This window comes from Brevibacillus fortis (assembly GCF_046196545.1).
GTDB lineage: Bacteria > Bacillota > Bacilli > Brevibacillales > Brevibacillaceae > Brevibacillus > Brevibacillus fortis_A.
In genome coordinates this window covers 207,501-262,661 of sequence record NZ_CP176370.1, presented here as the reverse complement: position 1 = coordinate 262,661, position 55,161 = coordinate 207,501, and the positions used below count along the sequence as shown (strand labels likewise).

At 47.7% G+C, this 55,161-nt stretch carries 69 protein-coding genes, 1 rRNA gene and 2 other annotated features (2 of these 72 running past the window's edge); of the genes, 2 read left to right on the top strand and 68 right to left on the bottom strand.

Features of this window, described 5'->3' with window-relative positions:
• The 32 genes from ACKKE8_RS01555 to rpsJ all read right to left on the bottom strand — a co-directional run.
• A protein-coding gene (locus tag ACKKE8_RS01555; RefSeq protein WP_409176631.1) for an energy-coupling factor transporter ATPase crosses the window boundary here: on the bottom strand, window positions 1-410 show its start. It extends 463 nt beyond the left edge of the window; only the first 410 of its 873 coding nucleotides appear in the window; the start codon lies at window positions 408-410; its stop codon lies beyond the left edge, outside the window.
• Window positions 386-1,237 (bottom strand): energy-coupling factor transporter ATPase, encoded by an 852-nt coding sequence (locus ACKKE8_RS01550; protein WP_409176630.1) that lies wholly within the window; start codon window positions 1,235-1,237, stop codon window positions 386-388. The genes ACKKE8_RS01555 and ACKKE8_RS01550 overlap by 25 nt, the downstream gene beginning before the upstream one ends.
• Before the next feature lie 168 nt (window positions 1,238-1,405).
• A complete protein-coding gene (rplQ, locus tag ACKKE8_RS01545) occupies window positions 1,406-1,765 on the bottom strand; it encodes a 50S ribosomal protein L17 (protein ID WP_409176629.1) in 360 nt (119 codons plus the stop codon).
• A gap of 56 nt (window positions 1,766-1,821) precedes the next feature.
• Window positions 1,822-2,766, bottom strand: a complete 945-nt coding sequence (locus ACKKE8_RS01540; RefSeq protein WP_017247057.1) for a DNA-directed RNA polymerase subunit alpha — start codon at window positions 2,764-2,766, stop codon at window positions 1,822-1,824.
• A 156-nt stretch (window positions 2,767-2,922) separates the two neighbouring features.
• Window positions 2,923-3,324 (bottom strand): 30S ribosomal protein S11, encoded by a 402-nt coding sequence (gene rpsK / locus ACKKE8_RS01535; protein WP_390306328.1) that lies wholly within the window; start codon window positions 3,322-3,324, stop codon window positions 2,923-2,925.
• 16 nt (window positions 3,325-3,340) lie between these two features.
• Complete coding sequence (rpsM, locus tag ACKKE8_RS01530; protein ID WP_017247056.1) at window positions 3,341-3,709, bottom strand: 30S ribosomal protein S13; 369 nt, start codon at window positions 3,707-3,709, stop codon at window positions 3,341-3,343.
• A gap of 21 nt (window positions 3,710-3,730) precedes the next feature.
• Window positions 3,731-3,844 carry a 50S ribosomal protein L36 gene (gene rpmJ / locus ACKKE8_RS01525; protein ID WP_003333770.1) on the bottom strand — a complete coding sequence of 38 codons (114 nt, stop codon included), beginning with the start codon at window positions 3,842-3,844 and terminating at the stop codon, window positions 3,731-3,733.
• Between the two features lie 34 nt (window positions 3,845-3,878).
• Entirely contained in the window at window positions 3,879-4,097 is a 219-nt protein-coding gene (gene infA / locus ACKKE8_RS01520; protein ID WP_003333772.1) for a translation initiation factor IF-1, read from the bottom strand.
• A 118-nt stretch (window positions 4,098-4,215) separates the two neighbouring features.
• A complete protein-coding gene (gene map, locus ACKKE8_RS01515; RefSeq protein ID WP_409176628.1) occupies window positions 4,216-4,962 on the bottom strand; it encodes a type I methionyl aminopeptidase in 747 nt (248 codons plus the stop codon).
• A 6-nt stretch (window positions 4,963-4,968) separates the two neighbouring features.
• Window positions 4,969-5,613 carry an adenylate kinase gene (locus ACKKE8_RS01510; RefSeq protein ID WP_409176627.1) on the bottom strand — a complete coding sequence of 215 codons (645 nt, stop codon included), beginning with the start codon at window positions 5,611-5,613 and terminating at the stop codon, window positions 4,969-4,971.
• Between the two features lie 59 nt (window positions 5,614-5,672).
• Window positions 5,673-6,968 (bottom strand): preprotein translocase subunit SecY, encoded by a 1,296-nt coding sequence (secY, locus tag ACKKE8_RS01505; protein WP_106841280.1) that lies wholly within the window; start codon window positions 6,966-6,968, stop codon window positions 5,673-5,675.
• The gene (gene rplO / locus ACKKE8_RS01500; protein WP_055746223.1) at window positions 6,968-7,408 is read right to left on the bottom strand and encodes a 50S ribosomal protein L15; all 441 of its coding nucleotides are present in this window, start codon (window positions 7,406-7,408) and stop codon (window positions 6,968-6,970) included. The genes secY and rplO overlap by 1 nt, the downstream gene beginning before the upstream one ends.
• Before the next feature lie 33 nt (window positions 7,409-7,441).
• Complete coding sequence (gene rpmD, locus ACKKE8_RS01495) at window positions 7,442-7,627, bottom strand: 50S ribosomal protein L30 (protein WP_007716270.1); 186 nt, start codon at window positions 7,625-7,627, stop codon at window positions 7,442-7,444.
• A gap of 16 nt (window positions 7,628-7,643) precedes the next feature.
• The gene (gene rpsE, locus ACKKE8_RS01490; protein WP_064202922.1) at window positions 7,644-8,141 is read right to left on the bottom strand and encodes a 30S ribosomal protein S5; all 498 of its coding nucleotides are present in this window, start codon (window positions 8,139-8,141) and stop codon (window positions 7,644-7,646) included.
• An 18-nt stretch (window positions 8,142-8,159) separates the two neighbouring features.
• Window positions 8,160-8,522 (bottom strand): 50S ribosomal protein L18, encoded by a 363-nt coding sequence (rplR, locus tag ACKKE8_RS01485; RefSeq protein ID WP_017247053.1) that lies wholly within the window; start codon window positions 8,520-8,522, stop codon window positions 8,160-8,162.
• A 32-nt stretch (window positions 8,523-8,554) separates the two neighbouring features.
• The gene (rplF, locus tag ACKKE8_RS01480; protein ID WP_088910289.1) at window positions 8,555-9,091 is read right to left on the bottom strand and encodes a 50S ribosomal protein L6; all 537 of its coding nucleotides are present in this window, start codon (window positions 9,089-9,091) and stop codon (window positions 8,555-8,557) included.
• Between the two features lie 35 nt (window positions 9,092-9,126).
• Entirely contained in the window at window positions 9,127-9,525 is a 399-nt protein-coding gene (rpsH, locus tag ACKKE8_RS01475; RefSeq protein WP_007716262.1) for a 30S ribosomal protein S8, read from the bottom strand.
• Window positions 9,526-9,552: 27 nt separating this feature from the next.
• Window positions 9,553-9,738 (bottom strand): type Z 30S ribosomal protein S14, encoded by a 186-nt coding sequence (locus ACKKE8_RS01470; protein ID WP_005828830.1) that lies wholly within the window; start codon window positions 9,736-9,738, stop codon window positions 9,553-9,555.
• Between the two features lie 24 nt (window positions 9,739-9,762).
• A complete protein-coding gene (gene rplE, locus ACKKE8_RS01465) occupies window positions 9,763-10,305 on the bottom strand; it encodes a 50S ribosomal protein L5 (protein ID WP_007716254.1) in 543 nt (180 codons plus the stop codon).
• Window positions 10,306-10,331: 26 nt separating this feature from the next.
• Complete coding sequence (rplX, locus tag ACKKE8_RS01460; protein WP_017247051.1) at window positions 10,332-10,646, bottom strand: 50S ribosomal protein L24; 315 nt, start codon at window positions 10,644-10,646, stop codon at window positions 10,332-10,334.
• A gap of 49 nt (window positions 10,647-10,695) precedes the next feature.
• Window positions 10,696-11,064, bottom strand: a complete 369-nt coding sequence (rplN, locus tag ACKKE8_RS01455) for a 50S ribosomal protein L14 (RefSeq protein WP_017247050.1) — start codon at window positions 11,062-11,064, stop codon at window positions 10,696-10,698.
• 42 nt (window positions 11,065-11,106) lie between these two features.
• A complete protein-coding gene (rpsQ, locus tag ACKKE8_RS01450) occupies window positions 11,107-11,373 on the bottom strand; it encodes a 30S ribosomal protein S17 (protein WP_007716251.1) in 267 nt (88 codons plus the stop codon).
• A 22-nt stretch (window positions 11,374-11,395) separates the two neighbouring features.
• Complete coding sequence (rpmC, locus tag ACKKE8_RS01445; protein ID WP_007716250.1) at window positions 11,396-11,593, bottom strand: 50S ribosomal protein L29; 198 nt, start codon at window positions 11,591-11,593, stop codon at window positions 11,396-11,398.
• Window positions 11,583-12,017, bottom strand: a complete 435-nt coding sequence (gene rplP, locus ACKKE8_RS01440; RefSeq protein ID WP_007716249.1) for a 50S ribosomal protein L16 — start codon at window positions 12,015-12,017, stop codon at window positions 11,583-11,585. The genes rpmC and rplP overlap by 11 nt, the downstream gene beginning before the upstream one ends.
• A gap of 2 nt (window positions 12,018-12,019) precedes the next feature.
• Entirely contained in the window at window positions 12,020-12,682 is a 663-nt protein-coding gene (gene rpsC, locus ACKKE8_RS01435; protein ID WP_007716248.1) for a 30S ribosomal protein S3, read from the bottom strand.
• 13 nt (window positions 12,683-12,695) lie between these two features.
• Window positions 12,696-13,028, bottom strand: coding sequence for a 50S ribosomal protein L22 (gene rplV, locus ACKKE8_RS01430; RefSeq protein WP_017247049.1), 333 nt, complete (start codon window positions 13,026-13,028; stop codon window positions 12,696-12,698).
• Between the two features lie 29 nt (window positions 13,029-13,057).
• A complete protein-coding gene (rpsS, locus tag ACKKE8_RS01425; RefSeq protein ID WP_007716246.1) occupies window positions 13,058-13,339 on the bottom strand; it encodes a 30S ribosomal protein S19 in 282 nt (93 codons plus the stop codon).
• Between the two features lie 49 nt (window positions 13,340-13,388).
• Window positions 13,389-14,219: a 50S ribosomal protein L2 gene (rplB, locus tag ACKKE8_RS01420; protein WP_007716245.1), complete on the bottom strand. Its 831-nt coding sequence runs from the start codon at window positions 14,217-14,219 to the stop codon at window positions 13,389-13,391.
• Window positions 14,220-14,251: 32 nt separating this feature from the next.
• Entirely contained in the window at window positions 14,252-14,542 is a 291-nt protein-coding gene (gene rplW, locus ACKKE8_RS01415) for a 50S ribosomal protein L23 (RefSeq protein ID WP_007716243.1), read from the bottom strand.
• Entirely contained in the window at window positions 14,542-15,165 is a 624-nt protein-coding gene (rplD, locus tag ACKKE8_RS01410) for a 50S ribosomal protein L4 (RefSeq protein WP_007716242.1), read from the bottom strand. Before rplD ends, rplW begins: the two co-directional genes overlap by 1 nt.
• Window positions 15,166-15,185: 20 nt before the next feature.
• Window positions 15,186-15,815 (bottom strand): 50S ribosomal protein L3, encoded by a 630-nt coding sequence (rplC, locus tag ACKKE8_RS01405; protein ID WP_144618200.1) that lies wholly within the window; start codon window positions 15,813-15,815, stop codon window positions 15,186-15,188.
• Between the two features lie 147 nt (window positions 15,816-15,962).
• Window positions 15,963-16,271 carry a 30S ribosomal protein S10 gene (rpsJ, locus tag ACKKE8_RS01400; protein WP_007716236.1) on the bottom strand — a complete coding sequence of 103 codons (309 nt, stop codon included), beginning with the start codon at window positions 16,269-16,271 and terminating at the stop codon, window positions 15,963-15,965.
• 356 nt (window positions 16,272-16,627) lie between these two features.
• Between rpsJ and ACKKE8_RS01395 the strand changes: the two genes are divergently transcribed.
• The gene (locus tag ACKKE8_RS01395; RefSeq protein WP_409176626.1) at window positions 16,628-17,014 is read left to right on the top strand and encodes a globin; all 387 of its coding nucleotides are present in this window, start codon (window positions 16,628-16,630) and stop codon (window positions 17,012-17,014) included.
• A gap of 25 nt (window positions 17,015-17,039) precedes the next feature.
• On the opposite strand, the gene ACKKE8_RS01390 is transcribed toward ACKKE8_RS01395, so the two are convergent.
• From ACKKE8_RS01390 to ACKKE8_RS01265, 26 genes are all read right to left on the bottom strand, one after another.
• Window positions 17,040-17,975 carry a DMT family transporter gene (locus tag ACKKE8_RS01390; RefSeq protein WP_409176625.1) on the bottom strand — a complete coding sequence of 312 codons (936 nt, stop codon included), beginning with the start codon at window positions 17,973-17,975 and terminating at the stop codon, window positions 17,040-17,042.
• 153 nt (window positions 17,976-18,128) lie between these two features.
• Window positions 18,129-19,319: an elongation factor Tu gene (gene tuf / locus ACKKE8_RS01385; protein WP_012683980.1), complete on the bottom strand. Its 1,191-nt coding sequence runs from the start codon at window positions 19,317-19,319 to the stop codon at window positions 18,129-18,131.
• Window positions 19,320-19,439: 120 nt separating this feature from the next.
• Window positions 19,440-21,518, bottom strand: coding sequence for an elongation factor G (gene fusA, locus ACKKE8_RS01380; protein WP_409176624.1), 2,079 nt, complete (start codon window positions 21,516-21,518; stop codon window positions 19,440-19,442).
• A gap of 69 nt (window positions 21,519-21,587) precedes the next feature.
• Window positions 21,588-22,058, bottom strand: coding sequence for a 30S ribosomal protein S7 (gene rpsG / locus ACKKE8_RS01375; RefSeq protein ID WP_007716226.1), 471 nt, complete (start codon window positions 22,056-22,058; stop codon window positions 21,588-21,590).
• A 57-nt stretch (window positions 22,059-22,115) separates the two neighbouring features.
• Window positions 22,116-22,550 (bottom strand): 30S ribosomal protein S12, encoded by a 435-nt coding sequence (gene rpsL / locus ACKKE8_RS01370; protein WP_012683978.1) that lies wholly within the window; start codon window positions 22,548-22,550, stop codon window positions 22,116-22,118.
• A gap of 122 nt (window positions 22,551-22,672) precedes the next feature.
• Window positions 22,673-22,927, bottom strand: coding sequence for a 50S ribosomal protein L7ae-like protein (locus ACKKE8_RS01365; protein WP_007716222.1), 255 nt, complete (start codon window positions 22,925-22,927; stop codon window positions 22,673-22,675).
• Window positions 22,928-23,065: 138 nt separating this feature from the next.
• Complete coding sequence (gene rpoC / locus ACKKE8_RS01360; RefSeq protein ID WP_409176623.1) at window positions 23,066-26,692, bottom strand: DNA-directed RNA polymerase subunit beta'; 3,627 nt, start codon at window positions 26,690-26,692, stop codon at window positions 23,066-23,068.
• 29 nt (window positions 26,693-26,721) lie between these two features.
• Window positions 26,722-30,261, bottom strand: coding sequence for a DNA-directed RNA polymerase subunit beta (gene rpoB / locus ACKKE8_RS01355; RefSeq protein WP_409176622.1), 3,540 nt, complete (start codon window positions 30,259-30,261; stop codon window positions 26,722-26,724).
• Window positions 30,262-30,570: 309 nt separating this feature from the next.
• Window positions 30,571-31,167, bottom strand: coding sequence for a class I SAM-dependent methyltransferase (locus ACKKE8_RS01350; RefSeq protein WP_409176621.1), 597 nt, complete (start codon window positions 31,165-31,167; stop codon window positions 30,571-30,573).
• A 100-nt stretch (window positions 31,168-31,267) separates the two neighbouring features.
• Window positions 31,268-31,630, bottom strand: a complete 363-nt coding sequence (gene rplL / locus ACKKE8_RS01345) for a 50S ribosomal protein L7/L12 (protein WP_106841291.1) — start codon at window positions 31,628-31,630, stop codon at window positions 31,268-31,270.
• Between the two features lie 55 nt (window positions 31,631-31,685).
• The gene (rplJ, locus tag ACKKE8_RS01340; RefSeq protein WP_106841292.1) at window positions 31,686-32,201 is read right to left on the bottom strand and encodes a 50S ribosomal protein L10; all 516 of its coding nucleotides are present in this window, start codon (window positions 32,199-32,201) and stop codon (window positions 31,686-31,688) included.
• Window positions 32,202-32,226: 25 nt separating this feature from the next.
• Window positions 32,227-32,389, bottom strand: a sequence feature (ribosomal protein L10 leader region).
• 42 nt (window positions 32,390-32,431) lie between these two features.
• Window positions 32,432-33,115 (bottom strand): 50S ribosomal protein L1, encoded by a 684-nt coding sequence (gene rplA, locus ACKKE8_RS01335; protein ID WP_017247037.1) that lies wholly within the window; start codon window positions 33,113-33,115, stop codon window positions 32,432-32,434.
• 89 nt (window positions 33,116-33,204) lie between these two features.
• Window positions 33,205-33,630 carry a 50S ribosomal protein L11 gene (gene rplK, locus ACKKE8_RS01330; protein ID WP_005828886.1) on the bottom strand — a complete coding sequence of 142 codons (426 nt, stop codon included), beginning with the start codon at window positions 33,628-33,630 and terminating at the stop codon, window positions 33,205-33,207.
• Window positions 33,631-33,817: 187 nt separating this feature from the next.
• Window positions 33,818-34,354: a transcription termination/antitermination protein NusG gene (gene nusG / locus ACKKE8_RS01325; protein ID WP_017247036.1), complete on the bottom strand. Its 537-nt coding sequence runs from the start codon at window positions 34,352-34,354 to the stop codon at window positions 33,818-33,820.
• Window positions 34,355-34,399: 45 nt separating this feature from the next.
• The gene (gene secE / locus ACKKE8_RS01320; protein ID WP_012683970.1) at window positions 34,400-34,648 is read right to left on the bottom strand and encodes a preprotein translocase subunit SecE; all 249 of its coding nucleotides are present in this window, start codon (window positions 34,646-34,648) and stop codon (window positions 34,400-34,402) included.
• Window positions 34,648-34,797, bottom strand: coding sequence for a 50S ribosomal protein L33 (rpmG, locus tag ACKKE8_RS01315; protein WP_003392018.1), 150 nt, complete (start codon window positions 34,795-34,797; stop codon window positions 34,648-34,650). Before rpmG ends, secE begins: the two co-directional genes overlap by 1 nt.
• A gap of 237 nt (window positions 34,798-35,034) precedes the next feature.
• The gene (gene sigH, locus ACKKE8_RS01310; protein WP_005828894.1) at window positions 35,035-35,685 is read right to left on the bottom strand and encodes an RNA polymerase sporulation sigma factor SigH; all 651 of its coding nucleotides are present in this window, start codon (window positions 35,683-35,685) and stop codon (window positions 35,035-35,037) included.
• A gap of 83 nt (window positions 35,686-35,768) precedes the next feature.
• Complete coding sequence (locus ACKKE8_RS01305; RefSeq protein ID WP_409176620.1) at window positions 35,769-36,293, bottom strand: NYN domain-containing protein; 525 nt, start codon at window positions 36,291-36,293, stop codon at window positions 35,769-35,771.
• Between the two features lies 1 nt (window position 36,294).
• Window positions 36,295-37,050 (bottom strand): 23S rRNA (guanosine(2251)-2'-O)-methyltransferase RlmB, encoded by a 756-nt coding sequence (gene rlmB / locus ACKKE8_RS01300; protein ID WP_012683967.1) that lies wholly within the window; start codon window positions 37,048-37,050, stop codon window positions 36,295-36,297.
• 1 nt (window position 37,051) lies between these two features.
• The gene (locus ACKKE8_RS01295) at window positions 37,052-37,456 is read right to left on the bottom strand and encodes a Mini-ribonuclease 3 (protein WP_007716204.1); all 405 of its coding nucleotides are present in this window, start codon (window positions 37,454-37,456) and stop codon (window positions 37,052-37,054) included.
• A gap of 17 nt (window positions 37,457-37,473) precedes the next feature.
• Window positions 37,474-38,880, bottom strand: a complete 1,407-nt coding sequence (cysS, locus tag ACKKE8_RS01290; RefSeq protein ID WP_409176619.1) for a cysteine--tRNA ligase — start codon at window positions 38,878-38,880, stop codon at window positions 37,474-37,476.
• Window positions 38,861-39,526, bottom strand: coding sequence for a serine O-acetyltransferase (gene cysE / locus ACKKE8_RS01285; RefSeq protein WP_409176618.1), 666 nt, complete (start codon window positions 39,524-39,526; stop codon window positions 38,861-38,863). The genes cysS and cysE overlap by 20 nt, the downstream gene beginning before the upstream one ends.
• Before the next feature lie 271 nt (window positions 39,527-39,797).
• Window positions 39,798-40,060 (bottom strand) — a binding site (T-box leader).
• Between the two features lie 27 nt (window positions 40,061-40,087).
• A complete protein-coding gene (gene gltX / locus ACKKE8_RS01280) occupies window positions 40,088-41,554 on the bottom strand; it encodes a glutamate--tRNA ligase (RefSeq protein ID WP_409176617.1) in 1,467 nt (488 codons plus the stop codon).
• An 87-nt stretch (window positions 41,555-41,641) separates the two neighbouring features.
• Window positions 41,642-42,115 carry a 2-C-methyl-D-erythritol 2,4-cyclodiphosphate synthase gene (gene ispF, locus ACKKE8_RS01275; RefSeq protein WP_409176616.1) on the bottom strand — a complete coding sequence of 158 codons (474 nt, stop codon included), beginning with the start codon at window positions 42,113-42,115 and terminating at the stop codon, window positions 41,642-41,644.
• Between the two features lie 3 nt (window positions 42,116-42,118).
• Window positions 42,119-42,805, bottom strand: coding sequence for a 2-C-methyl-D-erythritol 4-phosphate cytidylyltransferase (ispD, locus tag ACKKE8_RS01270; protein ID WP_409176615.1), 687 nt, complete (start codon window positions 42,803-42,805; stop codon window positions 42,119-42,121).
• A 27-nt stretch (window positions 42,806-42,832) separates the two neighbouring features.
• Window positions 42,833-43,921 (bottom strand): PIN/TRAM domain-containing protein, encoded by a 1,089-nt coding sequence (locus ACKKE8_RS01265; RefSeq protein ID WP_409176614.1) that lies wholly within the window; start codon window positions 43,919-43,921, stop codon window positions 42,833-42,835.
• Between the two features lie 286 nt (window positions 43,922-44,207).
• Here ACKKE8_RS01265 and ACKKE8_RS01260 point away from each other — a divergent pair, with 286 nt between their 5' ends.
• Window positions 44,208-44,603, top strand: a complete 396-nt coding sequence (locus tag ACKKE8_RS01260) for a hypothetical protein (protein WP_007716195.1) — start codon at window positions 44,208-44,210, stop codon at window positions 44,601-44,603.
• A 95-nt stretch (window positions 44,604-44,698) separates the two neighbouring features.
• Here the strand turns inward: ACKKE8_RS01260 and pssA are convergent, their stop codons facing one another.
• From pssA to ACKKE8_RS01210, 10 genes are all read right to left on the bottom strand, one after another.
• Window positions 44,699-45,427 carry a CDP-diacylglycerol--serine O-phosphatidyltransferase gene (pssA, locus tag ACKKE8_RS01255; RefSeq protein ID WP_017247027.1) on the bottom strand — a complete coding sequence of 243 codons (729 nt, stop codon included), beginning with the start codon at window positions 45,425-45,427 and terminating at the stop codon, window positions 44,699-44,701.
• A 114-nt stretch (window positions 45,428-45,541) separates the two neighbouring features.
• Entirely contained in the window at window positions 45,542-46,618 is a 1,077-nt protein-coding gene (gene disA / locus ACKKE8_RS01250) for a DNA integrity scanning diadenylate cyclase DisA (RefSeq protein WP_409176613.1), read from the bottom strand.
• A gap of 8 nt (window positions 46,619-46,626) precedes the next feature.
• On the bottom strand, window positions 46,627-47,994 hold the full coding sequence (gene radA, locus ACKKE8_RS01245) for a DNA repair protein RadA (RefSeq protein WP_409176612.1): 1,368 nt from the start codon (window positions 47,992-47,994) through the stop codon (window positions 46,627-46,629).
• A gap of 106 nt (window positions 47,995-48,100) precedes the next feature.
• The gene (locus tag ACKKE8_RS01240) at window positions 48,101-50,551 is read right to left on the bottom strand and encodes an ATP-dependent Clp protease ATP-binding subunit (RefSeq protein WP_409176611.1); all 2,451 of its coding nucleotides are present in this window, start codon (window positions 50,549-50,551) and stop codon (window positions 48,101-48,103) included.
• Between the two features lie 66 nt (window positions 50,552-50,617).
• On the bottom strand, window positions 50,618-51,691 hold the full coding sequence (locus tag ACKKE8_RS01235) for a protein arginine kinase (RefSeq protein WP_409176610.1): 1,074 nt from the start codon (window positions 51,689-51,691) through the stop codon (window positions 50,618-50,620).
• A 19-nt stretch (window positions 51,692-51,710) separates the two neighbouring features.
• The gene (locus ACKKE8_RS01230; RefSeq protein ID WP_409176609.1) at window positions 51,711-52,229 is read right to left on the bottom strand and encodes a UvrB/UvrC motif-containing protein; all 519 of its coding nucleotides are present in this window, start codon (window positions 52,227-52,229) and stop codon (window positions 51,711-51,713) included.
• A 16-nt stretch (window positions 52,230-52,245) separates the two neighbouring features.
• On the bottom strand, window positions 52,246-52,710 hold the full coding sequence (locus tag ACKKE8_RS01225; protein WP_106841306.1) for a CtsR family transcriptional regulator: 465 nt from the start codon (window positions 52,708-52,710) through the stop codon (window positions 52,246-52,248).
• A 188-nt stretch (window positions 52,711-52,898) separates the two neighbouring features.
• The gene (locus ACKKE8_RS01220) at window positions 52,899-53,585 is read right to left on the bottom strand and encodes an HAD hydrolase-like protein (protein WP_409176608.1); all 687 of its coding nucleotides are present in this window, start codon (window positions 53,583-53,585) and stop codon (window positions 52,899-52,901) included.
• A 34-nt stretch (window positions 53,586-53,619) separates the two neighbouring features.
• Window positions 53,620-54,735, bottom strand: coding sequence for an MGDG synthase family glycosyltransferase (locus ACKKE8_RS01215; RefSeq protein WP_409176607.1), 1,116 nt, complete (start codon window positions 54,733-54,735; stop codon window positions 53,620-53,622).
• Window positions 54,736-54,973: 238 nt separating this feature from the next.
• Window positions 54,974-55,161 (bottom strand): 23S ribosomal RNA (locus ACKKE8_RS01210); it runs 2,741 nt beyond the window's last position.

The following is a 55,161-nucleotide window of genomic DNA, read 5'->3' as shown; positions in this document are numbered from 1 at the left end:
ATCGTGGCATAATCCAAGCCGACAATTTCAAGGGACTCCTTCACGCGTGCTTCCACCATTTCTGTTGGCAAGTCAAAATTGAGCGGTCCAAAAGCAACATCCTTCGCAACCGTTTCTTCAAACAACTGATGTTCAGGATATTGAAAGACGAGCCCAATATCGCGCCTTTGAGCATGGGGTAACCGCCGCTTTGGAGTAATGACCGCATCACCCAGGATAATCTGCCCTGTACTAGGCATCAGCAACCCGTTCAAGTGCTGAATCAGCGTTGACTTACCCGAGCCTGTGTGGCCAATAATTCCGACAAACGAACCGGATGGAATCGTCAGCGAAATATTGTGTAAGGCAACTCGTTCGAACGGTGTTCCCTTTGCGTAGATATGGCTTACTTGGTCAAAAGTAATTTGCATACGTGCTCCACCAGCTCCTCTTGATGCAGGACAAACGGTAAATCAATCCCTTTGGAATGAAGTGCGTGGCGCAGTCGAACGGCAAATGGCACATCCAGTCCCACCTGTTTCAATCGATCTACTTCATTAAACACCTCACTCGGCTTACCCTCCATCAGGACTTCACCCGCATTCATGACGATGACCTTATCCGAATAGACGGCTTCTTCCGGAAAATGGGTAATGTTAATGATCGTGAGTCCCTCGTCGCGGTTCAGTCGACGAGCCAGATTCAGCACTTCCATTCTCCCTTGTGGATCAAGCATCGCTGTCGCTTCATCCAAGATGATGACAGAAGGACGCATCGCCATAATCCCTGCGATCGCCACTCGTTGCTTTTGACCCCCAGACAGACGATGTGGTTGTGCCTGTAAGTAAGATTCCATCCCTACAGAAACGAGCGCCTCATCAATACGATCTCGCATCTCTTTGGGGGCCACACCCATGTTTTCTAGGCCAAAGGCGACATCATCTTCCACTGTAGCCCCAACAATCTGATTGTCCGGGTTCTGAAAGACCATGCCAACATGTCGTCGGATTTCCCAAAGCAGCTCCCCATCTTTCGTATCCATTCCACTGATCAGCACTGTACCCCCTTCTGGAAGCAACAGAGCATTCATCAGCTTTGCCATCGTTGATTTGCCGGAACCGTTGTGACCCAATACGGATACAAAGGAACCTTTTTGAATGGTAAGGTCAACACCTTGTAAAACCGGAACCCGTTGGCCATCCTCACCATCGTAGGAATAAGAAACATCTCGCAATGCCAGCAGGTTATCTTCATTCATGAGGCATTCACAACCTCCCCAGCCTTCACAGGGAACTGACTAACAGGATTTCGATGAGAAAGGAAAAAAGGGTTGAATCAGAGTCCAGCCTATGACCAGATCTGCCCCCACCCTTTTCGCGGTAATCTACCAGGCTTAAAACCTGAGTAAACGACCAGTTTACATGTATTAAACGAATTCGATGTACGCCATTGGAGCATTGTCGCCACGGCGAGGGCCGGTTTTCAGGATACGAGTGTATCCACCGTTGCGCTCTTTGAAGCGAGGAGCGATTTCATCGAACAGTTTTTGAACAGCATCACGGCCTTCAGCATTCGCAACTTCTTTGCGAACGAAAGCAGCAACTTGACGGCGAGCATGCAGATCGCCACGTTTCGCGAGCGTGATCATTTTTTCAGCGATTGGGCGCAGTTCTTTCGCCTTCATCTCTGTAGTTTCGATGCGCTCGTTGATGATCAGGTCTGTTACCAAGTCGCGGAACAGCGCTTTACGAGCTGAGCTACGACGACCCAATTTACGTTGTGCCATGTGGTTTACCTCCCTCTTAATCGAGAGAACAAAAGTTTGCTTCTTGGTTTGCTATTCTAATCGTCGCTGCGCAGGGACAGGCCCAGTTCAGCTAACTTTTCTTGAACTTCTTCAAGAGATTTGCGCCCCAGATTGCGTACTTTCATCATGTCCTCTTCGGTCTTCTGCGTCAGCTCTTGCACGGTATTAATACCGGCACGCTTCAAGCAGTTGTAGGAACGAACGGAAAGATCGAGCTCTTCGATAGTCATCTCCAAGACTTTCTCTTTCTTGTCCTCTTCCTTCTCTACCATGATTTCTGCATCCTTCGCCTCGTCAGTCAGACCGACAAACAGGTTCAGGTGCTCCGTCATGATTTTTGCGCCGAGACTCACGGCTTCTTCCGGACTGATGCTACCGTTAGTCCAAACCTCAAGTGTTAACTTGTCATAGTTGGTCATTTGCCCTACACGGGTATTTTCCACTTGATAGTTAACGCGTTTGATCGGCGTGTAGATCGAATCAATCGGAATCACACCAATAGGCAGATCCTCAGATTTGTTTCCGTCAGATTGAACATAACCACGACCACGTCCAGCTGTCATGCGGATATGCAGACGACCGCCATTGGCCAACGTTGCAATATGAAGATCAGGGTTTAAGACCTCCACATCACTGTCAGCACGGATATCTCCCGCTTTGACAACGCCTTCGCCTTCTGCATCGATCTCGATTACTTTTTCTTCATCGGAATGGATCTTCAGCGCCAAGCCTTTGATGTTCAGGATGATCTCGGTTACATCTTCAACGACGCCTTCAATCGTGGAGAATTCGTGAAGAACCCCATCGATTTGAACAGTACGAACTGCCGCGCCTGGCAAGGACGAAAGAAGAATTCGTCTCAGCGAGTTGCCAAGGGTAGTTCCGTATCCGCGCTCTAGAGGTTCTACAACAAACTTTCCATACGAGTTGTCGTCGCTAACTTCCACAACCTCGATTTTTGGTTTTTCTATTTCTATCATTAAACAAACCCTCCTTCAAAACGTCGAAATCCTGGGGTGGGCCGCATACGTGCCCACTCAGGAATTTCCCCGGCGGTTTACCGTTTGCGTGCATGACAAGCTATAAATCAGAATTTACCATTCTAGTATGGACATGTTCTGAACGATATAAACCAGTTACACGCGGCGACGTTTTGGTGGACGGCAACCGTTGTGCGGAATTGGCGTCACGTCTTTAATCATGTTCACTTCAAGACCAGTAGCTTGCAGGGAACGGATCGCAGCTTCACGACCAGCACCTGGGCCTTTTACTGATACTTCAAGGGAACGCATACCGTGTTCCATAGCAACGCGTGCAGCCGATTCAGCAGCCATTTGCGCAGCAAATGGAGTGCTTTTACGGGAGCCTTTGAAGCCGAGGGAACCAGCACTGGACCAAGAGATCGCGTTACCGTGTGGATCCGTGATAGTGATGATCGTATTGTTGAAAGTAGAACGGATGTGTGCTACGCCGACTTCAACATTCTTACGGTCACGACGACGGGTACGAGTTGCTGTAGCTTGTTTTCTTTTCGCCATGTCAGATTACCCTCCTTTACTTCTTCTTGTTTGCTACTGTACGGCGTGGACCTTTACGCGTACGAGCATTTGTTTTAGAACGTTGACCGCGAACTGGAAGTCCACGACGATGACGGATGCCACGGAAGCAACCGATTTCCATCAGACGCTTGATGTTGAGGGAGATCTCACGACGGAGGTCACCTTCCACCTTCACAGTTTTGTCAATGTACTCACGAAGTTTGTTTACTTCGTCTTCTGTCAAATCGCGAACACGAGTGTTCGCGTCTACGCCAGTAGAGGACAGAATTTTTTGAGACGTGGGGCGGCCAATACCAAAAATGTAGGTAAGAGCAACTTCAACGCGTTTTTCGCGCGGCAAGTCTACGCCTGCAATACGTGCCATGTGTCAAAAGCACCTCCTTGTTTACCCTTGTTTTTGCTTATGCTTCGGATTTTCACAAATAACCATTACGTTACCTTTGCGACGGATAACCTTGCATTTCTCGCAGATCGGTTTAACCGAAGGTCTCACTTTCATGGTTCTTGCCTCCCTTTTCTAGGGGTTTTGCTTACTATTTATAGCGGTACGTAATACGTCCGCGGGTTAAGTCGTACGGCGACAGTTCAACAGTTACTTTATCCCCCGGCAGGATACGGATAAAGTGCATGCGGATTTTTCCAGAGACGTGAGCGAGGACTTTATGTCCATTCTCTAATTCTACTCGAAACATAGCATTTGGCAAAGGTTCGATTACCGTACCTTCCACCTCAATTACATCATCTTTTGCCATGGTAAACTCTCCTTTCTTCTGCTCTTCAGTCGGACCATGAGTTTTGCGAAATGATCACACAACGAACTTATCGTCGACACGTTGGACGACAATCCCGAAGCATTCGGAACTACCGTTTTTATGTCCGTGTAAAAATCTCATAGCCATCTTCCGTAATCGCGATGGTGTGTTCAAAATGAGCACAAGTTTTCCGATCCACTGTTACTACCGTCCAATTGTCCTCCAATGTGCGGACATAACGTTCGCCGGCATTTACCATTGGCTCAATTGCCAACACCATGCCTGGTTTTAACCGCGGTCCTCGATCAGGAGGGCCGTAGTTAGGAACCTGCGGATCTTCGTGCAAGTTTTGCCCGATCCCATGCCCCACATACTCGCGAACGAGTGTGAAGCCGGCAGCTTCTGCATGAACCTGAATCGCATGAGAGATATCGGATAAACGTCCACCCGGAAAAGCTTTTTCAAGCCCCTTGTACAACGACTCTTCCGTTACTCTGAGCAGCTTCTGGTTTTCTGTTGAAATCATACCGACCGGATACGTCCAAGCGGAGTCGCCATGGTAACCCTGAAACTGAGCACCAATGTCGATACTGATAATGTCTCCTTCTTGCAACGCCCGTTCACCTGGGATCCCGTGTACGAGTTCTTCATTGACTGAAGCACAGATACTTCCTGGAAAGCCACCATAGCCTTTAAACGATGGAATTGCTCCCATGCTTCGAATAAAGGTCTCGGCAATTTCGTCTAGCTGCTTCGTCGTGACACCAGGCTTGATCGCCTTGGCCAGTTCTTGATGGGTGAGTGCGACGATACGACCAGCTTCGCGCATAACCTCAAGTTCTGCTTTCGACTTTAGGATAATCATTCGCAATTACCCTCGCAACAAAGACTTAATTTCCGCAAATACTACCTGGATATCTTGTTCTCCATCGATATCTCGCAGAAGTTCCTGTGCGGAGTAGTAGTCGATAAGTGGCTGTGTTTGAGCGATATTTACGTCAAGGCGTTGTGTTACCACTTCGATCTTGTCGTCTTCACGCTGATACAGCTTACCACCATCTTTATCACATACGCCAGCCTCTTTTGGAGGATTGAACATCGTGTGATAGCTAGCACCGCAAACAGGGCAGATCCAGCGACCGGTCAGACGTTCAATCAATTGCTCGCGTTGAACGTTGATGTTAATTACATGGTCAATTTCGCGTCCCAGCTCTTTTACTGTAGCTGTCAACGCTTCCGCCTGAGGAACTGTGCGTGGAAAACCATCTAGGAGGAATCCCTTTGCGCAGTCTTCCATCGAAAGGCGCTCCCGCACAATACCAATGACGACTTCGTCTGGGACGAGATCACCTTTATCCATGTAGGATTTAGCCTCTAGTCCGAGCGGAGTTTCGTTTTTGACCGCAGCTCGGAACATGTCGCCAGTCGAAATGTGCGGGATGTCAAACTCTTTTACGATACGTTCTGCCTGTGTCCCTTTACCGGCTCCAGGCAGTCCCATCAGAATTATATTCACGTCCATTCCCTCCGTCCCATCAAAAAGCTACAGAAGCTTTTCTGTAAACATCTAAGTCATTACTTGATAAACCCTTGGTAGTGGCGTTTGATCATTTGACTTTCAATCTGCTTCATTGTATCCAAGCATACCCCGACCACGATCAAGAGCGATGTACCGCCGATGAAAATGGATTGCGGCAAGTTTGCAATACTACCGAAGAAGAATGGCAAAATGGCAATTGTCATAAGGAACAAAGCGCCCGCCAATGTTAACCGGTTTAATGTACGAGTAATGAATACCTCAGTGTTTTTACCAGGTCGGATACCAGGAATGTAACCGCCATTTTTTCTCATGTTTTCTGCCATTTGTACAGGGTTGATCTGTACAAATGTGTAGAAGTAGGTGAATCCGAGAATCAAGATAGCGTAGAGCGTCATTCCTAATGGTTTGTTGACTTGGAAGTTCTCATAAATCCAGTTAGCAAATCCTTGTCCAGATGCATCCACCCAGAACTGAGCAATCGTTGACGGGAACATTACCAGCGATACCGCAAAGATAACAGGAATAACACCAGCAGAGTTGATTTTGAGCGGAATGTGGGTAGATTGACCACCGTACATTTTGCGTCCAACCACTCGTTTCGCATATTGCACTGGAATCTTACGAAGACCTTGCTGCATAAAGATAACCCCGACAATAATGGCGAGGACCACCAATAGGATAAGCAGAACCTTGACGATGCTGAAAAAGATGTTTACAGATGGATCACCAAACATCGTGGTGTAAATCGTCGCAGCTGCATTAGGCAATCCAGCAACGATCCCGGCAACGATCAGGATCGAAATCCCGTTACCGATACCCTTCTCCGTAATCTGTTCCCCCATCCACATCATGAATGCGGTCCCAGCTGTCAAAGTCAACGCAATGAGTGCATAGCTACTAACCGACGTGTCGTTTAGCAATCCAGGCGCCATATTGTTGAATCCAATCGTCATCCCTACAGACTGAATCAAACCAAGGATGATGGTAGCGTAACGGGTAACGGTGGCAATCTTGCGACGGCCAACTTCCCCTTCACGAGCCCATTGCGTAAGCTTAGGCACAACATCCATGGACATCAGCTGCATGATAATCGATGCCGTAATGTACGGCATGATACCCATGGCAAAAATCGAGAAGTTTTGCAGTGCTCCACCCGAGAAGGTGTTCAACAAGCCCAGTAATTGGTTTGTGTTCTGCTGAAACAACTCGACGTTTACGTTAGGAACTGGCACGAAGCTTCCGATCCGGAAAACAACCAGCATCATGAGCGTAAAAAGGATCTTACTACGTAAGTCGCTAATCTTAAAAATGTTAGTTAAGGACGCTAACATTAGATCACCTCGGTTGTTCCACCGACTTGAGCGATCTTCTCAGCAGCAGCTCCGGAGAACTTGTGAGCTTTTACAGTCAGCTTCACAGTCAGTTCACCGTTAGCAAGAACCTTAACACCATCGCGCAGCGCACTGATAACACCAGTTTCTTTCAACAGTTCAGGTGTTACTACAGTGCCCTCTTCGAAACGGTTCAGCGCGTCCAAGCTAACAATCGCATATTCTTTGCGGCTGATGTTAGTGAAACCACGCTTAGGCAGACGACGGTACAATGGGTTTTGACCACCCTCGAAACCAGGGCGAACACCGCCACCGGAACGAGCGTTTTGACCTTTGTGACCTTTACCAGCAGTTTTGCCAGTACCGCTACCAATACCGCGACCGATGCGCTTACGAGTGTGACGGGATCCTTCTGCAGGTTGCAGTTCATGCAATTTCATACGTTGCACCTCCTAACTAATTGAGATGATCAATTAAGCTTCTACTTCTTTCACTTCAACCAAGTGCTTCACTTTGAAAACCATTCCACGGATTGCAGCGTTATCTTCCTTCACTACAGTGGAGTTGATTTTACGAAGACCCAGAGCTTTTACAGTGTCTTGTTGGTCAACAGTGCGACCAATCAAGCTGCGTTTGAGGGTGATTTGCAATTTTGCCATTTTCATTCCCTCCTTATTAACCCAACAACTCGTCAACAGTCTTACCGCGCAATTTCGCGACATCTTCCGCTGTTTTCAGACGGCCGAGGCCTTCCAGCGTAGCGTTGACCATGTTGATAGGATTGTTGGAACCAAGAGACTTACTCAAAATATCGCCTACACCAGCCAGTTCGAGTACGGCACGAACAGGTCCACCAGCGATAACTCCTGTACCAGGGGCAGCAGGCTTGATGAGAACTTTACCTGCGCCAAATTGGCACAGTACTTGGTGTGGGACAGTTGTCCCTCTCATCGGTACACGAATCAATTTTTTCTTAGCATCGTCAATCGCTTTGCGAATAGCGTCTGGAACTTCTTGAGCTTTACCCATACCAGCACCTACGTGGCCGTTACGGTCTCCCACAACAACCAAGGCGCTGAAGCTCATGCGACGTCCACCTTTAACCGTTTTTGCTACACGGTTAACTGAGACTACTTTTTCTTCGAGCTCTAATTTGCTAGGGTCGATACGCATTCCTTACCCTCCTTGTTGTTAGAATTGCAGACCAGCTTCACGAGCTGCTTCTGCCAGTGCTTTAATACGTCCATGATAGATGTAACCACCGCGGTCAAAAATCACTTCAGTCGCACCTTTTTCTTGTGCACGCTTAGCGATCAGTGTGCCAACAGCTGTAGCAGCTTCCACGTTAGCGCCATTATTCAGGCCCAGCTCTTTATCCAAAGAAGATGCAGATACCAGTGTTACGCCAGTTGCATCGTCGATCAATTGAGCGTAGATGTGCTTAGAAGAACGGAATACGTTCAGACGCGGGCGAATGGTAGAACCAATCACGCGTTTGCGGATTCGCAAATGACGTTTTTTCCGAGCTTTGTTTTTATCAGCTTTCGTAAACATTAAGCGGCCTCCTTTCTCATGAAGCTAGAAGCTTATTTACCTTTTTTACCTTCTTTACGACGAACCACTTCATTGCTGTACTTGATACCTTTACCTTTGTATGGCTCAGGTTTACGCAGAGAACGGATTTCAGCGGCAACTTGGCCTACGCGCTCTTTGTTGATACCTTTTACCACCAAAGTGGTTTGGTTTGGTACATCAATTTCGATACCCTCTTCTGGAGTAACTTCCACTGGGTGGGAGAAACCGAGAGAGAGAGTAACACCGTTGCCGGACTTAGCAGCACGGTAACCTACACCGACCAGTTCCAAGGTACGAGTGAAGCCTTCAGATACGCCAGTTACCATGTTGGATACCAGCGCACGAGTAGTACCATGCAGGGAACGGTGAAGTTTGTTATCGCTTGGACGCTCAACAACTACTTCGTTTTCAGCGATGTTGATTTTGATATCTTCATGGAAGCTACGAACGAGTTGACCCTTAGGGCCTTTTACCGTCAGCTCAGTACCGTTCAGAGTGAGGGTAACGCCTGCAGGGACCACGATCGGTTTTCTACCGACACGAGACATGTGGTGCACCTCCTGTGCTATTTACAATCTGTTAATTACCAAATGTATGCGAGAACTTCTCCACCTACATGAGCTTGACGAGCTTGCTTGTCAGTCATTACACCAGTGGATGTAGAGATGATCGCGCAACCGAGACCACCCAAAACCTTAGGTACTTCATTGTTCTTTGCATAAACACGAAGTCCTGGCTTGGAGATACGTTTCAGACCTGTGATGACACGCTCGTTGCTCGCACCATATTTCAGGAATACGCGGATGATTCCTTGTTTGTTGTCTTCAACAAACTCCGCATCGCGGATGAAGCCTTCTTCTTTTAGAATGCGCGCGATTTCCTTCTTGATGGTGGACGCCGGGATTTCCACTTTCTCGTGGCGAACCATGTTGGCGTTACGAATTCGTGTCAACATATCTGCGATTGGATCAGTCATAACCATGAGAGAAAACCTCCTTCCCGTTTCAAATTACCAGCTTGCTTTTTTCACGCCTGGAATTTGACCTTTATAAGCAAGTTCACGGAAGCAAATACGGCAGAGTTTGAATTTGCGCAATACGGAGTGAGGACGTCCGCAACGCTCGCAACGAGTGTACGCGCGTACTGCAAACTTCGGCTGCCGCTGTTGCTTGATGATCATTGATTTCTTTGCCACATTCTTCCCTCCTTACGAGTGGGTTTATTTACGGAATGGCATACCCATTTGAGTCAGCAACTCACGAGCTTCCTCATCCGTTTTCGCGGAAGTAACAATAACGATGTCCATACCACGAACTTTATCAATTTTATCGTACTCGATCTCAGGGAAGATCAGTTGTTCCTTCAGACCAAGTGTATAGTTACCGCGACCGTCAAATGCCTTGGAAGAAATTCCACGGAAGTCACGAACACGCGGGAGAGATACGTTCATCAATTTGTCGAGGAAGTGGTACATACGCTCGCCGCGCAGAGTAACCTTCGCACCGATCGGCATACCTTCACGCAATTTGAAACCCGCGATGGATTTCTTAGCCTTTGTTACTACAGGCTTTTGACCAGCGATGATTTGCAGGTCTTCAATTGCAGTATCCAAGGACTTAGCGTTAGCTACCGCTTCGCCAACACCCATATTGATGATGATCTTTTCTACTTTCGGCACTTGCATGATGGAAGTGTAGTTGAACTTGCTCATCAAACCAGGCACGATTTCGCTCGTATACTTTTCTTTCAATCTTGTTGCCATCTAGGATATCCTCCTTTCCAACCTGACTACTTGTCGAGTACTTCGCCAGACTTTTTCGCGTACCGAACTTTCTTGCCGCTATCCAATACTTTGTAACCGATGCGAGTAGCTTTTCCGGACTTCGGATCGATCAAAGATACGTTGGATACGTGAATAGCTGCTTCTTGAGTCACAATGCCACCTTGCGGGTTAGCTTGGGACGGACGGCTGTGTTTCTTCACGAGGTTGATACCTTCAACCAGAACGCGTTCTTTCTTCGGATAAGCAGCGAGAACGCGACCTTTTTTGCCTTTATCTTTGCCCGCATTTACGATAACAGTGTCGCCTTTTTTAACGTGCATCGCTTGGTGCACCTCCTATCGAACAAACTGCCTGAGTTTTGCCGTTCAATTAGATAACCTCTGGAGCCAGAGAGATGATCTTCATGAAATCTTTATCACGGAGCTCACGAGCCACAGGTCCAAAGATACGAGTACCACGAGGGGATTGATCGTCTTTGATAACTACAGCTGCATTCTCATCGAACTTGATGTAAGAACCATCGTTACGACGAACGCCACTTGCTGTGCGTACTACAACCGCTTTAACTACTTGACCTTTCTTGACAACGCCGCCGGGTGTAGCGGATTTTACGGAGCACACGATAACATCCCCGATGTTCGCCGTTTTGCGACCGGAACCACCCAGAACCTTGATGCACATGAGTTCCTTAGCACCGGAGTTGTCAGCAACAGCCAATCTCGTTTGAGTTTGGATCATTTACTGTTCCTCCTTTCGGATTTATCTATCCGAAAATCTGACTTATACGATTACTGCCTCTTCAACGATACGTACCATACGGAAACGCTTGTCTTTAGACAATGGACGAGTTTCCATGATTTCTACGATGTCGCCAACTTTTGCTGCGTTGTTCTCATCGTGAGCCTTGAACTTTTTGGAGAATTTCATGCGTTTACCGTACAATGGGTGTGTCTTGTAAGTTTCAACAAGAACAACAATGGTTTTATCCATCTTGTCGGAAACGACGCGACCTACAACGGTTCGACGCATATTGCGATCTGCGGTCATCGTTCAAACCTCCTTCCTATAATTAGCCGATTCCCAATTCTCTCTGGCGCAGGACGGTTTTCGCACGAGCAATATCCTTACGCACTTGTTTGATACGAGATGTGGTTTCGAGTTGACCCGTAGCCAACTGGAAACGAAGGTTGAACAACTCTTCTTTCAAAGAAGTAACGTTTTGTTCGAGCTCGGCAGTGGTCAAATTACGGTACTCATTAGCCTTCATGTGCGTCACCACCCACTTCTTCACGCTTCACGAACTTGCACTTGATAGGCAGTTTGTGCATAGCCAGACGCATAGCTTCGCGAGCGACTTCTTCAGGAACACCAGCAAGTTCAAACATGATCTTGCCTGGCTTCACTACCGCTACCCATTTCTCAGGAGAACCTTTACCGGAACCCATCCGTACTTCGAGCGGTTTTTGTGTAACTGGTTTGTCAGGGAAAATTTTAATCCAGACTTTACCACCACGTTTAATGTAACGGGTCATTGCAATACGGGCAGCCTCGATTTGACGGTTGGTTACCCAAGATGGTTCCATTGCTTGCAATCCGTATTCACCGAACGCAACAGTGGTACCGCCTTTTGCGTTACCTGCCATTTTCCCGCGGTGTTGTTTACGGTGTTTCACGCGTTTTGGCGTCAACATGATTACTTGCCTCCTTCCTCAGTAGCGACGTTCTTTCTCGCTGGAAGGACTTCTCCACGATAGATCCACACTTTAACACCGATGCGACCATAAGTGGTATGTGCTTCAGCAGTACCGTAGTCGATGTCAGCGCGCAATGTGTGAAGCGGAACAGTACCTTCGCTGTAACCTTCAGAACGTGCGATGTCCGCGCCGCCAAGACGACCGCTTACCAAGGTTTTGATACCTTTAGCACCAGAGCGCAGCGAACGAGTGATCGATTGCTTTTGCGCACGGCGGAAAGAAATGCGGTTTTCCAATTGGCGTGCAATATTTTCAGCTACCAGAGTAGCATCCAGATCCGGACGTTTTACTTCGTTGATGTTGATATGAACGCGTTTGCCAGTCAGTTCGGTCAAAGTTTTGCGCAGAGTTTCAACCTCTGAACCACCTTTACCAATTACCATACCAGGCTTAGCGGTGTGAATCGTAACGTTCACGCGATTAGCTGCGCGTTCGATTTCGATCGTGGATACAGCAGCATCCTTCAGACGCCCTTTTACATACTTACGGATTTTCAAGTCTTCGTGCAACAGAGTTGCGAAGTCCTTGTCAGCGTACCATTTGGACTCCCAGTCACGAATGACACCGATCCGAAGACCTACCGGGCTTACCTTTTGACCCACACGTAATCCCTCCTTATTTCTCGTTTAGTACCACTGTGATGTGGCTCGTGCGTTTATGGATGCGGCTAGCGCGACCCATAGCGCGCGGACGGAAACGCTTCAACGTAGGACCTTGGTCTACGAAGATTTTGCCAACTACCAAGCTATTTGGATCCAGCTCATAGTTGTGCTCAGCGTTTGCAATAGCCGATTTCAGGAGCTTTTCAACAACCGGAGAAGCTGCTTTAGGCGTATGTTTCAAGATCGCCAAAGCTTCACCTACTTGCTTGCCTCTGATCAAGTCAACCACCAGGCGGACTTTACGAGACGCGATGCGAATATTGCGTGCAACTGCTTTTGCTTCCATCTTTGTACCTCCTCTCTGTCAAGAGAAAATTAGCGCTTCTTGGACTTCTTGTCGTTGTCGACGTGACCCTTGAAGGTACGAGTTGGTGCGAATTCACCCAATTTATGACCAACCATGTCTTCCGATACGTATACAGGTACATGTTTGCGGCCATCGTAAACTGCAAACGTGTGTCCTACGAAATCAGGGAAGATGGTGGAACGGCGAGACCATGTTTTGATCACACGTTTCTCGTTCTTTTCATTTTGCTCGTCAACTTTTTTCATCAAGTGGTCATCCACGAAAGGACCCTTTTTTAAGCTACGTCCCATTAGTGAACCTCCCTTCGCCAAAGGCGTTCGGTTATAGTATCAGCCTACCTTACTTTTTACGGCGGCGGATGATGTACTGGTCGGACTTGTTCTTCTTCTTACGAGTCTTGAGACCCAGGGTTGGTTTACCCCAAGGAGTAACAGGAGCCTTACGACCGATTGGAGCGCGACCTTCACCACCACCGTGTGGGTGATCGTTAGGGTTCATTACGCTACCGCGAACTGTCGGGCGAATACCCAACCAGCGGGAACGTCCTGCTTTACCGATGTTCAGCAATTCGTGATCTTGGTTTCCTACTTGACCGATGGTAGCGCGGCATACATTATGAATGCGGCGTGTTTCACCGGAAGACAGGCGTACGATTACAAATTCACCATCACGACCAAGCAATTGAGCAGAAGTACCAGCAGCGCGAACCAATTGGCCACCTTTACCAGGTTTCAGCTCGATGTTGTGGATGGTAGTACCTACCGGGATTTTCTCCATTGGCAGTGCGTTACCGATTTTGATGTCGGCATCTGCTCCGGATACAATCTGGTCGCCCACTTTCAGGTTTTGTGGGGCGATAATGTAACGCTTTTCACCGTCTGCATAGTTGATCAGCGCGATGTTAGCGGAACGGTTTGGATCGTATTCAATGGTTGCTACGCGACCAATGATACCATCTTTGTTGCGTTTGAAGTCGATAATACGGTATTTACGTTTGTGACCGCCACCTTGATGACGAACGGTAATTCTACCTTGGTTGTTGCGACCAGCTTTTTTGCTGAGAGGCGCCAACAAGGATTTTTCGGGAGTCGACGTGGTGATCTCCTCGAAAGTAGAAACCGTCATTTGGCGACGACCAGGAGAAGTCGGTTTAAACTTTTTGATACCCATGTTAATACCCTCCTTTTCGGTAGTCGTCGAGGTTATACTCCCTCGTAGAAGGCCAATTCTTTGCTGTCATCAGTCAGCTTAACGATTGCTTTCTTCCACTCGGATGTGTAACCGGAGTATTTTCCGTAGCGTTTTGGTTTAGCAGGTACACGAACTGTGTTAACTGCTTCTACTTTTACGCCAAATACTTTTTCAACTGCTTGTTTGATTTCTGTCTTGTTGGCTTTGAGAGGTACTTCGAATACGTACTTTTTCTCAGCCATCATATCAGTGGTGCGCTCGGTAATGACAGGGCGTTTAAGGACATCATGAAGGCTCTTCATTATGCGAGCACCTCCTCTACTTTCGCAATCGCTTCTTTCGTCACGATTACTTTGTCATGCGCTACCAGATCAAGAACGTTAATGCCAGCAGCATCTACGATTTTTGCACCTGGAATATTGCGGGAAGCAAGAGCTACGTTTTGGTCGTACTCGGAAGTAACGATCAGAACTTTGCGATCTGCTTTCAAGTTGTTCAGAACAACTGTCATTTCTTTCGTTTTAGGAGCTGCAATGTTCAGAGCTTCCAAAACCAAAATTTCATTGCTTTGTACTTTTGCGGAGAGTGCGGATTTCAGTGCCAAACGGCGAACTTTACGGTTCAGTTTGTAACCGTATTTGCGCGGAGTTGGACCGAATACAACGCCGCCACCTTTCCATTGCGGAGAGCGAATGGAACCTTGGCGTGCACGTCCTGTACCTTTTTGGCGCCATGGCTTGCGGCCACCACCACGTACTTCAGAACGATTCTTTACATCATGTGTACCTTGACGTTGGGATGCTTGTTGCATCACGATCGCATCGTACAGAACTGCGCTGTTAGGCTCAATCCCAAATACGCTGTCTGCCAGATCGATTTCGCCAACTTGAGAACCGCTTTGGTTATAAAGAGCTACTTTCGGCATGTCAGTTCCTCCTTTCCTTACTAGTTCTTCTTGACTGCCGTGGAAACCAGTACGCAGCCGTTTTTCGGACCAGGCACGGAGCCTTTCACGAGAATCAAGTTGCGTTCTGCGATAACTTTAACCACTTCCAGGTTTTGAATGGTAACGTTGTCTCCACCCATTTGACCTGGCAGGGTTTGGCCTTTAAATACACGACCTGGATCGACAGCACCCAAAGAACCTGGGCGGCGATGGTAGCGTGAACCGTGAGCCATAGGACCGCGGGATTGATTGTGACGTTTGATCGCACCTTGGAAACCTTTACCCTTGGTTACGCCGGCAACGTCAACGAATTCTCCCTCAGCAAAAATGTCAGCCTTCAACTCTTGACCAACCTCATAGTCAGCGAGGTTTACTCCGCGAATTTCGCGAACGAAGCGCTTAGGAGCAGTGTTAGCTTTTGCTGCATGGCCTTTTTCCGGCTTGTTAGCGCGCTGTTCTTTTTTGTCTTCGAAGCCGATTTGAATTGCTTCATAACCGTCGTTCGCAACGTCTTTCTTCTGAAGAACTACGTTAGAACCTGCCTCGATAACCGTTACAGCAATCGCTGTTCCGTTTGGACCAAAAACTTGACTCATTCCAAGTTTTTTCCCTAAGATTCCTTTGGTCATTTGTGCCACCTCCTGTGCTTATTTCAGTAAAACGTTTTATGTTGTATCAAGTCCCCATCGATGCGCAGGGGTGCCATTTAAGGGTTTGTTGCTTGGTATAACACGCTTATCAAGACAACGTCTGCGCGTGTATCGCTTTTTGGGACCTTACAGTTTAATCTCGATGTCCACACCAGACGGCAGATCCAGACGCATCAGAGCATCTACTGTTTGTGGTGTTGGATTCAAGATATCGATCAAACGTTTATGTGTACGCATCTCGAATTGCTCACGAGAATCTTTGTACTTATGAACCGCACGCAGGATCGTGTAAATTGCTTTCTCCGTAGGAAGTGGAATTGGACCGGATACGTTAGCACCGGAACGCTTCGCAGTGTCCACGATTTTCTCTGCGGACTGATCCAGGATTTTGTGATCATACGCCTTCAAACGAATACGAATCTTTTGCTTTGCCATTGAAGTCCCTCCTTTTTCGCCCATTTTTTAAACAGACATTTCTCCGTGGAAATATCCTGCACCCCAGTCATGGCAAAGGGCCCGGGTGTGTCAGCAACCTCCCACATCATCGCAAGTCCATGACCAACATTCAATATTGTACTAAAAAAATTTGGGCAACGCAAGTTTTTTCTTGGGTTTCCGTATATTTTTTTATACATGGTGTGCCTACTGAATGGCTCACCTTGATCATCTTACAGATTCCTGCGAAGAAAGGCAAGCGGGATTACCTGCCAACTCGCCGAGTAATCTATCTATAATAGAAAGAAGACGTTATACTTATGCTTGTAATCGTTATGAAATGGAGGTTTTCCTCAATGTCTGATGTGAATCAAACCCCTTATGAAATCATTGGCGGTGCAGATACCTTGGCCCGTCTTGTCGATACCTTTTATGATCTGGTAAAGCAGCATCCCGACATTACCGACCTCTTCCCTGAAGATTTAACCCAAGTGAAGGAACGTCAATATCAGTTTTTGACACAGTTTCTCGGTGGTCCAAGCCTGTATTCGGACGCACATGGTCATCCGATGCTGCGGGCACGACACATGCCGTTCCCTATTGGACCTATACAGGCAGAAGCTTGGCTCTCTTGTATGGATAAAGCCATGGACCTGACTGGACTGGAAGGCGAAATTCGAAAGCAAATCTTTGATCGCTTGCGTTTAACTGCTCACCATATGGTGAATAAGTGGGATCAATAAGAAAAAGCGTAGGACAATTCCTGTCCTACGCTTTTGTTGTTATATCAGAGGTTGCTGCCGCACGTGTAGCTTTTGGTCTCACCAAGCTACGCGATCCCAAATAAACACCACCTACGATCATACATAGTGCTAGTAAGTGTACGAGTTGAAGACTTTCTCCCAGGAATATCGCCGCAAATACCAAACTGGCCATTGGCATTCCATTTAAGAAAACAGCTGTTCGACTCGCTCCTAGCTGACGTATCCCATAATTCCAGCCGACCGAGCCGAGCGCAGTTGATAGCGCACCTGAAGCAAAAATCACAAGCCACTGGAAGGAAGAAACGTCCAAAGAAAGATAATAGGAAGCAGGTTGAACAGTCAATGCAACTCCCCACAAGAAGATGACCCCAAACATTTGCGATAAAGCTGTAATTAAGAGTACCGGTACACCTCTTACGACCAATTTCCGTATGAGTAAACCACCCGTTACATACATGAGCATGGAGAAAAACATAATGGCATCTCCCCAGCCATTCATGTGAAGGCCGCCGTGCTGAGAGATGACGACAATCAATACTCCTGCAAAACCCATTCCAATGCCAAGCCCTTTTTTCAACGACATGCCTTCCCCTAAGAAAAGCATCGCCAAGAGTGCCGTTGCCAACGGATTTAATCCAAGAATAAGCGATGCATTTCCTGCCGTTGTGTATTGAACACCGGCTGCAAGCGTTATTTGGTGAAGCGCGATAGAACTAGCACCGACTCCGGCCAGCAAGAACCAATCTGTTTTGCTAAATCGCAAACTCTTTCGGTATAAGAAGATGAGTGGCGATAAACATATTCCACCGACAGTCATGCGTATAGCCGCGACATATAATGGAGGAAACGTTGTTAAATACTTGACCATGACGACGTTCAAGCCCCACAGCGTGACAACACCCGCAAGCATAAGAAACAATAATCGCTCATTATTTTTCATCTCTAATATCCCCCATCCAATCCTGATGGTATTGTAGCATATTGCTACGAGAGGAAAATTGAATGATTTTGATGGGAGTTATTTAAAAATTCGATAAAAGGGCATAAAAAAACCCGACAACCAAAGTTGTCGGGTTTTGTGTATCCGTATATCTTACGCGTCGATAGAAGCTACAACGCCAGCGCCTACTGTACGGCCACCTTCGCGGATCGCGAAGCGAGTACCTTGTTCCATCGCTACTGGAGCGATCAGTTCAACAGTGAACTCAGTGTTGTCGCCAGGCATGATCATTTCAACGCCTTCTGGCAGTTGGATGATACCTGTTACGTCAGTTGTACGGAAGTAGAATTGTGGACGGTAGTTAGCAAAGAAAGGAGTGTGACGTCCGCCTTCTTCTTTGGACAGAACGTAAACTTCTGCTTTGAACTTCGTGTAAGGCTTAACGGAACCTGGTTTCGCCAAGCATTGTCCACGCTCGATGTCGTTACGGTCTACACCGCGCAACAGAGCACCGATGTTGTCACCAGCTTGAGCTTGATCCAGCAATTTGCGGAACATCTCAACACCAGTTACAGTTGTGTTTTTAGTTTCTTCAGCCAGACCAATGATTTCTACTTGGTCACCGACTTTAACGATACCGCGCTCTACACGACCAGTAGCAACAGTACCACGACCAGTGATCGTGAACACGTCCTCTACAGGCATCAGGAACGGCTTGTCAGTTGCACGCTCAGGAGTTGGGATGTAGCTGTCAACAGCTTCCATCAGTTCGCCAATTTTCTTAGCCCACTCGCCAGTTGGGTTATCCAAAGCTTCTTTAGCAGAACCTTTGATTACTGGAGTGTCGTCACCTGGGAACTCATATTGAGACAACAGGTCACGGATTTCCATTTCAACCAGTTCCAACAACTCTTCATCGTCTACCATGTCGCATTTGTTCATGAATACTACGATGTAAGGTACGCCTACTTGCTTGGAGAGCAGGATGTGCTCGCGAGTTTGTGGCATAGGGCCATCAGCTGCGGATACAACCAGGATCGCGCCGTCCATTTGAGCAGCACCAGTAATCATGTTTTTCACGTAGTCCGCGTGACCAGGGCAGTCAACGTGAGCATAGTGACGGTTTTCAGTTTCGTACTCAACGTGAGCAGTGTTGATAGTGATACCCCGCTCTTTTTCTTCTGGAGCAGCGTCGATAGATGCATAGTTCATAGCTTGTGCTTGACCTGTTTGTGCCAATACAGTTGTAATAGCAGCAGTCAGGGTAGTTTTACCATGGTCAACGTGACCGATAGTACCAATGTTAACGTGTGGTTTATTACGCTCAAATTTCGCTTTTGCCATGAGAGAAAAGCCTCCTTATAGATAAGGGTTTTATGGTTTGAAGAAAGGTTTACCTTACGAATGGTTGTCCCTTCCATATTGTAAACCTTTCTGATTGCAAGATAAAGCTGTAACCTGTAATTATTCGCCTTTAGATTTCTTGATGATCTCTTCAGCGATAAATTTAGGTACTTCTTCGTAGTGGTCGATCACCATGGAGTAAACGCCACGGCCTTGGGTACGGGAACGAAGAATTGTGGAGTAACCGAACATCTCGGACAGTGGTACCATTGCACGGATTACTTGTGCATTTGCACGAGCTTCCATACCTTCGATACGACCGCGGCGGGAGTTCAGGTCGCCCATTACGTCGCCCATGTACTCTTCTGGCATTGTAACTTCTACTTTCATGATTGGCTCGAGCAGTACTGCGCCACATTTTTTCGCAGCTTCCTTCAATGCGAGGGAACCTGCTACTTTAAATGCCATCTCGTTAGAGTCAACATCATGGTAGCTACCGTCTACGATAGTAGCTTTGATATCAACCAGCGGGAAGCCGGCGATAACACCATTTTTCATAGACTCTTCGATACCCGCTTGAACAGCAGGGATGTATTCGCGTGGTACTACACCACCAACGATTTTGTTTTCGAATTGGAAGCCTTGACCAGCTTCGAGTGGAGCGAATTCCACCCAAACGTGACCGTATTGACCACGACCACCGGACTGACGAACGAATTTACCTTCCACTTTCGCTGCGTTACGGAATGTTTCACGGTAAGCAACCTGTGGAGCACCAACGTTCGACTCAACTTTAAATTCGCGTTTCAGACGGTCAACGATAATCTCCAGGTGAAGCTCACCCATACCGGAGATGATAGTTTGACCAGTCTCTTCGTCTGTACGAGTTCTGAACGTTGGATCCTCTTCAGCCAGCTTGGACAGGCCGATACCCATCTTGTCTTGGTCTGCTTTGGATTTTGGTTCGATCGCAACAGAGATAACTGGCTCTGGGAAGTCCATAGACTCGAGGATTACAGGAGCCTTTTCATCACACAGAGTATCACCAGTTGTTGTATCTTTCAAACCTACAGCTGCTGCAATGTCACCGGAGTAAACCGTTGTGATCTCTTCACGGTGGTTTGCGTGCATTTGCAGGATACGGCCAACGCGCTCACGTTTACCCTTGGTAGAGTTGAGAACGTAAGAACCGGAGTTCAGTACACCGGAGTATACGCGGAAGAAAGTCAAACGACCAACATACGGGTCAGTCATGATCTTGAACGCAAGAGCAGAGAACGGACCGTTGTCGTCAGCTGGACGATCAACTTCATCTTCAGTATCTGGCAATGTACCTTTAATTGCAGGGATATCTACCGGAGACGGCAGGTAAGCAACTACGTTGTCCAGCATAGGCTGAACACCTTTGTTCTTGTAAGAAGAACCGCACATTACCGGCGTCAGTTTGCACTCGATAGTACCCTTACGCAGAGCAGCACGGATTTCGTCGTTGGTCAGCTCTTCGCCTTCCAAGTACTTCATCATGAGCTCTTCGTCTTGTTCTGCAGCTGCCTCAACCATCGCCATACGAAGTTCTTCGCAACGAGCGAGCAGGTCAGCAGGGATTTCAGCGGAGTCAGAAGTTTTACCCAAATCATCGGTATATACGATTGCCTTCATTTCGATCAGGTCAACCATACCTTTAAATTGATCTTCTGCACCGATTGGATATTGGATAGCTACAGGATTTGCACCCAGGCGAGATTTAATCTGACCCAAGCACATATCAAAGTTAGCACCCATAATATCCATTTTGTTGATGTAGCACATGCGCGGTACGCCATAGCGGTCAGCTTGGCGCCATACTGTTTCGGTTTGCGGCTCAACGCCACCTTTTGCGTCAAAAACGGTTACAGCACCGTCAAGAACGCGCAGGGAGCGCTCAACTTCTACAGTGAAGTCTACGTGACCTGGTGTATCAATGATGTTGATACGGTGACCAGCCCATTGAGCAGTAGTAGCAGCCGAAGTAATGGTAATACCGCGCTCTTGCTCTTGTTCCATCCAGTCCATGGTAGCTGCACCTTCGTGCACCTCACCAATTTTGTGAACACGACCAGTGTAGAACAGAATACGCTCAGTAGTCGTCGTCTTACCAGCATCGATGTGAGCCATGATACCGATATTACGCGTATTCGGCAAAGAGAACTCGCGAGCCATTAGGTATGCTCCTTCCATACTCGAGTTTGAGAATAAACGGGTATCCAAAGCGGACACCCGATTCAATTTCTACCAGCGATAGTGAGCAAACGCTTTGTTCGCTTCAGCCATCTTGTGCGTGTCTTCACGCTTTTTAACTGCTGCACCGGTGTTGTTAGCAGCGTCCATGATCTCGTTAGCAAGACGTTGTTCCATGGTTTTCTCTCCACGGTTACGGGAGTAGTTAACCATCCAACGCAGGCCAAGAGTGGTACGGCGCTCCGGTTTTACTTCGATTGGTACTTGGTAGTTAGCACCACCTACACGGCGAGCTTTAACTTCCAGTACTGGCATTACGTTTTTCAGTGCTTCTTCAAACACTTCCATCGGGTTGCGACCTGTGCGCTCCTGGATGATGTCAAATGCGTTGTAGAGAATGTTCTGAGCTACACCACGCTTACCATCCAACATCAGGCGGTTAATCAAACGAGTAACCAACTTGCTGTTGTGAATAGGATCAGGCAGCACGTCACGACGGGTTACAGGACCTTTACGAGGCATCGTATTCCCTCCTTCTTTTCGATATAAATTCACGCCACTTCACAGGCGCTTTTCTTATTACTTCTTCGCTGCTGCTTGACCTGGCTTCGGACGCTTAGTACCGTATTTGGAACGACCTTGTTTACGGTTGTTCACACCAGCAGTGTCAAGAGCACCACGAACGATATGGTAGCGTACCCCTGGCAAGTCTTTTACACGACCGCCGCGCACCAGCACGACGCTATGCTCTTGCAGGTTGTGGCCGATACCACCGATGTAAGCTGTTACCTCGATTCCGTTTGTCAAACGCACACGAGCGTATTTACGCAACGCGGAGTTCGGTTTTTTCGGAGTCATGGTACCTACACGAGTGCAAACACCACGTTTTTGAGGAGAGCTTTGGTTGGTTTGGCTTTTCTTGAAGCTGTTGTACCCCTTTTGAAGAGCTGGGGACTTCGACTTCACAACCTTATCCTCGCGACCTTTACGCACCAATTGGTTAATTGTAGGCATGATGTTACCTCCCTTCTTAATACCCAATCTTCAAGACCACAGATCCAGGTGAGTCATTTTTAGGTCAAATAGAAAGTCCTTGTCCAGCATTACGCAACGTGTAACCACAGACAAAAACATCGTTAACCACTTTTTTTAATCGCAGCAGTAGCCGCTCCCACTTCAATTCCGCACGCTTTGCCTAAACGACGCATGGAATCTACATGAATGACTGGAACACCCTTCTCTTTGCAAAGGAGCTCGACTTTTTGGGTCAAACGCTTATCTGCATCAACAGCGATATACACTGCTTCTACCTGTTGGTTTTCAACAGCTTTAATCGTCTGCTTAATGCCGATTGTCAAGTCCTTGGCCCGCTCGACTTTTTCATAAGACATGATTCTCATATCCTCCAAAGTACAGATGTCAGGCACACTTGAATATAATATCAGGTGGGCTAGTTGTTGTCAACGCCCATTTGATATTTTTTATTTAGGAAAGCGCCCAACAATCAGTGATGGGCGCTTTTCCTGCAATTACTCTACAGAAACTGCTTCTTGCTCAGCCTTCGCTGCTTCCAGCTCTGCTTCGTAATCTACTTGACTAGCAACTTTTACATTGCGGTAACGTGACATACCGGTACCTGCTGGAACCAGCTTCCCGATAATAACGTTCTCTTTCAAACCTAGCAAGCGGTCCACTTTTCCTTTGATCGCTGCATCGGTAAGAACGCGTGTCGTTTCCTGGAAGGATGCTGCCGACAGGAAGGAGTCGGTTTCGAGGGATGCTTTGGTGATCCCCAGAAGAACCGGACGGCCCACTGCTGGATTTCTGCCTTCCATGAGAACTTTTGCGTTCGCTTGCTCAAATTCTGGAACCTCAACATAGGAACCTGGCAAGAGGTCTGTATCTCCGCTGTCGATAACACGCAATTTGCGCAGCATCTGACGAATCATAACCTCTACGTGCTTGTCGTTAATTTCTACCCCTTGCATACGGTAAACTTTTTGTACCTCTTGCAAGATGTAGTTGGAAACGCCGCGCATACCACGAACTTTGAGCATTTCTTTCGGGTCTACGGAACCTTCCGTGAGCTCGTCACCGGCATTCAGCTTGACACCAACAGAAACCTTGATGCGCGAGCCATACGGTGCTGCATACACTTTGTTTTCCGCTTCTCCACGTACTTCGATCTCGCGACGATCTTTTCCTTCGCGAATATCGACAACTTCACCATCGATTTCGGAGATGACTGCTTGCCCTTTCGGATTGCGCGCCTCAAACAACTCCTGAATACGCGGCAAACCTTGGGTAATATCGTCTCCCGCAACCCCACCGGTATGGAAAGTACGCATGGTCAGCTGGGTACCCGGCTCACCAATGGACTGAGCAGCGATAATACCAACTGCTTCTCCCACTTCCACCTCGGCTCCTGTTGCCAGGTTGCGTCCGTAGCAAAGTTTGCAGACACCATGACTGGTGCGGCAAGCCAATACGTTACGGATATATACGGAAGTAATACCTTCTTTTTCGATATACTCGGCAACCTCTTCAGAGATCTCCTCATTGCGGTGCACGATGATTTCTTTTGTCTCAGGGTGGCGCAAAGTCTCGAAGCAAGTACGTCCAACCAGACGATCAGACAGCTTCTCGATTTCTTCTTTACCATCCTTAATTGCTGTTACACGGATACCTTTATCTGTTCCGCAATCGGTTTCGCGTACGATCACGTCTTGAGCAACGTCTACCAGACGACGAGTCAGGTAACCCGAGTCCGCTGTACGCAACGCTGTATCGGCGAGACCTTTACGCGCACCGTGCGTGGAGATAAAGTATTCCAATACCGTCAGACCTTCACGGAAGTTGGATTTAATCGGCAACTCGATGATTCGACCGGATGGGTTTGCCATCAGACCGCGCATACCAGCCAGCTGAGTGATCTGGGATACGTTACCACGGGCACCGGAGTTCGCCATCATGAAGATCGCATTGAACTTATCCATGGACTTCATCAAAACTTCTGTTACTTCATCCTTCGCTTTGGACCAGATGGAGATTACGCGGTCATAGCGCTCGTCTTCGGTGATCAAACCGCGACGGAACTGCGTCATAACAGTTGCAACCTTCTCGTCTGCTGCGTCGAGGATGTCTTTTTTCTTTCCTGGTACCGCAATGTCCGCTACGGCAATCGTGATACCTGCTTTTGTCGAGTACGTGAAGCCCAATTCCTTGATTCTGTCGAGGATCATGGACGTTTTCATCGTACCAAAGCGACGGAAGCACTCGGAAATGATGGTTCCCAAGAAGCCTTTCTTTACCGCACCCGGGTCAGGCAGGTTCTTGATGAACTCTGTAACATTTGTACCTTTATCAAAGATAAAGCACTCGTCTGGAACCATAAATTGCAGGTTAGCCTTGGTCGGTGCATTGATGAACGGCAGATCTGCAGGGAATATCTCGTTGAAGATCACTTTCCCTACTGTCGTTACGAGAAGCGCGTTCTCTTGGCGTTCAGTAAAGCTGGTTTTGTTCAGGCGTTTCGCTGGCAGAGCAATGCGCGTATGCAGGCTGATAAAGCCTTGCTGATAAGCGGCAATCGCATCGTGAGGATCGCGATAGATCGTACCCTCGCCTTTGTCGCCTTCACGTTCCAGTGTCAGGTAGTAGGAACCAAGCACCATGTCCTGGGATGGTGTTACTACCGGTTTACCGTCTTTCGGGTTCAAGATGTTCTGCGCTGCCAACATGAGGATACGGGCTTCCGCCTGTGCCTCAGCAGACAACGGAACGTGAACCGCCATTTGGTCACCATCGAAGTCCGCGTTGTACGCTGTACAAACGAGCGGATGCAGACGGATCGCACGGCCTTCAACCAGAACTGGTTCGAATGCCTGGATACCCAGACGGTGCAAGGTGGGGGCACGGTTCAACAGTACCGGGTGTTCACGAATAACGTCCTCGAGAACGTCCCATACCTCTGGCTGAACGCGCTCAACCTTGCGCTTTGCGCTCTTGATGTTGTGAGCGAGGCCTTTGGAAACCAGCTCTTTCATCACGAACGGCTTGAAGAGCTCCAGCGCCATTTCTTTTGGCAAACCACACTGGTACATCTTCAGGTTAGGTCCTACAACGATAACGGAACGACCGGAGTAGTCAACACGCTTACCGAGCAGGTTTTGACGGAAACGACCTTGTTTACCTTTCAGCATGTGGCTGAGAGATTTCAAAGGACGGTTACCTGGTCCTGTTACCGGACGTCCACGACGACCGTTGTCGATGAGCGCGTCTACTGCTTCCTGCAGCATGCGTTTCTCGTTTTGTACGATAATGTCAGGAGCACCCAGTTCGAGCAGGCGCTTCAGACGGTTATTACGGTTGATTACACGGCGGTACAGGTCATTCAGGTCAGAAGTGGCAAAACGTCCACCATCCAACTGAACCATTGGACGAAGCTCTGGCGGGATAACCGGCAGTACGTCGAGAACCATCCAATCCGGGTGGTTACCGGAGTTACGGAATGCCTCGAGCACTTCCAGACGCTTGATCGCACGGTTACGACGCTGGCCTTGTGCCGTTTTCAAATCTTCTTTTAACGTTTCCACGTCTTTATCCAGATCGATTTCAGCAAGCAGGCGTTTGATCGCTTCTGCTCCCATCATCGCTTGGAAGGAGTGGCCGTATTTCTCACGATAGTTGCGATACTCTTTTTCGGAGAGCAGTTGCTTTTTATCGAGAGGAGTGTCACCTGGATCGGTTACTACGTAAGAAGCAAAGTAGATTACTTCTTCCAGGGAACGAGGGGACATGTCGAGCACCAAGCCCATACGGCTTGGAATCCCTTTGAAGTACCAGATGTGAGAAACTGGGGCAGCCAGTTCAATGTGCCCCATACGCTCACGCCGTACTTTGGCGCGGGTCACTTCCACGCCACAACGGTCGCACACAACACCTTTATAACGAACACGCTTGTATTTACCGCAATGGCATTCCCAGTCCTTGGTTGGTCCAAAGATGCGTTCGCAGAACAAGCCGTCTTTTTCCGGTTTCAGTGTGCGGTAGTTGATCGTCTCTGGCTTCTTTACTTCCCCGAAAGACCACGAACGGATCTTATCGGGGGAAGCCAAGCCGATCTTCATATATTCGAAGTTGTTCACGTCAATCACAGGGCGTTACCTCCCTTGGTACCGGAATCTTACTCTTCGTTCAAGCTTCCGCCTTCGAGAACGAGGTTCAGTTTTTCACCGTTGCCTTCATCCTCGTCTTCCATTTCACGCATTTCAATCTCCTGCTCGTCTCCGGACAGAATCTTCACGTCCATACCCAAGCTCTGGAGTTCCTTGATCAATACCTTGAAGGACTCTGGAACACCTGGTTCTGGAACGTTCTCGCCCTTAACGATCGCTTCGTACGTTTTCACGCGGCCCACGACGTCATCCGACTTGACAGTAAGAATTTCTTGCAAGGTGTAGGCAGCACCGTATGCCTCCAATGCCCAAACCTCCATCTCCCCGAAACGCTGTCCACCGAATTGAGCTTTACCACCCAATGGCTGCTGCGTAACAAGAGAGTAAGGACCAGTAGAACGAGCATGGATTTTGTCGTCAACCAAGTGAGCCAGTTTCAGCATGTATACGCAACCTACCGTTACACGGCGGTCAAACGGTTCACCTGTACGACCATCAAACAAGATCGTTTTTCCGTCACGATCCAGACCTGCTTCATCCAACGTTTCGAATACTTCTGCCTGACGTGCACCGTCGAATACCGGCGTTGCTACGTGGATACCCAGAAGCTTCGCTGCCATACCCAAGTGAGTCTCCAATACCTGACCGATGTTCATACGCGAAGGTACGCCCAACGGGTTGAGTACGATCTCTACTGGAGAGCCATCTGGCAGGAACGGCATATCTTCTTCCGCCATGATGCGGGCAATAACCCCTTTGTTACCATGTCGACCGGCCATTTTGTCACCCACGGAGATTTTCCGTTTTTGGGCGATGTAAACGCGAACGAGTTGGTTTACACCTGGTGGCAATTCATCGCCATTCTCACGCGTAAATACTTTTACGTCTACGATGATACCGGAACCACCATGCGGTACGCGCAGGGACGTATCACGAACTTCACGAGCTTTTTCACCGAAGATAGCATGCAAGAGGCGTTCTTCTGCTGTCAGCTCAGTAACCCCTTTAGGAGTAACCTTACCAACGAGAATGTCGCCGTCCTGAATCTCCGCACCAACACGGATGATACCGCGTTCGTCCAGGTTTTTCAGAGCATCTTCCCCGACGTTTGGAATATCGCGAGTGATTTCCTCTGGACCCAGCTTGGTGTCGCGAGCTTCGGACTCGTATTCTTCAATATGGATAGACGTATAAACGTCATCTTTTACAAGCTTTTCACTCAGAAGAATCGCGTCTTCGTAGTTGTATCCTTCCCACGTCATAAACGCAACGATTACGTTACGACCGAGAGCCAATTCACCTTTTTCAGTGGATGGGCCGTCCCCAATGATATCGCCTTTTTCAATCCAGTCTCCAGTGCTTACGATTGGACGCTGGTTGATGCAGGTACCTTGGTTGGAACGGATAAACTTGTGCATTTTGTATTTATCGAGATCGCCAGCAACTTTTCTGCCGTCGATTTCTTGGTAACGACGAATCCAGATTTCGCGAGCCGTTACGCGCTCTACCTGACCCGGATTCTTGGCAACGATCGCCACGCCGGAGTCTTGCGCTGCTTTATGCTCCATACCAGTACCGACAAACGGCGCTTGTGGAATCAAAAGCGGAACGGCCTGCCGCTGCATGTTTGAACCCATCAGTGCGCGGTTGGCGTCATCGTTCTCGAGGAACGGAATCAACGCTGTCGCTACGGATACAACCTGCTTCGGCGATACGTCCATGAAGTCTACCTTGTCGCGCGGTACACTCAAGATCTCACCTTTACGACGGCAGATTACCATGTCGTTTACGAAACGGCCATCATGATCAAGTGGCTGATTCGCCTGTGCCACGTTGAACACGTCTTCCTCATCAGCAGTCAAGTAGCTGATATCAGTCAACACGAAGCCTGTTTCCGGATCTACTTTACGACGAGGCGTTTCGATGAATCCGTAATCGTTAATGCGTGCAAAGGAAGACAGGGAGTTGATCAAACCAATGTTTGGTCCCTCTGGCGTCTCAATTGGACACATACGACCGTAGTGGGAATGGTGAACGTCGCGCACTTCGAAGCCCGCGCGCTCACGCGTCAAGCCACCAGGTCCGAGTGCGGACAGACGGCGTTTATGCGTCAGCTCAGCCAATGGGTTTGTTTGATCCATGAACTGGGACAGCTGCGAGCTACCAAAGAACTCCTTCAGTGATGCAATCACTGGACGGATATTAATGAGAGCTTGCGGTGTAATTTGGTTTTGATCCTGGATGGACATGCGCTCACGAACCACACGCTCCATACGGGACAAACCGATACGGAACTGGTTCTGCAGAAGCTCACCCACGGAACGCAGACGACGGTTGCCCAAGTGGTCGATATCGTCTGTTGAACCTACACTGTGCAGGAGGTTCATGAAATAGTTGATCGCCGATACGATATCCGCCGGCGTAATATGTTTGAAGGACTTATCTACATTTCCGTTTCCGATTACTTTGATGATCTTGCCATCTTCGATCGGAGAGAAAATATTGATAGATTGCAAATGAATCGCTTCATCTTCCAGTACACCGCCATGTGTGCGAACATCGATAAAGCCGACATTGCCTTCCAGCGCTGGCAAGATGCGATCCAGAACACGACGGTCAATCATTTGACCTGCTTCGGCAAAAATTTCACCTGTTGTCGTATCGATCAGCGTTTCAGCCAAACGTTGGTTGTACAGACGGTTTTTCAAATGAAGCTTTTTGTTCATTTTGTAACGACCAACAGAAGCCAAATCATAGCGCTTAGGGTCGAAGAAACGAGAGATCAAGAGGCTCTTCGCATTTTCGACTGTTGGTGGCTCACCCGGACGAAGACGCTCGTAGATTTCAATGAGCGCTTTTTCCGTAGAATCGGTATTGTCTTTTTCCAGCGTGTTCTTGATGTATTCATCTTCACCCAGCAAGTTGAGAATCTCAATGTCGGAACCAAAGCCCAACGCACGCAAAAGAACCGTTACCGGGATTTTTCGCGTACGGTCGATGCGGACATAAATAACGTCCTTCGCATCGGTCTCCAGCTCCAGCCAAGCACCCCGGTTCGGGATTACTGTAGCTGTAAACGTCTGCTTGCCGTTTTTGTCCACTTTGGTGTTGTAATATACACTGGGGGAACGAACAAGCTGGCTGACAATAACGCGCTCAGCACCATTAATAATGAAGGTTCCCGTTTCGGTCATGAGCGGGAAATCCCCCATGAATACTTCTTGTTCCTTCACTTCTCCCGTCTCTTTGTTCAACAAACGTACCTTCACACGCAGAGGCGCCGCATAGGTGACGTCACGTTCTTTCGACTCGTCAACATCGTACTTCGGCTCTCCCAAGCTGTAGTCGATAAACTCCAGCACGAGATTACCTGTGAAGTCCTGGATTGGCGAAATGTCTTGGAACATCTCACGGAGCCCCTCATCAAGGAACCATTGGTAGGACTTTTGTTGAATCTCGATGAGATTTGGAAGGCCCAGCACTTCGTTAATACGTGAATACGTACGACGCTGGCGGTGTCGGCCACTTTGAATCACTTTACCTGCCAACTTATTCACCCCTCAGGTTGTGTTTTCACACATAGAAACTCGGCATTCGGCAACTTCTTTCAGTCGCATTCGAATGCCTAAAAATAAAAATGGGTTAAAGCAGTTTCAACCATTTTTAACCCAGAGAAACTCTATTTTAAAAGAATTCCCATGTTCTCACGCAAACATTCCTATCTTAGGAAAAAAGTAGAAACGCTTGACAGACAGGGAATTGCTGAAAAATAGACATTTATCCCATATTGACATTTTATAATACTACCACAATCAATTATTCGCGTCAAGAAAAGATTTCTAATGATTTCTTCTTGCTTATTTGATTGCACGGAATATGTGGTAGCCCTTTTCCCGATCTACTTCTATCACTTCACGGTACATTTCCTGTAGTTTCTTCAATGCAGATGGGGCGCCTTGTTTCTTTTGAATGACAACCCACATTTCTCCACCATCAACCAACAGATCGTAACCTTCCACGAAAATGCGATGAACGATTTCCTTGCCCGCGCGAATGGGCGGGTTGGTCAGAATGACGTCAAACTGCTCACCTTGCACGCCGCTATAAACATCACTCACTCGAACCTCGACATTTTTTATTCCATTTGCTTCTGCATTACGACGAGCCAGGTTCACCGCACGCTCGTTCACATCGATCATCGTTACCCGACCATGTTCAGCAAGTCTGGCAGCCGTCAAGCCCATCGGACCATACCCACAGCCCACATCGAGCACACGCGCATGACTGTCGATTTCCATGTTCTCGATGAGCAATACACTTCCAAAGTCAATCCGGTCTCGGGAAAAAACGCCTGCATCAGTAATGAAACGAAGCTCATTGCCACGGAGCATAAACGTAAATTGCTGTTCGTCATGTGCAGCACCCGGTCGATTGGTGTAGTAGTGGTCTGCCACGTGTGATTCACCCTTCCTCATCGTTTCAACATGCATTCATCAAAACCTTACAGAAAAACCCCCTGCCGCAGGCAAGGGGGATTTCCTAAAGGAAGCTAACTTACTTTACTTCTACTTGTGCGCCAGCTTCTTCGAGTTTTGCTTTGAGAGCTTCTGCTTCGTCTTTGGAAACGCCCTCTTTGAGTGTTTTTGGAGCGTTGTCTACCAGGTCTTTTGCTTCTTTCAGACCCAAGCCAGTCAGCTCGCGAACAACTTTGATTACGTTGATTTTGGAAGCGCCGCCGCTTACCAGGTTAACAGTGAACTCAGTTTGCTCAGCAGCAGCTTCTGCTCCGCCACCAGCAACTACAGCTACAGGAGCAGCAGCAGTTACGCCGAATTCTTCTTCGATTGCTTTTACCAGGTCGTTCAGTTCGAGAACGGACATGCCTTTAATGGCTTCCAAGATTTGCTCTTTACCCATTTTAAAATCCTCCATTCAAGGAATCGTATTTGTAAAACATTAACCGATCAGGCGATTACGCGCCTTGACCTTCTTTTTGTTCTGCCACTGCTTTGACTGCCAGTGCAACGTTGCGCATTGGAGCTTGCAGGACGGAAAGAAGCATGGACAAGAGACCTTCGCGGTTTGGTAGGGACGCCAATTCTTTAATTTGATCAGCACCAACTACTTTACCTTCGATAACGCCACCCTTGATTTCCAGCTTGTCGTTTTTCTTCGCGAATTCAGCGATAACTTTCGCTGGAGCGATGATATCTTCCGTGCAGAACGCCAAAGCGTTCGGTCCAGTCAGATATTGATCCAGTTCAGTCAGGCCTTCCTTCTCAGTAGCCAAACGAGTCAAAGAGTTTTTCAACACTTGGAACTCAACACCAGCTTCACGCAATTGCTTACGGAGCTCAGTTACTTGTGCTACTGTCAGACCGCGATAGTCAGCTACCACTGTAGTTTGGCTTTCGCGAAGCTTAGTTGCGATTTCGTTGATCGCTTGTACCTTTTCTTCACGAATAACGGTTGGACGAATTTCTGCCATTGTTTACACCTCCCGTGCTCTAATCCTAGAAAATGAAGAATGCCCTCGCAGACTCACGAGGGCATAATGCTATATCGTCAAAGGAAAACAGCGTTTCCTCATTCGTACATTACACGCCTCGGAGGGATATTAAGCGTTACTTTCACAAGCACCGCGCCTTCTGTCTACGGCATATTCTTTTCATCAACAGGGACTATCTTAACAACTCCCATAAAGGAAGTCAAGTGTCATTATTTTACAGCTACACGTACACCAGGGCCCATAGTAGAGCTCAGGGTTACATTTCTCATGTAAACACCTTTTGCTGCAGCCGGTTTCGCACGGTTCAGTGCATCCGTCAGAGCAGCCAAGTTGTCAGCCAGCTTGTCAGCATCAAAGGATGCTTTACCGATAGGAGCGTGGATGTTACCAGCTTTGTCTACGCGGTATTCAATTTTACCTGCTTTGATTTCGTTAACCGCTTTTGTTACATCGAAAGTAACAGTACCGGTCTTAGGGTTTGGCATCAGGCCTTTTGGACCGAGAACACGACCCAATTTACCTACTTCACCCATCATGTCAGGAGTAGCTACTACAACGTCAAAGTCGAACCAGCCACCTTGAATTTTCGCGATCATGTCTGCATCGCCTACGAAGTCTGCGCCAGCTGCTTCAGCATCTTTTGCTTTTTCGCCTTTAGCGAATACGAGAACACGTTGTACTTTACCAGTACCATGTGGCAATACAACAGCGCCACGGATTTGTTGGTCAGCACGCTTAGGGTCTACACCCAAACGGAAAGCTGCTTCAACAGTTTCATCGAACTTAGCAGTAGCTGCTTTTTTAACCAGCTCAATACCTTCTGCTACTTCGTATACTTTGTTTTTATCAACGAGCTTTACAGCCTCTTGATATTTCTTACCTTTTTTCGCCATGATTAAATCTCCCTTCAATGTGGTCGTAGCGGTTGATCCTCCCACAGACAGGGGGGCACAATGTCTGTGCCCCCTTGCACTCAAGACAATTAGTCTTCGATTACGATACCCATAGAACGAGCTGTACCTTCTACCATGCGCATAGCCGCTTCTACGGATGCAGCATTCAGGTCAGGACGCTTCAGTTCTGCGATTTCACGAACTTTATCACGCTTCAGCGTAGCAACCTTTGTTTTGTTTGGTACGCCAGAACCTGACTCGATACCAGCAGCTTTCTTCAACAGAACTGCAGCTGGAGGAGTTTTTGTGATAAAAGTGAAAGAACGGTCTTCAAACACGGTGATTTCCACCGGAATGATCATACCTACTTCGCTTTCAGTGCGAGCATTGAATTCTTTACAGAATCCCATGATGTTTACACCAGCTTGACCGAGGGCCGGACCTACTGGAGGTGCAGGATTCGCTTTACCTGCTGGGATTTGTAATTTAATTACGCGGATAACCTTCTTAGCCACGTAACACACCTCCTTACTTCACATGTGGTTATTACGGGGGAATGCCCCCTCCCACCGTTTTTTGAAAGTCTCTATGTAAAAGACTTCCGAATCTATAGTGAGAGTGCAAGAAACCCCAAATAGTGTTGTGGGATTGTTAAAACAAAATGAAATGTACCACATAGCGCGATACTTTTCAAGTTGAATCCTAATCCAATTTTTGAACTTGTGTAAAGTCTAGCTCTACCGGTGTTTCGCGACCGAAGATGTCCACCAATACGCGAACCTTCTGCCTGTCCGGGTGAATCTCGATAATCTCCCCGGTGCGATTGGAAAATGGACCATCTATGACGCGCACCATATCACGGAGAGCATAATCGACTCTGATCTTGGGAATTTCGATTCCCATTTGCTTGAGAATCGTATCGGCCTCTTCAGGACGCAGCGCTGTCGGTTTAGAGCCAGCACCCGTGGATCCGACAAAGCCGGTAACCCCAGGGGTGTTGCGCACGACATACCAAGAGTCGTCCGTCATCACCATTTCAACAAGGACGTATCCAGGAAACACTTTTTTCGTGACGGTGCGCTTCTTACCATCCTTGGTTTCCACCTCTTCTTCAGTGGGAACAAGAACGCGAAAGATCTTGTCTTCCATGCCCATCGACTCGAGTCGCTTCTCCAGATTGGTTTTCACCTTGTTTTCGTAACCTGAGTACGTATGAAGTACATACCATGCTTTTTCCATATCCAACAGGACGATAACCGTCCGTCCCTCCTAAGACTTGCATAATTACGTTCCTAGAATCAAATCGATCAAGCGCGAGATACCCAAATCAACGACGAAGAAGAATATTGCCAGGAGCACAACCGTAACAAGAACAACGAGCGTATAGGTCGTCAATTCTTTACGGTTGGGCCAACGGACTTTCTTTAGCTCGGACATTACGTCACTAAAAAAACCACCGGTACGGCGAAAACTGGCTCCGATTCGTGATAAAAAACCCACTTTGCCACCCCCTGACTTCGTCGCATCAACCATTACTTCGTCTCGCGATGAAGGGTTTGCTTCTTGTCACGGGAGCAATACTTTTTCAGTTCAACACGTTCAGTAGTGGTGCGCTTGTTCTTCGTGGAGATATAGTTACGCTCGCCACACTCGGTGCACGCCAACGTGATGTTTACTCGCATTTATTGCCACCTCCATCTCATTTCAAACCTGCTATTAGTTAAAAGTACCCCGATGATAAATAGTACGGGAAAACCGCTACTTTTTCCAGACCATTTCATTCACCTAAGTAACCATAGAACAGAGAGATAAGAGTCTATGGCTACCTAAATAAATTTATCATACCGAAATAGCCATGTCAAACAAAATGACTTGACAAGAGGTAGTCCTTTTGCTTCCAAAATAAAAAGAGAGATTCTCTACAGATGAATCTCTCTTCCTTCCAAATAGCGCTCTAACTTGCGCTTTACTCGCTGCAATGCATTATCAATAGACTTGACGTGACGCTTCAGCTCGACGGCAATCTGCTGATAGGATCGTCCATCCAAATAGAGCATGAGAACCTGGCGCTCTAAGTCGCTCAAGATTTCACTCATCTTACCCTCGATATCATCGAACTCTTCCCGATTGATAAACAATTCCTCTGGATCGGTCACTTTGGTTCCCGAAATCACATCGAGTAGCGTGCGGTCAGAATCTTCATCATAGATAGGCTTGTCCAGTGAGACGTAAGAATTGAGCGGGATGTGCTTTTGACGTGTCGCTGTCTTGATCGCGGTAATGATCTGACGGGTAATACACAGCTCGGCAAATGCTTTGAACGACGTGAGCTTGTCTCCTCGGAAGTCGCGAATAGACTTGTACAGTCCGATCATCCCTTCCTGCACGATGTCTTCGCGGTCAGCCCCAATAAGAAAATAGGATCTCGCTTTGGCACGGACGAAGTTCTTGTATTTGTTGATCAAATACTCCAAAGCTTCGGCGTCATTATCGCGAACCAGGTCGACTACTTCTTCGTCGGTCATTAGTTCATATTGGGCATGTTTTAACTCCTTGAGGTCAACACTCACAAATGATCCCTCCGCCAACCGGTTTCTCCAATAGATAGCGCTATTATACATGATGCCATAAAAAAGCGTCAACCGAATCCAAGTTATTCCCTTCTCCATTTTTCGAATATTTTCGCTATTTCATCATTCAGCGTAATTCGCGTGGAGAAACGCTCTTCTTTCGTTTTTTCGACTTGTTTCTTGATTTCCTTGCCCGCATTTTCCATATCGAGCAACAACTCCCGCGCGGATTTGCGCAAAGCTCCCTGCCCAAATATGACACGTTGAGAGGTATAGTCAGAAGTTGCCACATAAATTTGTCGATTTTTATTGTGAAATTGGGAGACTAACTGCTCAATTTTCTCGTCTGCCGTCTCCTTTTTCTTCGTGAAATAAACTTCAACCTGGAAGTCTTCCATTTGACGGCCAATGCCAGGAACGTTGTACGCATCAAAGACAATGATGACCTTCACACCAGTGTAGCTCTGGTACTCTGCCATTTTTGCGATTAATTGATCGCGCGCCTCGTCCATCCGCTCTTGATCCTTCAGCAGGCGCAGATCGGGCCAGGCGCCGATGATATTGTATCCATCTACGATCAACAGCGACTTGGCTTTTCGTTTCGCCATGTCATTTCACCCGCGTCGGAATTGGACTCCTGGAGCGATAGACTTCATACATCAACAAGGCAGCTGCTACAGAAGCATTGAGTGAGGTAACATTGCCCGCCATCGGAAGGCTGTACAGAAAATCACAGTTTTCCCGCACGAGGCGACTCATGCCTTTTCCTTCGCTGCCAATGACAATCGCGAGCGGCATCGTATAGTCACCCTGGCGGAAATCTTGTTTGGCACTCGCGTCTGTTCCTGCGATCCAAACACCGCGTTCTTTGAGCTCTTCCATGGTACGAACCAAATTCGTCACTCGCGCTACCGGCACGTAGTTGATCGCCCCTGCCGAAGCTTTTGCCACTGTTGCCGTAAGACTGACAGAACGTCGTTTCGGAATGATGACACCATGAGCTCCGACTGCATCGGCTGTCCGCATGATCGAACCGAGGTTATGCGGATCTTCCAGCTCGTCCAACAGCAAAATGAACGGCGCCTCGTTTTTTTCCTCTGCCCGCTTCAGAATATCGTCTACTTCTACGTAATCGTAAGCAGCAACAGAAGCCACTACACCCTGATGGTTGTCCGTCGACACGAGCTGATCCAGCTTTTTGCGGTTCGCTGTCGTCACAATGACACCCTGTTCTTTTGCCAAGGCAAAGACAGGTCCCATCAAATTTTTATTCGTTCCCTCTGCAACCCAAATCTTATTGATTGTACGGCCTGATCGCAAAGCCTCAATGACGGGGTTTTTCCCCAGAATCCACTCTTCACTCATTTCATGATTCTCCTTCCACTATGGCAAAAGCCTGCTGCACAATTTCAGCGATCCGCTCTTCTTTTCCACTCAAGTACAGGTACCCGATCAATGCTTCAAAAGCCGTTGCATGACGGTAGTCGATAATATCGGCGTTTTTGGCACTGGAGCCGGATTTGGCATTCCGCCCCCGCTTCACTACATTCAATTCTTCCTCCGGCAATGTGGGCATTAACGTCAACAACACATTGGCCTGTGCTTTCGCTGAAACATAGCGATTGGCCGCCTTGTGGAGCTGGTTTGGTTTAACCAGCCCCTTGGCGATCAAATGATACCTGACACAATGTGAATAGGTAGCATCCCCGAGGAAGGCAAGCACGAGTGGATTTGTCAGATTAGGATCTCGGGTTAGTTCTTCTTTTTGCATCTATTTTCTTCGGCCCCTTATTTTCGACGCCAGCGAACACCTTGTGGCGTGTCCTCCAGCACGATTCCTTTTGCTGCGAGCAGATCGCGGATTTCGTCAGAACGGGCAAAGTTTCTTGCTTTGCGAGCTTCTGTGCGCTCTTCGATCAACGCATCAATCTCACTATCCAACAGCTCCTGCTCTTCTGCAATTTCAAGACCAAGAACCTCCGTCAACTCCACCAACAAATCCATGTACGCGCGAACTTCGGTTTCGCCTATATTTTGATAACGCAAATACAGGTTGGCTTCCTTCACGACGTCAAAAATAACGGTAATGGCATTCGCTGTATTGATATCATCATCCATCTCAGTAACGAAACGCTCACGAAGCTCCCCAATGATTCGTGCCTGCTCCTGTGCCTGATTATTCGGCTCTTCTGCGCGCACGGTATCCAGACGATGGGACAGATTCGTATACGCAGTCTTAATTCTATCTAGACCATTGGCCGCCTGTTCGATCAACTCTTCGCTAAAATTGATCGGGTTGCGATAGTGCCCCTGAAGCATAAAGAAGCGAATTAATTGACCGCCAAATTTCTCCGAAAGCTCGCGTGCAAGCAAGAAATTCCCGAGGGATTTGGACATTTTTTCGTTATCGATATTGAGCATGCCGTTGTGTAGCCAATAACGAGCAAAGACTTTACCCGTAAAGCATTCCGACTGGGCAATTTCGTTCTCGTGGTGCGGGAACACAAGGTCTGTTCCGCCCGCATGAATATCGATTTCCTCACCCAAAAACTTCAGGGCCATTGCCGAGCATTCAATATGCCAGCCCGGTCTTCCTTCGCCCCACGGACTGTCCCAGGTAACTTCTCCGGTCTTGGCCGCTTTCCAAAGTACAAAGTCCAGGGGATGTTCCTTTTTCTCGTTGATTTCTACACGAGCACCTGCCTGCAAATCATCCAACGGTTGATGCGAAAGCTTTCCATATTCCTGAAAACGTCCCGTGCGGAAATAGACGTCACCTTCACTCTCGTAGGCAAAGCCTTTTTCAATCAGCCCTTGCACGAATTCAATGATCTCCGGAATTGTCTGCATCACTCGCGGTTGAATATCAGATGGCAGTACGTTCAGTGATTTCAGATCATCATTGTACGCATCCGTGTATCGATCCGCCACTTCTTTGACAGTGACACCTTCCTGATTCGCCACACGAATCAATTTGTCATCTACGTCCGTAATATTTTGCACGAATGTCACTTCGTAGCCACGATATTTCAAGTAACGGCGCAGTGTATCAAACACAATGGCAGGGCGTGCATTTCCAATGTGGATGTAGTTGTACACGGTCGGGCCGCACACGTACATTTTTACCTTTCCTGGCTCCAATGTGTGAAACGGTTCCTTTCGCCGCGTCATCGTGTTAGTCAGCTGAATGCCCATCGTTCTTTTTATCCTCCCTCAAAAGCTCCAATTCTTTGCGTAATTGATCAATTTCCTTTTGCATCATACGAATCGTATCCGCTACCGGGTCTGGCATATTTACATGGTCCAGATCATTTTTGACCCGCTTGCCATCCTGGATGACGATGCGTCCCTTGATTCCTACTACGGTCGAGTTAGGCGGTACCTCCTGCAAGACAACGGCACCAGCCCCTATCTTTGAATTATCGCCAATTTTGAAGGAGCCCAACACCTTTGCTCCCGTCGCAATAATGACATCATTGCCGATCGTAGGGTGACGCTTCCCTTTTTCCTTACCTGTTCCCCCGAGTGTAACCCCTTGATAAATCGTTACATTGTCTCCGATTTCGCACGTCTCTCCGATCACAACACCCATGCCATGGTCAATGAACAGGCCGCGGCCAATTGTTGCGCCCGGGTGAATCTCAATTCCCGTGAAAAAACGGGATAGTTGAGAGACAATTCGGGCGAGTGTACACAGCTCAGCCTTCCAGAGCCTGTGGGCAATCCGGTGCCCCCATATCGCGTGCAAACCGGAATAGGTCATAATGACTTCCAGCGTACTTCGCGCAGCTGGGTCTCGTTCAAAAACAGCATGAATGTCATCTCTCATCTGTGCTAACATTTTTGGGTGGCACCTCCCGCCTGATTTACCTGCTCACGTTCAACTACAATGTCAGGGTTCAAAAAGTTGTCTTTTCAGCATCGAGAAAGTAGCGAGAACCTGAAGAAAGAGGAGCGGAGTGTAGGAGACCTACATGAGCACCGGACTTCGAAGGTGAACGCTACTTTCGAAGTCGAATAAGCTTCCAGGACTACATCGTGATCAAAAGACGACTTTTTGAACTACCTTTTCAAGAAAATAAAAAACGCCCCTATCCCCTCAAACACGAAGGGACAGAGACGGGTTTACCGTGGTTCCACTCTGCTTAGATCGTCATCACTGTCACGAAAAACTCACAACAGTCATGAGCAAATCTCGCTCATACCCCGATAACGGCGGGAAGCCGATGGCGCCTACTGCTATCTTTTCAAAAAGATAGGTTCAGCTCATTGCTTACAGGGGCATTTCCATACAGGGCACACCAGATGGCTCTCACCTATCCATCCTCTCTGTAGATGTGCAAACTGTTGTACTTCTCCTGATCGTCGCATTCATTATTTATAAAAGAAAACCAACCAATACTTACTGACCGTTTGCAATTACTTGCTCTGCACGTGCAATCACCTTGTCGCGTCCAAGCAGATACAACGTCTCCGCCAGATCGCGACCATGCGCCTGACCAGTTGCTCCTACACGGACCGGCATGAACAATGCCTTGCCTTTGTGACCCGTTTCCTTTTGCACGTCTTTGAGAACCGCTTTAATAACATCCACATTATATGCATCTTGGGCAGAAAGGTGTTTCACAAAGGAAGCCAGCACTTCTGGCAATTGCGGTTCTTTGAGCACCAGAGTTGCTTCTTCATCGTACACCACTTCGTCGAGGAAGAAAAGAGCTGCCAACGGAACGATTTGCGCACAGTAGGACATTTGCTCTTGGTACAGGCCTACGATACTGCGAACCCATTCACGCTTCTCAGCAGACAAATCCTCTTCGATGAAGCCAGCTTTTTGCAGATGCGGGATACACATGTCTGTGATCATATCCAGCGGTTGGCGCTTCAAATAGAAGTTGTTCATCCAGTTCATCTTCGTAGCATCAAAAACAGCTGGCGACTTGTTCACGCGGTCCATTGAGAACAGCTTGATCAGATCTTCCATTAAGAAAATCTCTTCTTCGCCACCCGGAGACCATCCCAAAAGAACAAGGAAGTTCACAATTGCTTCTGGCAAGAAACCGAGGTCACGGTACTGTTCAATGAACTGAAGAATGCTCTCGTCGCGCTTGGACATCTTTTTGCCATCTTGGTTGAGGATCAGTGCCAAGTGAGCAAAGTCAGGCGCTTCCCACCCAAACGCTTCATAAATCATCAATTGACGAGGCGTGTTGGACAGATGCTCTTCTCCACGAATGACGTGGCTAATTTTCATCAAATAGTCATCCACTACAACGGCGAAGTTGTATGTAGGGATTCCATCCGGACGGCAAATAACGAAATCGCCCATCTCGTTGGAGTTGAATGTTACCTGGCCACGAATCAGGTCGTTCACGACATACTCGCGATCATCCTGAACGAGGAAGTGGATGGATGGCACTCGCCCTTCTGCTTCGTACTGAGCACGCTGCTCGTCCGATACATGGCGATGCTTTTCCAGAATGCGTGGTGTTTCTCCACGCGCGAGCTGTTCTTCACGTTCTGCATCCAGCTCTTCTTTTGTCGCGTAGCAGTAGTACGCTTTGCCTTCTGCCAACAGTTGATCGATATATTTCCGATAAATGTCCAGGCGCTCTGTTTGACGGTACGGTCCATATGGTCCACCAATATCTGTACCTTCTTCCCATGTTACGCCGAGCCATTTCAGGTTTTTCATTTGCTCTTCGTCCGCATTTTCCTTATTGCGCGTTTGGTCCGTATCTTCAATCCGAACGATGAACGAACCACCGTGATGTTTCGCAAAAAGATAATTAAAGAGCGCTGTTCGCGCACCGCCGATGTGTAAATGCCCCGTAGGACTCGGCGCATAACGAGTGCGAATTTCTTTCGCCATTGGTAGCACCATCCTTATGAATGTAAAAGGCTATAACCTTGACCTAAGTAAAAACGTATCTAAGGCTTTATGTTACACCTTGCCCTTCTACTTGACAAGCAAGCATACTGCCTGGGCAGCGATTCCTTCCCCTCTACCTGTAAAACCGAGTTTCTCCGATGTCGTTGCCTTCACATTCACTTGCGAGAGATCGTCTACATCCAGCACGCGTGCAATGACTTCACACATTTGCGGGATGTACGGCGCCATTTTCGGCGCTTGAGCAATGATCGTTGCATCCACGTTTCCTAAACGGTAGCCACGCTCCCGAACCAACTTCCATACATGCTCCAGCAGCTTTACGCTATCCGCATCCTTGAAAGCCGGGTCTGTATCTGGGAAATGACGGCCAATATCCCCCTCACCAATCGCTCCAAGAATCGCGTCACTAATCGCATGGAGGAGAACATCCGCGTCAGAATGCCCTAGCAAGCCTTTTTCATACGGGATGGTGACGCCTCCGATAATGCATGGACGCCCCTCTACTAATTGATGCACGTCAAAACCTTGTCCAATACGCATGAGCTACTCTCCCTTTCGTTTCCGCAATATCTCTTCACCAAACCACAGATCGTCTGGCGTAGTAATCTTAATGTTCTCATAGCTTCCGTGCATAATCGATACCGGATGACCCAGCCACTCAACCAGCATCGCATCATCCGTACCCAGCTTCCCCGCTGCCTCTGCTGCCTGATGTGCCTCTCGCAATAAAGACATACGAAAAGCTTGTGGGGTTTGAACCGCCCACAAGCTTTCCCGTGCTGGGGTTGACTCTACAAGCCCTGTTGCCCCCACCACTTTAATCGTATCTTTGACAGGCACTGCCATGATCGTTGCCTGATCTTGTTGCACCTGTTTGATCATGTCACTGATCTGTTTGCGAGTGACGAAAGGACGGGCAGCATCGTGAACCAGTACGTAATCGCAATTTGCGGATAGTGATGCCAAGCCATTTCTCACACTGTCTTGTCGCTCTGCTCCACCCAGAGTAACCACAACCGTCAGCTTTTCAGCCGAGATCAAGCTCATTACTTCTGCGTGGTCTGCTTCACTCACCACTAGCACAACTTCATCAATGTCGGGATGAGTAGCAAAAAGACGTACCGTATGAGCCAAGATCGGCTCGCCCGCAAGCGGTAACCACAACTTGTTTCGTTGTCCACCCATTCGTTTACCCGAACCGGCTGCAACGATCACGACACCCGTACTCACTGATTCATCCCTCTCCTGTTGTCTTTTCTATAATGCTCGTTCCAGCAACTTTGGTTTGGCGAAGATCATACGTCCAGCGGAAGTTTGCAGCACACTCGTTACGAGAACATCGACGTCGTTTCCGATGTATTCTCGTCCGCCCTCTACAACAATCATCGTGCCATCGTCCAGATAAGCGACACCCTGACCGTGCTCTTTCCCATCCTTGATGACTTGAACGTTCATCTCTTCTCCAGGTAAAACTACGGGCTTGACTGCATTTGCCAAATCATTGATGTTCAATACCGCAACACCTTGCAGCTCACATACCTTGTTCAGGTTAAAGTCGTTTGTTACGACCTTTCCGTTAATGAGCTTTGCGAGCTTGATCAGCTTGCTGTCCACCTCGGATACTTCTTCAAAATCGCCTTCCCAAATCTGGACCTTTACCTTCATTTCTTTTTGAATCTTGTTCAAGATATCCAGACCACGACGACCGCGGTTTCTCTTCAGTACATCGGAGGAATCGGCGATATGCTGCAACTCCTCTAGCACAAATCCCGGAATGACCAGTACCCCTTCCAGAAAGCCGGTACGGCAAATATCTGCGATGCGTCCGTCAATAATGACACTGGTATCGAGAATTTTATTTTCCAAGTTAACGGCAGTTGTTGCACTTTCCTTTTTCTTATCCTTACGTCCAATCGAAAATACCGACATAATCTCGTCCCGCTTGCGGAATCCTACCTGGAAGCCCAAATAACCGAGCAACCCGGAAACAATTAACGGCAAAAGATCTCCTACATATGGAATCGGAATTTTACTGATGGGCAGGAATAATAAGAATGCAACAATAAGACCACTAATCAACCCCATCGCTCCGAACATCACATCGACAACCGGCATTTTGACGAGTGTCTCTTCACCCCATCGAACGATGCGCAGAACATAATCCACAACCCAATTCGCTAAAAAGAAAAACAAGATGGCACCCAGTATAGCTCCAATATATTGCGATCCGGCTACTACACCAAAGTTTAACAGTGGATCAAGCAACGAGAACAATTCGTCACCAAATCGATACCCCAATCCGCCACCAATCAAAACAAAAATGAATTTTCCTACTCGGCGTAACATGCCTTCACCTCCTTTTACTAATATAGACAGAAGCCTAAGAGTAAAACCCTATTTTTTTCCAAATCATTATAATGCTTCATTTTACTTTCCCTCACTATAGCAAAAAAGATTTTGCCATGTCAAATAGCCAAAAATTTTAACATAGTTGTCATTTTCTCGTCAACCCGGGAACACTCGTTTCCTTCGATGATAAATTGACAGGGAGCTGACTCCCTTTTTATAATGTCAGTATCGCAATGAGAGAAAATTATGACGATACCAACAGCCTAAAGCAGAGGTGAACCAGATGGACAATCGAAACATAGACGACTTTCAAACGCAAGTATCCGAGCTTTTGATCAGACATCGTAGCGTACTGGACGTCATGTCCAAAGTTCAGGAAACGGCATCCCGCATTAACCGTTCACTGACAAAAGCCATCACCGAATGCGGCTGTGTCGAAGTGGTTGCCAAAAAACAGACGTACGATTCGAACAAGAATCTGGAGGACAACAAGTCCCATTTGGACACCCACTTTAACGGACCGCTGTGCGAGCATTGTCGCGATGTAGTTACTGCTGAGCTTGGCAAAAACCTCTTTTACCTCACTGCCTTGTGCAATATTACTGACATTAAGCTAGAAGATGTGCTTCAGAAAGAATCCAACCGACTGAATACTTTGGGTGTCTTCAATCTGTCTTAAAAGTCCGCTACTCGTATTACGAATGAACCCTAAAAAAAGTTGCATACAAAAAAGAAAAACCCGCACATTGAAGTGTGGGTTTTTTTATGCCGTAACTATTCAAACGGTACGGATTCTTCCTCTTTGTTTTTACGCTTGCGTAATTTTTTGACGAGAAAGTCAACGTTTTTTTTTATTCCGTACAGTGCATAAAAAGCGAGTGGCAGGAAGACGATTTTTGGAAATTGCTGCGGATACTTAATCGCTACAACAACCACAATCGCGATGATAATGGGTGTGATCCAATAAGCAGACTTTGGAATCCCCACTTTTTTAAAGTTAGGATACTTGACCTTTGATACCATCAAAAAGGCAAGCAGCAACATACTTACGGCAAGCAATACCGGAGTGAACACTTGGTGATAGAGTGCGAGCGTAGCCAGAACGCCTCCCGCTGCCGTAATCGGCAAACCGATGAAATACCCCGGAACCCCGGCCTGTACGTTAAAACGCGCCAAACGCAGCGCACCACAGATCGGAAAAATGGCTGTAATGAGAATCCCAAGCAAATCAAAGTGTTGCAAGACGACAACATACATGATGAACGCTGGTGCAATCCCAAATGTAATGACGTCGGAAAGTGAATCCAATTCCTTTCCGAACTCGCTTTGGGCATTCAACATACGAGCTACACGTCCATCCAGCCCGTCTGCCAGCATACCAATGATCACTGTGATCGCTGCATATTCGACGTATTGATCGCCTCGAAACGCAAGAATAATTGCTAAAACTCCCAGAAACAAATTGCTTACGGTTAGTATGTTCGGTAACGATTTCACGAACATAGACTACCTCCTGATTTCTTTTGCGTAAGGAGCAGGTTATCCTGTCGACCTTGTTTTTATCCAAGTCCCCTAGGCAAATGTTGAATACAAATAATGCCTTTATCCTATTCTACTTTAAATGTGTCTGTCAATGAACACTTGTTCTTGAATCCGTTTCAGCCCCTCTTTAATCGCTCTCGCTCGGACCTCGCCAATGCCCTCCACTTCGTCTAATTCCTGAATCGTTGCCATCATAATTCGCGGCAGATGATGAAAATGCTCTACCAGATTTGAGATGATCGTAAAGGGCAGACGCCGGATCTTGTACAGGATCCGATAACCTCTAGGGGAAACGGATTCATCCAGCATACTGGCATTGGAGGAATATCCCAGCGTTCGCAAAAAAGAAGTGAGCTCCAGCATTTCCTCTGAGTTCAATTTTTTCATGTCCCGCAGCACGAAATCAGGTGAATAGGATGGATCTCTGGAATAATCCCGAATGAGCATATGGGCCTCTTCCTCAATGTTTGAAACCAGTTCCTCCAACTGCATACTGACGAGCCTTCCTTCTACTCCTAGCTCACATATGTACTTGGAGACCTCTGTCTTAATACGTAACACCATCTCAATCCGTTGCAAAACCGAGGCAACTTCGTGTAACGTAACGAGCTCCTCGAATTCTAACGCACCAAGATTCGTCAATGTTTGATCAAGAACGGCCTTGTATTTTTCAAGGGTAGATACAGCCTGATTCGCCTTGGCCAAAATGACGCTGATTTCGCTTAAGACATACCGGAAATTCCCCTGGTACAACGTGATCACATTGCGACGCTGGGAGATAGCAATGACCAGATGATTCGTTTGCATGGCCGTCCGTTGAGCTGTACGATGCCGTGTCCCCGTCTCGCTCGTGGGGATCGAGGAGGGTGGGAAGATTTGCGTATTCGCGTACAAGATGCGTTTTGCATCTTCACTTACTATAATCGCCCCATCCATCTTCGCTAATTCATACAAATGGGCAGGAGAAAAATCACAATTGATGGAAAAACCCCCATCGACAATCGACTTCATCTCCGGACCGCACCCAATGACGATCAAACCCCCGGTTTTGGCCCGTAAAACATTTTCCAACCCTTCACGAAGCTGTGTGCCGGGTGCCACGAGACGAAGCACATCACCGATTTGCGGAGCTCTTTTGATGTTCCCCTGCATGCCCACTCTTACCTCCTTATCACCTCGTTCAACGCATCGGCAATATTGCTCACACCAATTACTTGAATATCTGCTGGCGCATCCAGACCGCGGATGTTTTTCTCCGGGATGATAACACGCTTAAAGCCTAACTTATGTGCTTCTCGTACTCGTTGCTCAATACGAGAGACACCGCGCACCTCACCAGTCAGGCCAATTTCTCCGATAACGACATCATGTGGATTGGTAGCGTGATCACGGAAACTGCTTGCAATGCTTACGGCAATCGCCAAATCAACCGCTGGCTCATCCAATCTGACCCCACCTGCTACGTTTACATATGCATCCTGATTTTGCAGCATCATGCCCATGCGCTTTTCCAACACTGCCATGATCATCGCCACACGCTGATGATCGACCCCTGTTGCCGTTCTCCGTGGGGTTACAAAGCTGGTCGGGGCAACGAGAGCTTGTAGCTCAACCAAAACGGGACGTGTGCCCTCCATGCTGGCTACGACTGTGGAACCCGCAACACCAAATGGACGCTCTGCCAAAAATATCTCAGATGGATTCGCCACTTCCTCCAAACCGCGATCCTTCATCTCAAAAATACCGATTTCATTTGTCGAACCAAAGCGGTTTTTGACGGCGCGCAAAATTCGAAACGTATTGTGGCGCTCCCCTTCAAAATAGAGAACAGCATCTACCATGTGCTCAAGCATACGCGGACCGGCGATGGAGCCTTCCTTGGTAACGTGACCGACAATGAAGGTACCAATTCCTTTCCCTTTTGCAATCCGCATCAATTGGGCAGTCGCCTCCCGCACTTGTGCGACACTTCCAGCAGCCGATTGGATCGTCGGGTGAAACACGGTCTGGATCGAGTCAATAATCAGCACATCCGGGTCTACTTGATTAATATGCTGTTCGATCAAATCCAAATCATTTTCTGCCAATACAAACATCGGCGGCGTTTGCAAATGAAGTCGATCCGCGCGAATTTTGATTTGTTTTGCCGACTCCTCTCCAGATACATAGAGAACCTTTGCCCCTTGATGAGCCAAGGCAAAAGATGTCTGCAAAAGCAATGTCGATTTTCCGATTCCAGGGTCTCCCCCAACCAAAATGAGTGAACCCGGAACAAGTCCTCCACCAAGAACACGATTCAATTCTCCGATCGTCGTATCCATGCGTGGATCTTCTTCACTGGCCACCTGGGTCAATGGAATCGCAGATTGGCGCTGGCCGCCGCTCAGACCCTCGTGGCGATGTGCATTTTTTACCGTCACTTCCTCTACCAAGGTGTTCCAGCTGCTGCATCCCGGGCATTTCCCCATCCATTTTGGTGATTCATAGCCACATTCTTGACACGCGTATTTCGTTTTATACTTTGACATAGTCGCACCCTCACTTGGATTTCTTTCTCTACTTTTATCATAATTACGCACCCAAAAAAAGAATACCTCCCGAATCAGGAGGCATTCTATTACGTTTCAACCCAGCTTATGATTTCGTTTTTTCGAGGCGCTTGACAATCAGCTTGCCTTCTTCGGCTTCGATATTGACGGTATCGCCTTTACTGATCGTGCCCTTGAGCAATTCCTCGGACAAATTATCCTCGATGTGGCGCTGGATAGCACGACGCAGAGGACGCGCACCATAGGCCGGATCAAAGCCTTCTTTTGCCAATACTTTCTTGGCTTCTTCGGTCAATTGGAAATCAATGTCTTGCTCTTTCAAACGTTTACGCAGCTCGTCTGTCATGAGAGATACGATTTGCTCGATGTGCTCTTCCTCCAAAGAGTGGAACACGATGACTTCGTCGATACGGTTTAAGAACTCAGGACGGAAGCTCTTTTTCAGCTCATCCATGACTTTGTCCTTCATATCCTGGTACTTTCTTTCCGAATCGTTGGTCGTGAAGCCGAGCGTCGTATTTTTCTTGATCATGCTGGCCCCGACGTTGGAAGTCATAATGACAACCGTATTGCGGAAATCAACGGTACGTCCCTTGGAGTCAGTCAGACGGCCATCATCCAATACTTGTAGCAGGATGTTGAATACGTCTGGGTGAGCTTTCTCGATTTCATCCAGCAAAATGACGGAGTAAGGCTTGCGACGCACTTTTTCGGTCAGCTGACCGCCTTCGTCAAATCCAACATAGCCAGGAGGGGCACCTACCAGACGAGCGGTGGAATGCTTCTCCATGTACTCAGACATATCTACACGAATCATTGCATCCTCGTCACCGAAAAGCGTCTCTGCCACGGCACGAGCCAATTCAGTTTTACCCACACCGGTAGGTCCCAGGAAGATAAACGAGCCGATCGGGCGTTTTGGGTCTTTCAAACCAGCACGGGCACGGCGGATCGCACGCGAGATGGATTTCACTGCTTCATCTTGACCAATGACGCGATCGTGCAAAATCTCTTCCATCTTCAGCAAGCGCTCTGTTTCTTCTTCCTTCAGCTTCAACACAGGAATACCCGTCCAGCTCGCCACTACTTGTGCGATGTCTTCTGGAGTAACCTCCATGTTTAGCTGGCCTTGGCGCTCTTTCCAGTCTTTTTTCGTTTTATCCAGTTCTTCACGCAGTTTTTGCTCCTGATCGCGAAGTGCTGCTGCTTCCTCGAACTCTTGTGATTGTACGGCAGCGTCTTTTTCCTTGCGTACCTCTTCCAGACGTCCCTCCAGCTCTTTGAGGTTTGGTGGAACCGTAAAGGATTGCAAGCGAACTTTGGAAGCCGCCTCGTCGACCAAGTCGATGGCCTTGTCAGGCAGGAAGCGTTCCGTAATATAGCGGTCAGACAGTTTTACTGCCTGCTCGATTGCTTCATCGGTAATTTTGACACGATGGTGGGCTTCGTAACGATCACGAAGGCCATGCAGGATACGAATAGCATCCTCCGCTGTCGGTTCATCAACCTGAATCGGTTGGAAACGACGCTCCAGTGCCGCGTCTTTTTCGATGTACTTGCGATATTCATCCAGCGTAGTGGCACCTACGCACTGTAGCTCGCCACGTGCCAGAGCAGGCTTCAAAATGTTGGAGGCATCAATTGCGCCTTCTGCTCCACCTGCACCAATCAAGGTGTGCAGCTCATCAATAAACAGGATGATGTTTCCTGCTTGGCGAATTTCGTCCATGATTTTTTTCAGACGATCTTCGAACTCACCGCGATATTTGGTTCCCGCAACAACGGTTCCCATATCGAGTGTCATGACGCGCTTATCACGAAGGGTCTCTGGAATTTCGTTGTTCACGATTTTTTGGGCAAGACCTTCTGCGATAGCTGTTTTCCCGACGCCAGGCTCCCCAATCAAAACAGGGTTGTTCTTAGTACGTCTGCTAAGTACTTGGATCACACGCTCGATCTCTTTTTGGCGACCAATGACAGGGTCCAGCCCGCCATCACGAGCGATTGCAGTCAGATCTCTTGCCAAGCCGTCCAATGTCGGCGTATTCGCCGCTGGGTTCCCTCCAGACGGTTGATGAGATGCCATCATTTCCGAGCTGCCAAGCAGTTGGAGCACCTGTTGACGTGCTTTGTTCAGGCTAACGCCCAGATTGTTCATGATTCTCGCAGCAATGCCCTCTCCTTCACGGATCAAGCCAAGCAGAATATGTTCAGTCCCCACATAGGTATGACCCAGTTTGCGGGCTTCGTCCATCGACAGTTCAATAACCTTTTTGGCGCGAGGTGTATAGTTTGGTGTGTAATTACTACCGGACTGCTCTGTTCCTCGCCCGATTAACGACTCCACTTCACTCTGGATTTTATCGAGGCCAAGTCCAAGTGATTGCAGTGCCTTCGCCGCAATCCCTTCGCCTTCTCGAATGAGTCCCAGCAGCACATGCTCTGTCCCAATATCTTTGTGTCCGAGACGAACCGCCTCTTCCAGGGCAAGCGCCAGTACTTTTTGTGCTCGTTCTGTAAAACGTCCAAACATCATATCGTACACCTCCGTATAACCGTGTTTATTCTCTATATGGTTAACAATTGCGTGATACCATTACGATTACTCTTGTGATTCTACTACGCGCAGACGTTCGCGGATCAGCCTTGCCCTTCTTTCGTCTCGTTGGTCCGGAGTGAGCTTTTGTCCAGCATGGTGCTGTAAAAACCCTGGCTGTGTCGTGACTAACAGTTCGTTCAGGACCAGCGGAGATACATTAGGAATGATGCCTAGATCAATCCCCAGACGTACATCGGACAGGCGCTGAGCCGCCTCCTTGGACTCTACCGTGCGAGCGTACATCAGGATGCCATACGACCGAAAAATCCGATCCTCCAAAGAAACCCGGGTATGCTCCAGCAAATAAGTACGTGCTACACGCTCTTGCTCAATAATCTGTCTGGCTACACCGTAGAGATTGGAAAGGATATCCGACTCAGACATCCCCAGTGTGACCTGATTGGATAACTGAAAAAGATTCCCTAGAGCTTCGCTACCCTCTCCGTAAATTCCTCTAACGACTAGACCAACTTGATTAATTGCCTGTAAAATTCTACTGATCTGCTGCGTCATCACCAGAGCCGGCAAGTGCAGCATCACAGATGCACGAATTCCCGTACCCACATTGGTTGGGCAGCTTGTAAGATATCCTCGTGTTTCGTCGAAAGCGTAGTTCAAGCTTTTCTCAAAAATGTCGTCTATCTTCGTACCTATTTCCCATGCCTCGTTCAAACGAAACCCGGGTAATAGTACCTGTATTCGAATGTGGTCTTCTTCATTAACCATAATGCTGACAGACTCATCTTCACGAAGTAATATGGCACCTTTGCGGGATTCCTCTGCCAGATGAGGGCTAATCAGATGCTTTTCTACAAGTACCCTTTTTTCTAACGGGTTAATTTGGTCCATATGGATGACCTGAAGCTGATGCCTTTTGCGCATTGCCTCCGAATCGCTTACTTCCGTTACCTTTCTGACGACTTCCTCGCCCTGCGAGTCCGTTGCCAATAACGGAAAGGGATGCTGGCGCAGGTTACGGGCGATACGCAGCCGTGTACTAATGACAATGTCGGAATCAGGACCTTCTCCTTTCATCCAATTGCTCCACGGGTTTTGCATAAACTGCTTTTGGGACATAACCAGCTAACCTCCCTTGCTACGATTGGGTCATTTTTTGTTCCAATGCTCGAATTCGATCACGCATTTCTGCTGCCTTCTCGAACTCTTCACTGGCGACATGACTTTGCAGCGCTTGCTTTAGTTGCTCCAGCTCTTTACGGATCTTCAGTTTGCCACCGGTACGCTCTGGTACTTTTCCACTATGCTGTGTGTTTCCATGAATCCGGCGGAAAAGGGGGTCCAGTCGGTCACCCAAAAAGGTGTAGCAATCACTACAGCCAAATCGACCGCTTTTACTAAATTGAGAATATGTGAGTCCACATGTTTCGCATTGAAGCGGCTTATTCGTTGCCGTTTCGCGTCCATTTTTTTGCATGGGATCAAATTTTAAAAGTCCTGACAGGAGATTGTTGATGCTGAAGTTGTGAAAGCCGGTAAAGACGTCCCCTTTTTCATGAGCACACTGCTCGCAAATATGGTATTCGGTTTTTTCGCCATTGACGATTTTCGTCAAATGAAGTGTCGCCGGTCGTTTTCCGCATTCCTCACAGTTCATAACATCATACCTCCTTTTACTTCAACAAGATTGCTGCGATCATCTGCTTTAAAATATTTGCCCGCAAACGATCCCGCAATTCAGCTTCTAACGTCAATACGTTTCGCGAGGTAGCGATTTTCATCAAGGTGGCTTCTCTGATGTTGACTAATCCTTCCTCGAATAGTCTTTCTACGATCGCATTTCCTACGCTCTGAGTGATGCTCTCACCAATTAGTTCCTCTGTTAGTAATTCCTGCAAGCGTGCTTTGCTGACAATCTGCACCTTGCGTATGCGAATATACCCGCCGCCCCCGCGCTTACTCTCTACGATGTATCCTTTTTGAACGGTAAAGCGCGTATTGATGACGTAATTGATCTGAGACGGCACACATTGAAAATGGTCGGCAAGCTCACTACGCTGAATCTCGATCGATCCATTGGGACTGTTTGTAATGATGCTTTTCAAGTGATGTTCAATGATGTCCGAGATGTTACGCAAGTCATCGCCTCCTATTCCTCTGTGTATGTTCTTATGAGGTTACCTATTGACTTTGACTATCTTTGACGTTAATTATAATGGGTTTAGTGCGTGCCCGCAAGTGTCCCTTACACATTCTAGTGTGGGCAAAAGAGGGTCGCTTGAAACTTGGACATGATCAACAAAAAAACCACTCCCTGAGGAATGGTTTATGTTTGTTCTTGTGTATTGGTGTCGATAGCTGGCAAATGATTCAGTAGCTGAGAGAAGCTGGTGATGATGACATCTGCCCCATCAAGCTCGCCTGGTTTGGCAAAACCGAAGTCGCATCCAATGGTAAATAGACCGTTTGTCTTGCCTGCTTCCACGTCGGAGTGGCGATCTCCTACCATGATGGCTTGCCCGATTTTGTAATCAGACAACAATTTTGCAACCAGGTCATTTTTGGAATGCGTACGGAAACGGCCAGCTGAGTACAGATCCGTCATCAGCGGCTTTAACTCGTATTCCTGACAAATGGCATCAATGTATTCTTCCTGCCCATTGCTTGCTACAAACAAAGCAAATCCTTTTTCATGCAGCTTTTCTAAGGTTGATTTTACGTCCGGATATAGCTCGGTCACTCGTTCTTTGAGTAACTGGATTTCATTGTCTAGCAAGAAAGCGTCTGCTGAGCGAATGGCTTCCTCACTCGCGCCTGGCAGCAATTTGTCCCAGATCTGCTCGATCGTCATTCCCAGTACATTGATCAGTTCACGCTCGTCAGGGGTTTCCCCTTGCCATAGCCCTTTTTGACGAAGCTGGTCAAACGTTCGAATAAATGCAGGGGTCGACAGCTTTTCTGTTTGCAGTAACGTGCCATCCATATCAAATAATATGGCGAATGGTGCAGTCATGGGTTCCTCCATTATGTCTGGCTAGGCCGCTATTCTACTCTCTTGGCAACATATTCATATCTTCCATGATAAACTCGGTAATTCGTTGTGCAGCATCTGGCTTTGAGATTTTCAGTCCCATTCTACGCATATAGTCCACCTTGGACGGGCTATGCAATAGTTCATCGATAAAGTAAATCAACTGCTCCGACAGATTGGCATGTACCGCACATCCATTATTGAGCAAAAAGTGGCTGTTCCTCTCTTCCTGTCCAGGCAGAGGGTTGTAAATAATCATGGGTACCCGTTTACTCATTACTTCAGCTGATGTAAGTCCGCCTGATTTGGTGACAATTAAATCAGCCGTCTCCAAGTATTCGTGGAAGTTATTGATGAATTTTAGTGGAACGACTTCATGGCGATACGTACGATTTATCACTTTATTGTACAGCTTGTCGTTTGTCCCTGTTAACACAAAGGTTTTCAGAGGAATGTTAATCTCTTCTAGCCCATCTAATACCTTTTCCATCGAGCCGAGACCCAATCCGCCCCCTGAAAGAATAATGCTTTTTTGTCCAGGAGCCAGGCCCAGCTTTTGTCGAATCAAATCGGGGTCCAATGGCAAGCTGAATTTTTTCATGATGGGGATGCCCATCGGAATAAATTTTTGATGGTCCTGTCGATAAACGTCTAACAGGTAATACAGTTGTTCATGGCCGATGAAGTAATAATTGATATGGTGATTAATCCATGAAGGATGGATGGTATAGTCAGTAATGATCGTATAGATTGGTTCCTTCCAATCATTTCTTCCTTTCAGTACGGAGAGCATACAGCTCGCAAATGGATGCGTAGCAATAAAGGCATCAGGCTGTACACTGTTGATCAGCTTTTTCAGTTTGTTTGCCAATAACTTATTCATCAGCACATTCATATCGAAGAAACGGGTTTTTTCTGTATTATGGTAAATTCTGCCCCACATCTTGGGTGACAGCCTTAACAGATTCATATAACTTTCCAACAAAATCTTGTGAAAGGTGGGGCTAATATATTCCAACGTATCGATGATCATTGATGTGCAACCACTCTCAGCCAAGCTTTCTTGCATGGCCCGCGCTGCCTGGTTGTGTCCGTTACCGATGGAAGCGGAAAAGATTAGAATTTTTTTCATGAACGATTCTCCTTCATAACCTCACCTACTCCAACGCCTGGATCAGGTACCTTCTCATGTTAGTCTACCCCAAGACCCGTCTGCAAGAGGGAACTTGTCGGTCATTCGGCCTAACTTATCGACAAAATAATCGCGAGTTTGACTTTTTGCTATAAAAACGAAAAACCTCCTTACCCATTCTGGGGTAAAGAGGTTGGTTTCATTCCCTGAAAACTGAATACGCATGATTGCTAAGTGTGTGGATAAGTCCTCGACCGATTAGTATTCGTCAGCTCCACGCGTTACCGCGCTTCCACACCGAACCTATCAACCTCATCGTCTATGAGGGGTCTTACCAGCTTGCGCTGTGGGAAGTCTCATCTTGGAGGGGGCTTCACGCTTAGATGCTTTCAGCGCTTATCCCGTCCGCACATAGCTACCCAGCTG

What these genes read in the sequence shown, in the direction of transcription:
- rplC (WP_144618200.1), bottom strand. Translation starts at nt 15,815, where the DNA reads ATGACCAAAGGAATCTTAGGGAAAAAACTTGGAATGAGTCAAGTTTTT.
- tuf (WP_012683980.1), bottom strand. Translation starts at nt 19,319, where the DNA reads ATGGCAAAAGCGAAATTTGAGCGTAATAAACCACACGTTAACATTGGT.
- rpsK (WP_390306328.1), bottom strand. Translation starts at nt 3,324, where the DNA reads ATGGCGAAAAGAAAACAAGCTACAGCAACTCGTACCCGTCGTCGTGAC.
- rlmB (WP_012683967.1), bottom strand. Translation starts at nt 37,050, where the DNA reads ATGAGTGAAGAGTGGATTCTGGGGAAAAACCCCGTCATTGAGGCTTTG.
- rplF (WP_088910289.1), bottom strand. Translation starts at nt 9,091, where the DNA reads ATGTCTCGTGTCGGTAGAAAACCGATCGTGGTCCCTGCAGGCGTTACC.
- disA (WP_409176613.1), bottom strand. Translation starts at nt 46,618, where the DNA reads ATGCAGGGGAACATCAAAAGAGCTCCGCAAATCGGTGATGTGCTTCGT.
- ACKKE8_RS01395 (WP_409176626.1), top strand. Translation starts at nt 16,628, where the DNA reads ATGTCTGATGTGAATCAAACCCCTTATGAAATCATTGGCGGTGCAGAT.
- rpsE (WP_064202922.1), bottom strand. Translation starts at nt 8,141, where the DNA reads ATGCGTATCGACCCTAGCAAATTAGAGCTCGAAGAAAAAGTAGTCTCA.
- rpsH (WP_007716262.1), bottom strand. Translation starts at nt 9,525, where the DNA reads ATGGTTATGACTGATCCAATCGCAGATATGTTGACACGAATTCGTAAC.
- secE (WP_012683970.1), bottom strand. Translation starts at nt 34,648, where the DNA reads ATGGTTGATGCGACGAAGTCAGGGGGTGGCAAAGTGGGTTTTTTATCA.
- rpmC (WP_007716250.1), bottom strand. Translation starts at nt 11,593, where the DNA reads ATGAAGGCTAATGAGTACCGTAATTTGACCACTGCCGAGCTCGAACAA.
- nusG (WP_017247036.1), bottom strand. Translation starts at nt 34,354, where the DNA reads ATGGAAAAAGCATGGTATGTACTTCATACGTACTCAGGTTACGAAAAC.
- ACKKE8_RS01295 (WP_007716204.1), bottom strand. Translation starts at nt 37,456, where the DNA reads ATGCAAAAAGAAGAACTAACCCGAGATCCTAATCTGACAAATCCACTC.
- rpmJ (WP_003333770.1), bottom strand. Translation starts at nt 3,844, where the DNA reads ATGAAAGTGAGACCTTCGGTTAAACCGATCTGCGAGAAATGCAAGGTT.
- map (WP_409176628.1), bottom strand. Translation starts at nt 4,962, where the DNA reads ATGATTATCCTAAAGTCGAAAGCAGAACTTGAGGTTATGCGCGAAGCT.
- ACKKE8_RS01540 (WP_017247057.1), bottom strand. Translation starts at nt 2,766, where the DNA reads ATGATAGAAATAGAAAAACCAAAAATCGAGGTTGTGGAAGTTAGCGAC.
- ACKKE8_RS01390 (WP_409176625.1), bottom strand. Translation starts at nt 17,975, where the DNA reads ATGAAAAATAATGAGCGATTATTGTTTCTTATGCTTGCGGGTGTTGTC.
- rplX (WP_017247051.1), bottom strand. Translation starts at nt 10,646, where the DNA reads ATGCACGTTAAAAAAGGCGACACTGTTATCGTAAATGCGGGCAAAGAT.
- cysE (WP_409176618.1), bottom strand. Translation starts at nt 39,526, where the DNA reads ATGTTAGCACAGATGAGAGATGACATTCATGCTGTTTTTGAACGAGAC.
- ACKKE8_RS01365 (WP_007716222.1), bottom strand. Translation starts at nt 22,927, where the DNA reads ATGTCTTATGAAAAAGTCGAGCGGGCCAAGGACTTGACAATCGGCATT.
- ispF (WP_409176616.1), bottom strand. Translation starts at nt 42,115, where the DNA reads ATGCGTATTGGACAAGGTTTTGACGTGCATCAATTAGTAGAGGGGCGT.
- rplV (WP_017247049.1), bottom strand. Translation starts at nt 13,028, where the DNA reads ATGGAAGCAAAAGCAGTTGCACGCAATATTCGCATCGCGTCTCGTAAA.
- ACKKE8_RS01550 (WP_409176630.1), bottom strand. Translation starts at nt 1,237, where the DNA reads ATGAATGAAGATAACCTGCTGGCATTGCGAGATGTTTCTTATTCCTAC.
- rpsL (WP_012683978.1), bottom strand. Translation starts at nt 22,550, where the DNA reads ATGCCTACAATTAACCAATTGGTGCGTAAAGGTCGCGAGGATAAGGTT.
- pssA (WP_017247027.1), bottom strand. Translation starts at nt 45,427, where the DNA reads ATGTTCGTGAAATCGTTACCGAACATACTAACCGTAAGCAATTTGTTT.
- rpsM (WP_017247056.1), bottom strand. Translation starts at nt 3,709, where the DNA reads ATGGCACGTATTGCAGGCGTAGACTTGCCGCGCGAAAAACGCGTTGAA.
- secY (WP_106841280.1), bottom strand. Translation starts at nt 6,968, where the DNA reads ATGTTAGCGTCCTTAACTAACATTTTTAAGATTAGCGACTTACGTAGT.
- ACKKE8_RS01235 (WP_409176610.1), bottom strand. Translation starts at nt 51,691, where the DNA reads ATGTCCCAAAAGCAGTTTATGCAAAACCCGTGGAGCAATTGGATGAAA.
- rplJ (WP_106841292.1), bottom strand. Translation starts at nt 32,201, where the DNA reads ATGGCAGAAATTCGTCCAACCGTTATTCGTGAAGAAAAGGTACAAGCG.
- rplA (WP_017247037.1), bottom strand. Translation starts at nt 33,115, where the DNA reads ATGGCGAAAAAAGGTAAGAAATATCAAGAGGCTGTAAAGCTCGTTGAT.
- rplW (WP_007716243.1), bottom strand. Translation starts at nt 14,542, where the DNA reads ATGAAGAGCCTTCATGATGTCCTTAAACGCCCTGTCATTACCGAGCGC.
- rpsJ (WP_007716236.1), bottom strand. Translation starts at nt 16,271, where the DNA reads ATGGCAAAGCAAAAGATTCGTATTCGTTTGAAGGCGTATGATCACAAA.
- cysS (WP_409176619.1), bottom strand. Translation starts at nt 38,880, where the DNA reads ATGGGCATTCAGCTGACTAACACGATGACGCGGCGAAAGGAACCGTTT.
- rplN (WP_017247050.1), bottom strand. Translation starts at nt 11,064, where the DNA reads ATGATCCAAACTCAAACGAGATTGGCTGTTGCTGACAACTCCGGTGCT.
- ACKKE8_RS01240 (WP_409176611.1), bottom strand. Translation starts at nt 50,551, where the DNA reads ATGATGTTTGGACGTTTTACAGAACGAGCACAAAAAGTACTGGCGCTT.
- rpmD (WP_007716270.1), bottom strand. Translation starts at nt 7,627, where the DNA reads ATGGCAAAATTGCAAATCACCCTCAAACGCAGCTTGATTGGTCGCACT.
- ACKKE8_RS01260 (WP_007716195.1), top strand. Translation starts at nt 44,208, where the DNA reads ATGGACAATCGAAACATAGACGACTTTCAAACGCAAGTATCCGAGCTT.
- rplL (WP_106841291.1), bottom strand. Translation starts at nt 31,630, where the DNA reads ATGGGTAAAGAGCAAATCTTGGAAGCCATTAAAGGCATGTCCGTTCTC.
- ACKKE8_RS01220 (WP_409176608.1), bottom strand. Translation starts at nt 53,585, where the DNA reads ATGACTGCACCATTCGCCATATTATTTGATATGGATGGCACGTTACTG.
- rpsG (WP_007716226.1), bottom strand. Translation starts at nt 22,058, where the DNA reads ATGCCTCGTAAAGGTCCTGTAACCCGTCGTGACGTGCTGCCTGATCCT.
- infA (WP_003333772.1), bottom strand. Translation starts at nt 4,097, where the DNA reads ATGGCAAAAGATGATGTAATTGAGGTGGAAGGTACGGTAATCGAACCT.
- rplR (WP_017247053.1), bottom strand. Translation starts at nt 8,522, where the DNA reads ATGTTTACGAAAGCTGATAAAAACAAAGCTCGGAAAAAACGTCATTTG.
- rplP (WP_007716249.1), bottom strand. Translation starts at nt 12,017, where the DNA reads ATGTTGACGCCAAAACGCGTGAAACACCGTAAACAACACCGCGGGAAA.
- ACKKE8_RS01230 (WP_409176609.1), bottom strand. Translation starts at nt 52,229, where the DNA reads ATGAACTGTGAGGAATGCGGAAAACGACCGGCGACACTTCATTTGACG.
- rpsS (WP_007716246.1), bottom strand. Translation starts at nt 13,339, where the DNA reads ATGGGACGTAGCTTAAAAAAGGGTCCTTTCGTGGATGACCACTTGATG.
- fusA (WP_409176624.1), bottom strand. Translation starts at nt 21,518, where the DNA reads ATGGCTCGCGAGTTCTCTTTGCCGAATACGCGTAATATCGGTATCATG.
- rplQ (WP_409176629.1), bottom strand. Translation starts at nt 1,765, where the DNA reads ATGGCACAACGTAAATTGGGTCGTCGTAGCTCAGCTCGTAAAGCGCTG.
- rpmG (WP_003392018.1), bottom strand. Translation starts at nt 34,797, where the DNA reads ATGCGAGTAAACATCACGTTGGCGTGCACCGAGTGTGGCGAGCGTAAC.
- ACKKE8_RS01215 (WP_409176607.1), bottom strand. Translation starts at nt 54,735, where the DNA reads ATGAAAAAAATTCTAATCTTTTCCGCTTCCATCGGTAACGGACACAAC.
- rpsQ (WP_007716251.1), bottom strand. Translation starts at nt 11,373, where the DNA reads ATGACCGCAGATCGCAATATGCGTCGAACCGTTGTAGGTCGCGTCGTT.
- rplO (WP_055746223.1), bottom strand. Translation starts at nt 7,408, where the DNA reads ATGAAATTGCATGAACTGCAACCTGCAGAAGGATCCCGTCACACTCGT.
- rplE (WP_007716254.1), bottom strand. Translation starts at nt 10,305, where the DNA reads ATGGCAACAAGATTGAAAGAAAAGTATACGAGCGAAATCGTGCCTGGT.
- rplD (WP_007716242.1), bottom strand. Translation starts at nt 15,165, where the DNA reads ATGCCGAAAGTAGCTCTTTATAACCAAAGCGGTTCTCAAGTTGGCGAA.
- ACKKE8_RS01265 (WP_409176614.1), bottom strand. Translation starts at nt 43,921, where the DNA reads ATGTTACGCCGAGTAGGAAAATTCATTTTTGTTTTGATTGGTGGCGGA.
- gltX (WP_409176617.1), bottom strand. Translation starts at nt 41,554, where the DNA reads ATGGCGAAAGAAATTCGCACTCGTTATGCGCCGAGTCCTACGGGGCAT.
- radA (WP_409176612.1), bottom strand. Translation starts at nt 47,994, where the DNA reads ATGTCAAAGTATAAAACGAAATACGCGTGTCAAGAATGTGGCTATGAA.
- ACKKE8_RS01305 (WP_409176620.1), bottom strand. Translation starts at nt 36,293, where the DNA reads ATGGCGAAACGAAAAGCCAAGTCGCTGTTGATCGTAGATGGATACAAT.
- rplB (WP_007716245.1), bottom strand. Translation starts at nt 14,219, where the DNA reads ATGGGTATCAAAAAGTTTAAACCGACTTCTCCTGGTCGTCGCCAAATG.